The organism is Nocardioides stalactiti, from assembly GCF_014180715.1.
GTDB lineage: Bacteria > Actinomycetota > Actinomycetes > Propionibacteriales > Nocardioidaceae > Nocardioides > Nocardioides stalactiti.
This window is the reverse complement of the sequence record NZ_JACEFC010000027.1, coordinates 1-42,933: the sequence shown is the minus strand read 5'-3', so window position 1 is coordinate 42,933 and position 42,933 is coordinate 1. Positions and strand designations below refer to the sequence as shown.

The window sequence follows — 42,933 nt, the reverse complement described above, 5'->3', positions numbered from 1 at the left end:
GCCCGCGCCTCGCGGGCGGCGGCGTCGAGGACATTTCTGCGCGGGTCGGGGACGGCGAGCCACGGCTCGACGACGACCAGACGGGCCAGACGGGCATCGGTGAGGACCGCGTCGACGGCCGCCCGGTCTCCGCCGACGACCACCGGACCGCGGAGACCCTCGAGGATCCGGGCAGCGTGGTCCGCGGCCGCCTCGTACGCCTCGCGTGCCTGGTTGTCCCGGCGACGGGCGAACCTCTGCTGGGACTGCCCGCCGGCCTTGGTCCGACCCTGGACGTGACGCTGGCCGACCTTGGAGGCGACCACCTCGTCCCCGGCGAGCCGAGCGACCGCGAACCCACCCTTCCGCACCAGGAGAACGCCCCAGTCGGCCGGCAGCACGAGCGCGGCCAGGAGGTCCGGGACGGTGGGCGGGCCGTCGTACGGCGCACTGAACGGCAGTCGGGCCCGGAACCAGCTCCCGTCCGCGGCCTCGCCCCGGAGCGCTCCGTCGGCCACCGCGAGCGACGTCTCGCCGTGCCGAGCGGCGAAGTTCTCGACCCACCGCGGCAGGCGCGCGCTGTCGACGGCGATCCGGTTCACGAGACCGACCCTACGTGTCTAGAACGTGTTCTAGCCTGGGACGGTGACCGAGATGCACCCCTGCCGGCTGGTCGACGTCGACTTCGTCGACACCGCCCGCTTCCGCTACGCCAACACCGTCGAGCTCGCCATCACCCCCGAGCAGCTCTTCGAGGTCCTCGCGGACGCCACGTCGTGGCCGCGCTGGGCGAAGGTGATCACCCACGTCACCTGGACGACCCCGGAGCCCCGCGGGGTCGGGACCCGCCGGGTCGTCGACATGCGCGGCGGCCTGGTCGGCGACGAGGAGTTCCTGCTCTGGGAGCCGCCGACGCGGATGGCGTTCCGCTTCAACGAGTCCTCGGAGAAGACCGTCCAGGCCTTCGCAGAGCGCTACGACGTCGTGCGCACCGCCACCGGCTGCAGCCTCACCTGGACCCTCGCGCTCGAGGTCGCCGGGCCCTCCCGCTTCTTCGTCCCGCTCGGCAAGCCGGTCATGAACCTGACGTTCCGCTGGTTCCTCAAGAACCTGCGCCGCTACACCGACGAGAAGTACGGCGTCACCGTCTGACCGACGAATCGCCCCGGTCGCCGGCGCGAGTTGCCAGGGTTGCCGGCGCGAGTTGCCCCTGTTGCGGGCGCGAGTTGCCCCTGTTGCGGGCGCGAGTCGCCCCTGCTGAGGCCTCGAACCGTCAGACGTTGAAGCCGAGGGCGCGGAGCTGCTCGCGGCCGTCGTCGGTGATCTTGTCCGGGCCCCACGGGGGCATCCAGACCCAGTTGATGGCGACGTCGTTGACGAGGCCCTCGAGCGCGGACTCCGTCTGGTCGGTGATCACGTCGGTCAGCGGGCACGCGGCCGAGGTGAGCGTCATGTCGAGGACCACGTTGGACGAGTCGTCGAGGTGGACGCCGTAGACGAGGCCGAGGTCGACGACGTTGATGCCGAGCTCGGGGTCGACGACGTCCTTCATCGCCTCGGTGACGTCGTCGACGGTCGTGGTCGTGCCGACGGCGCCGGTCGAACCAGCAGCCTCAGGGACCTCCGGCAGATCGCCGTGGTCGATGGTGCTCTCGGTCATCGGTCTCCTCCAGCTTGAACGGTGGCGTCTTTCCACGCCATCCACGACAACAGGGCGCACTTCACGCGCGCCGGGAACTTCGCGACACCGGCGAACGCGATCGCGTCCTCCAGGGTCTCCTCGTCGGGCTCCACGCTGCCCTTGCCCTGCATGAGGGTCAGGAACTCCTCGTGGATCGCCATCGCCTCATCGACGTTCTTGCCGACCACGAGGTCGTAGAGCACCGAGGCCGAGGCCTGCGAGATGGAGCAGCCGAGCGCGTCGTACGACACGTCGTCCACGACCCCGTCGCTGAGGTGCACCCGCAGGGTGACCTCGTCGCCGCAGGTGGGGTTGACGTGGTGGACCTCGGCCTCGAACTCCTCACGCAGGCCCTTGCCGTGGGGGTTCTTGTAGTGGTCGAGGATGATCTCCTGATACAGGGCATCCAGGTCTTGGCTCATCAGATCAGCCCAACTTGAAGTACGAGCGGGTGTATTCCAGGGCCTCGACGAGAGCGTCGATCTCCCCCGGCGTCGTGTAGAGGTACGACGACATCCGGGTCGAGCTCTGCACCCCGAAGCGGGCGTGCGCCGGCTTCGCACAGTGGTGACCCGCGCGTACGGCGACGCCGCGGGAGTCGAGCACCTGCGCGATGTCGTGCGGGTGGACGCCGTCGAGCTCGAAGGAGATCGCTCCCCCGCGTTCGGTGGCGTCGAGCGGACCGAGCACCGTCAGGCCCGGGACCGTCTGCAACCCCTCGAGCGCGTAGGCCGTGATCGCCTGCTCGTGCGCGTGCACGACGTCGAGCCCGAGGTGGCCGAGGTACTCGACCGCGGCACCGAGCCCGACGGCCTCGACGATCGGCGGGGTGCCGGCCTCGAACCGGTGCGGCGCCTTGGCGTAGGTCGAGCGCGCCATGGTGACCGTCTCGATCATCTCGCCACCCCCGTGGAACGGCGGCAGCTCGTTGAGCAGCTCCTCGCGGCCCCAGAGCACGCCGATGCCGGTCGGGCCGCAGACCTTGTGGCCCGTGAACACCAGGTAGTCGCACTCGACGGCCTGGACGTCCACGACCAGCTGGGGCGCGGCCTGCGACGCGTCGACCACCGAGACCGCGCCGGCCGCCCGCGCGCGGGCACACAGATCGGCGACCGGGTTGATCGTGCCGAGCATGTTGGAGACCCAGGTGAACGCGACCACCTTGGTGTTCTCGTCGACCAGCCGGTCGGCGTTGCTCAGGTCCAGCTGACCGTCATCGGTCAGGCCGAACCAGCGCAGCTCCGCGCCCGAGCGCTCGCACGCGAGCTGCCACGACACGATGTTGGAGTGGTGCTCCATCTCCGTGATCACGACGTTGTCGCCCGGGCCCAGCTCGATCGTCCGAGCCAGCAGGTTGAGCGCCTCGGTGGCGTTCTTCGTGAAGACGACCTCGTTGCGCGACCGCGCGTTGAGGAACGCCGCCACCTTGTCGCGGGCCTCCTCGAACGCCGCCGTCGACTCCGCGCCGAGCTGGTGCATGGCGCGGGCGATGTTGGCGTTGTGCCGCTCGAGGTGGTCGACCATCGCGTCGATCACCACCTGAGGCTTCTGCGAGGTGTTGGCGCTGTCGAGGTAGACCAGCGGTACGCCGCCCGCGAGCGTGCGCTCGAGGATCGGGAAGTCCTTGCGGACCACCTCGAGCTCGGGCAGCAGGCCAGGGAGGGCGGGCACGCTCATCGTCAGACCGCCGCCGTGAGGTACTTCTCGTAGCCGTTGGCCTCCAGCTCGTCGGCGAGCTCCGGGCCGCCCTCGTCGGCCACCTTGCCGTCGACGAACACGTGGACGTAGTCGGGCTTGATGTAGCGCAGGATCCGCGTGTAGTGCGTGATGAGCAGGACGCCCTTGTTGTCACGCTCGCGGAACCGGTTGACGCCCTCGGAGACGACCTTGAGCGCGTCGATGTCGAGGCCGGAGTCGGTCTCGTCGAGGATCGCGACCTTGGGGTCGAGGAGGTCGAGCTGGGCGATCTCGTGGCGCTTCTTCTCCCCACCGGAGAAGCCCTCGTTGACCGAACGCGACGAGAACGTGGAGTCCAGGTTCATCAGGTCCAGGGCGCTGTTGACGTCCTTGACCCAGGTGCGCAGCTTCGGCGCCTCACCGCTGATCGCGGTCTTGGCGGTGCGCAGGAAGTTCGACACCGACACGCCGGGGACCTCGACGGGGTACTGCATCGCGAGGAACAGGCCGGCGCGGGCGCGCTCGTCGACCGACATCTCCAGCACGTCCTCGCCGTCGAGGGTCACCGTGCCGCCGGTGATCTCGTAGCGCGGGTGACCGGCGATCGAGTACGCGAGGGTCGACTTGCCCGAGCCGTTGGGACCCATGATCGCGTGGGTCTCGCCGTCCTTGATGGTCAGCGTGACGCCCTTGAGGATCTCCTTGGGGCCGTCCTCGGTGTTGACCTGGACCTTGAGGTCCTTGATCTCCAGGGTGCTCATGTGGGGGTGACTCCGTTCGCGGTGGTGGTGACGTCGACGTAGAGGTCATCGCCTCGGACCTCGACGGGGAAGGTGGCGACCGCTTCGGTCGCCGGGAAGTGGGTGGGCTTGCCGGTGCGCAGCTCGAAGCAGGAGCCGTGCAGCCAGCACTCGACAGCGCCGTTGGCGACCTCGCCCTCGGAGAGCGAGACCGCGGCGTGGGAGCAGAGGTCCTGGAGCGCGAAGTACTCGTCGCCGTCCTTGGCGATGGCGACGTCGTACTCGCCGATCGTGACGGCGAGCGCCTCGTCGTCCGGTACGTCGGCCAGCGCGCAGGCCTTCTCGAACGTCACACGAGCTCCTTGAGGACGTTCTTGGCCAGCTCGGCCTCGACCGTGGCGGCGAGCTGCTCCTGGAGCTCGGGCACCCCGATCTTGCGGATCAGGTCGTCGAAGAAGCCGTGCACGACCAGGCGCTGCGCCTCCTTCTCGGAGATGCCGCGCGATCGCAGGTAGAAGAGGTGCTCGTCGTCGAAGCGCGCGGTGGCCGAGGCGTGCCCGGCACCGGCGATCTCGCCCGTCTCGATCTCGAGGTTGGGGACGGAGTCGGCGTGGCACCCGTCGGTGAGGACCAGGTTGCGGTTCTCCTCGTAGGTCTCGATGCCCTCGGCGACCTTGCGGATGAGCACGTTGCCGATCCAGACCGTGTGCGCCTTCTCGCCCTGGAGCGCGCCCTTGTAGACCACGTGGCTCTTGGTCTTGGGGGCGGTGTGGTCGACGAAGAGACGGTGCTCGATGTGCTGACCGGCGTCGGCGAAGTAGAGGCCGAGCATCTCGACCGAGCCGCCGGGGCCGGAGTACTCCGCGGTGGTGTCGTGGCGGACCACGTCACCGCCGATGGTGATGTCGACGTGCTTGAACTCCGCGTCGCGACCGACCCGGATGTGCCGGTGGCCGACGTGGACGGCGTCGTCGGCCCAGTCGTCGATGCTGATGACGGTGAGCTTGGCCCCGTCCTCGACGACGACCTCGACGTTGTCGGCCAGGATCATCGAGCCCTCGAACCGGATGACGACGACCGCCTGGGAGAACTTCTCCGCCCGGATCACCGCGTGCGTCGCAGTGGCCTCGTCGGTGCCCGTGCCCTTGAGGGTGACGAACACCGGGCGGTCCAGCTCGGTCTCGGCGGGGATGGTCACCGCGAGCGTCGACTTCGCCTCGGCGAAGGCACGCGCGGAGATCCGGTCCCACGGGACCAGTCCGCTGACGCCCTTGAGCGCGTCGCCCTCGACCTGCTCGATCCGGACGCCCTCGGGCGCGTCGAACGCAGGGGCGTACGACGTCCCGGCGAGCGAGGCCTCCTGGTGGAGACCCTTGAGGCGCTTCAGCGGGGTGAACCGCCAGATCTCCTCACGACCGGTCGGGACCTCGTGGTCGGCGACGTCGAAGGACCCCTCGGGGTGGAGGTGGGACTCGACCTTGTCCATCTCGAGGGCAGCCCCGAGACGCTCTGCAACTGCCGACATCAGCCGACGGCTCCTTCCATCTGCAGCTCGATGAGCCGGTTGAGCTCGAGGGCGTACTCCATCGGGAGCTCCTTGGCGATCGGCTCGACGAAGCCGCGGACGATCATCGCCATCGCCTCGTCCTGCTCCATGCCGCGTGACATGAGGTAGAAGAGCTGGTCGTCGGAGACCTTCGAGACGCTCGCCTCGTGGCCCATGGACACGTCGTCCTCGCGGATGTCGACGTAGGGGTAGGTGTCGGAGCGGCTGATCTGGTCGACCAGGAGCGCGTCGCACAGCACGTTGGACTTCGAGCCGTGCGCGCCCTCGTTGATCTGGATCAGGCCGCGGTACGACGTACGCCCGCCGCCGCGCGCGACCGACTTGCTGAGGATCGAGCTGGACGTGTTGGGCGCCGCGTGCACCATCTTGGCGCCGGCGTCCTGGTGCTGGCCCTCGCCCGCGAACGCGATGGAGAGCGTCTCGCCCTTGGCGTGCTCGCCCATCAGGTAGACGGCGGGGTACTTCATCGTCACCTTGGAGCCGATGTTGCCGTCGACCCACTCCATCGTCGCGCCGGCCTCGCAGACCGCGCGCTTGGTGACGAGGTTGTAGACGTTGTTCGACCAGTTCTGGATGGTCGTGTAGCGGCAGCGGCCGCCCTTCTTGACGATGATCTCGACGACCGCGGAGTGCAGCGAGTCCGACGAGTAGATCGGCGCGGTGCAGCCCTCGACGTAGTGCACGTAGGCGTCCTCGTCGACGATGATCAGGGTCCGCTCGAACTGGCCCATGTTCTCGGTGTTGATCCGGAAGTAGGCCTGGAGCGGGATGTCGACGTGGACACCCTTGGGCACGTAGATGAACGAGCCACCGGACCACACGGCGGTGTTGAGCGCAGCGAACTTGTTGTCGCCGACCGGGATCACGGTGCCGAAGTACTCCTGGAACAGCTCCGGCTGCTCCTTGAGCGCGGTGTCGGTGTCGAGGAACAGGACGCCCTGGGCCTCGAGGTCCTCACGGATCGAGTGGTAGACGACCTCGGACTCGTACTGGGCCGCGACACCGGAGACCAGGCGCTGCTTCTCCGCCTCGGGGATGCCGAGCTTGTCGTAGGTGTTCTTGATGTCCTCGGGGAGGTCGTCCCAGGTGGCGGCCTGCTTCTCCGAGGAGCGCACGAAGTACTTGATGTTGTCGAAGTCGATCGCGCTCAGGTCCGAGCCCCACGTGGGCATGGGCTTGCGACCGAAGAGCTTGAGGCCCTTCAGGCGCAGGTCGAGCATCCACTGCGGTTCGGACTTCAGCGAGGAGATGTTGCGGACCACGTCCTCGCTCAGGCCGCGCTTCGCGTCGGCGCCGACGTCGTTCTTGTCGGACCAGCCGAACTCGTAGCGACCGATGCCCTTCAGCTCGGGGTTGAGGTCTTCGATGGAGGTCATGAGGTGACCTGCTCCTTCTCTCTGTCGATCGCGGGTGTGGCCGGGATGCACGTCGTGCAGACGCCGTCGCCGTGGGCGATGGTCGCCAGTCGTTGGACATGGGTGCCGAGCACGCGGCTGATCGCCTCGGTCTCGGCCTCGCACAGCTGCGGGAACTCGTGGGCGACGTGGGACACGGGGCAGTGCTGCTGGCACAGCTGCTCCCCGCCGAGCACGTTGAGGGGGCGAGGAAGCTGGCGGACGGAGGCGGCGTAGCCCTCGTCCGAGAAGACCATCGCGAGCACCTCGGCCGGCGAGGCGTCGGGGTGCTGCGCGGCGACCTGCGGGAACTTCTCCTCGATGAACGACGCGCGCCGCTCGGCGAACGCCTTCACCGCCTCGGGGCCGACCGTCTCGGCCAGGAAGCGCAGCGCCTCGTTGGCCAGGTCGTCGTACTGCTGGTCGAAGCCGTCGCGCCCGTGCTCGGTCAGCGCGAACACCTTCGCCGGACGCCCGCGGCCCCGCGAGCCGACCGGACGAGGGTCGCGCGCCTCGACGGCCCGCTCCTCGAGCAGGTGGTCGAGATGGCGTCGTACGGCGGCCGGCGTCAGGTCCAGACGCTCAGCCAGCGCCGCTGCCGTGGAGGGCCCGTTGACCAGGATCGACCGCGCCACGCGCTGGCGCGTCGGCTGGTCGGAGTCGTGGCCCATGTTTTCCACAACACAAGTGTGACGTTAATGCTTCCGCGCATTCAAGCAAGGCCACCCTAAGTGGTCCCGGTCACGCCTCCGCGATCCTGGTCAGGGGCGGGTGTGGCGGAGCCAGGCGAGCCCGGCGAACGGCAGCACGAGCGGGACGAACCCGTAGCCCTGGCCGAAGTGCGACCACACCGTGCGGTCCGGGAACAGGTCCGTGGCGACATAGCTGAGCGCGCCCACCGACAAGACCCCGACCAGCTCGATCCCGACCGCGATGCCCGCGACCCGCCAGCCAGTGACGCCGCCGAGGAGCAGGGAGGTGGTGGCGACCAGGTAGACCACCGCGGCCAGGAGGGAGAGCGAGTACGCCAACGGAGCCCGGTCGAAGTCGGTACCGATCTGGAGGACGGAGCGCCCGGTGGCCGCGACCGCGAAGACGCCGTACGCGAACACGAGCGCACGGCCCCAGCCCGACGCCAGCTCGGCGGACGGGCGCGACACGGACGACCGGGCCTCAGACAAGGGTGCTCCAGATGTCGATGACGCGGGCCTCGAGCGCCGCGACGGTGGCGACCGCCAGGAGCATGCTGAAGGTGCCGGCCCGCGACCGCTCGATGAGCCCGAAATAGGCACCGAGCACCGGTCCGATCGCCATCGCGCCGAGATAGCTGATCACCTTCGCCTGGTCGGAGCCGTCGATGTCGGCACCCGCCAGGTCGACCCCCGCCCAGACCGCGTGGACGAGGACCGCGACCTCGACGACCGCGAGGGCGACGAAGTGGGAGTCCAGGGTGTTGCGGTCGCGGACCAGGTCGACGACGAAGAGCAGGGCCGCGGCAGCACACGCCAGCAGCACGGCGCCTTCCACCCACGCGTTCACGCCGCACAGCGTAGAAGGGCTCACCAGCCTCGACTCCCGGCGGGTGTCCTTCGCGGCCGACGCCGCCGGCTGAAGCCCGGACCGGCGGTCGGCACCGGCGACAGCCTCCCTAAACTGTGGCGGTGCCCGAGCCTTCCCCCGCCGTGCGCATCGACGGCCTGGTGATGCGCTACGGCGACAAGACCGCCGTCGACGGCCTCTCCCTCGAGGTCGCGGCCCACACGATCACGGCCGTCCTCGGACCCAACGGCGCGGGCAAGACCACCACGCTCGAGACCTGCGAGGGCTACCGCCGTCCGCAGGCCGGCTCGGTGCGCGTGCTCGGGCTCGACCCGGTGGCGGACCGCCGGGCTCTGATGCCCCGGATCGGCGTGATGCTCCAGGCCGGCGGCGCGTGGAGCGGCGTCCGGGCCGACGAGATGCTCACCCACGTCGCCCGGCTGCACGCCCACCCGCTCGACACCGGCCTGCTCATGGATCGGCTCGCCCTCCACGAGTGCGGGCGGACGCCGTACCGGCGACTCTCGGGCGGCCAGCAGCAGCGGCTCGGGCTGGCGATGGCTCTCGTCGGCCGCCCCGAGCTGGTCTTCGTCGACGAGCCGACTGCGGGCCTGGACCCGCAGGTCCGCCGGACCGTCTGGGAGCTGCTCGAGGAGCTGCGCACCGACGGCGTGACCGTCGTGCTGACGACGCACTACCTGGAGGAGGCCGAGCGCCTCGCCGACCACGTGCACATCCTCGACAAGGGCACGCTCGTCGCCAGCGGCTCCCCGCTCGAGCTGACCCGGGGCGGCACCGTCGCCACGATCCGGCTGGTCGTGACCCAGCCGTTCCCGCCCGGGGCGCCGCAGTCGCTCGCCGACGCCCTCGGCCCGACGACCGAGCTGATCGTGCTCGACGAGCACAGCCTCCAGGTGTCCGGACCGGCCGACGGCTCGACGCTCGCGGTGGTCTCGCGCTGGTGCGAGCACCACGGCGTGCTCCCGGAGTCGCTCACCCTGGGCCAGCGCAACCTCGAGGACGTCTTCCTCGAGCTCACCGCACGCGAGACGGAGGTGTCGGGCTCATGAGCGCCGGGACGTTCACGCCGGCACCGGGGGCCGCGCCGGTCGCTCGCCAGGTGCTCGCCCAGACGGCGATGGAGGCCAGGCTCCTCCTCCGCAACGGCGAGCAGCTGCTCCTCGCGGTCGTGATCCCCCTCATCGTGCTCGTCGGCGCCGTCCGCGGCTCGGCCGCGCTCGACCTCGGCTCGAAGCACACCTCGGTCGACGTCCTCACCCCCGGTGTGCTCGCGCTCGCCGTCATGTCGACGGCGTTCACCTCGCTGGCCATCGCGACCGGGTTCGAGCGGCGGTACGGCGTCCTCAAGCGGCTCGGCACCGCTCCCCTGGCCCGCGGCGCCCTCCTCGGCGGCAAGATCGGCGCCCTGCTGCTGGTCGAGGTCCTCCAGTTCCTCGTCATCGGCGCGGCCGGGCTGGCGCTCGGCTGGTCCCCCGACGTCCAGCCGGTCGCCCTGCTCCTCGCCGTGCTGCTCGGCACCGCGGCCTTCGCCGGGCTCGGCATGCTGCTCGCGGGCACCCTGCGCGCGGAGGCCACCCTGGCTGCGGCGAACCTGGTCTACCTGCTGCTGCTCGCGGGCGGTGCGGTCGTCCTGCCGGCGGCGGCGTACGGCGGCCTCGGCGACGTCATGACCTGGCTCCCCTCGGGTGCCCTCGGCGAGGCGATGCGCGACGCGTTCGACGGCTCCGTCGCCTGGCGGGAGCTCGCCACGCTGGCGGCCTGGGCCGTCGGCGGCGGCGCGGCCGCGGGGCGGTGGTTCCGGTGGGAGTGACGCAGACGCAGCGGCCGACGCGCACCCTCGTCCGGCTGGCCTGGGCCAACCTGGTCGCCAACATCGCGATCGTCATCACCGGCGGGGCGGTGCGGCTGACCGGCTCCGGGCTCGGCTGCCCGACCTGGCCGCGCTGCACCGACGATTCCTACGTCCCGCACGACGAGCTGGGCATCAACGGCGCGATCGAGTTCGGCAACCGGACCCTGACCTTCGTCCTGGTCGCGATCGCGATCGGTTGCTGGGTGGCCGCACTGCGGCCGGTCCTCAGCGACCGTGACGGCGCTGACCGACGTCCGTTCGTCCTCGCCACGGTGATCGCGCTCGGCATCCCGGCCCAGGCGATCATCGGCGGCATCACGGTACTCACCGACCTCAACCCGTGGATCGTCGCGTTCCACCTGCTGGTGTCGATGGCGATCATCGGCGCCTGCGTCCTCCTCGTCGACCTGCTCGCCGGCCGACCCCGCGCCTGGGCGACCCCGCGGCTCAAGCAGGCCGCGGCCGCCACCTTCGCCGCCGGCTGGGTCGTGCTCTACCTCGGCACGGTCGTGACCGGCTCGGGCCCCCACAGCGGCGACCTCGACTCGCGTCGGACCGGCCTGGACCCGGCCACGATGTCCCACGTCCACGCCTGGGCGGTCTACGCGCTGGTCGGCCTCACCGTGCTCACGCTCGTGCTCGCCCGGCGCGCGGGCAACGTGCCGTTGCGCACCGCCGCGACCGCACTGCTCGGCGTCGAGGTCCTGCAGGGCGCGATCGGCTACACCCAGTACTTCCTCGACCTGCCGATCGCGCTCGTGCTCCTGCACATGCTCGGCGCGGCACTCACGTCGGCCGCGCTCGCCTGGCTGGTCATCTCGACCCGCGCCTCCCGCGGCGCCTGACGCACCGGCTGGATCAGCGGGTCTGCGGGTCAGCGCAGGAGCGGGTCGATCGCGACCGCGACGAACAGCAGCGACAGATAGAGGTTGCTGCTGTGGAAGAGGTGCATGGGGCGGATGATCGAGAGGTCCTCGGTGCCCTTGGCCCGTCGCTCGAGCTGGTGGGCCTGGAGCAGGAACACCGCGCCGAGGACCGCAGCCGCGATCGGGTAGACGAGGCCCGTGTCCGCGACCGGCCACAGGACCAGGCTGGTCGCGACCATCACCCAGCTGTAGACGACGATCTGCACGGCGACGTTGTGGGCCGAGCGGACGACGGGCAGCATCGGGACGTCGACCTGCTTGTAGTCCTCGCGGTAGCGCAGGGCCAGCGCCCAGGTGTGCGGCGGCGTCCAGAAGAACACCACGAGGAACAGCACGATCGGCTCCCAGGCGAGCTGCTCGGTCACCGCGGTCCAGCCGATGAGGGCCGGGAAGCAGCCGGCGATGCCGCCCCAGACGATGTTCTGGGTGGTCCTCCGCTTGAGGATCATCGTGTAGCCGAAGACGTAGAACGCGTTGGCGGCCACGGACAGCACGGCCGAGAGCGGGTTGACCCACTGCCACAGGATCACCGTCGAGAGGATCCCGAGGACGAATCCGAAGACGAGCGCGGCCCGCGGCGTCACGATGTGACGCGGCAGCGCGCGGCGCCGGGTACGACGCATCTGCTCGTCGATGTCGCGGTCGTAGACGCAGTTGAAGACCGACGCGGAGCCGGCCGACAGCGCTCCACCGGCGACGGTCGCGACGACCAGGCCGAGGTCGGGGACCCCGGCGGCGGCGAAGAACATGACCGGCACGGTCGTCAGCAGCAGCAGCTCGATGACCCGGGGCTTGGTGAGGCCGACGTAGGCCATCACGACGTCCTTGAAGGTGGCCTTCTCCTGGATGTCGCCCTGCTCGACGACACCGTTCACGCCGACGACCAGCCGAGTGGCTGGGCGGTCAGGGTCGACGGTCGTCACAGAGGTACCTCACGGCAGGGGTCGGGCCGAGCCGAGTGTATCGGTGATCGGGCCCACGTCCGCCATCCGGCCCGGGGAACCGGCTGCGGACCGGCCGAACCCGCTGAGTAGGCTCGGACGCATGATCCCGGAGCTGGACTGGACCGACCTCGACCGCAAGGCCGTCGACACCGCGAGGGTGCTCGCGATGGACGCCGTGCAGAAGGTCGGCAACGGCCATCCGGGCACCGCGATGAGTCTGGCACCCGCGGCGTACCTCCTCTTCCAGAAGGTCATGCGGCACGACCCGGCCGACCCGGACTGGATGTCTCGCGACCGCTTCGTGCTGAGCGCCGGCCACAGCTCGATCACGCTCTACACCCAGCTCTTCCTCGGCGGGTTCGGCCTCGAGCTGGCTGACCTCGAGTCCCTGCGCACCTGGGGCTCCAAGACCCCCGGCCACCCGGAGTTCGGCCACACCGCAGGCGTCGAGGTCACCACCGGACCGCTCGGCCAGGGTGTCGCCAACGCGGTCGGCATGGCGATGGCCGCTCGTCGCGAGCGCGGGATGTTCGACCCCGAGTCCCCTGCGGGCGAGTCGCTGTTCGACCACCACGTCTACGTCCTCGCCTCGGACGGCGACCTCCAGGAGGGCGTGAGCGGCGAGGCCTCCTCGATCGCCGGCACCCAGGAGCTCGGCAACCTCACGGTCATCTACGACGCCAACCGGATCTCGATCGAGGGCGACACCCACATCGCGTTCAACGAGGACGTCGCGAAGCGCTACGAGGCCTACGGCTGGCACGTCCAGACCGTCGACTGGACCAAGGACGGCGACCACACCAACGGCGCCGACTACCACGAGGACGTCCCCGCGCTGCACGCCGCGATCGCCGCCGCCGACGCCGTCGTCGACCAGCCCTCTCTCATCGTCCTCAAGACGATCATCGCCTGGCCCTCCCCCAACGCCCAGAACACCGAGGCCTCCCACGGCTCGGCCCTCGGCGCCGAGGAGGTCGCCGCCACCAAGAAGGTCCTCGGCTTCGACCCCGAGCAGCACTTCGAGGTGCCCGACGACGTCATCACCCACACCCGCTCGCTGCTCGAGCGCGGCAAGGCGTGGGGCGCCGAGTGGGACCGCCAGTACGACGTGTGGGCCGCCGCCCACCCCGAGCGGGCCGCGGTCCTCCACCGGATGAAGTCGCGGTCCCTCCCCGAGGGCGTCGAGGCGGCGCTGCCGTCGTTCCCGGCCGACGCCAAGGGCGTCGCGACCCGTTCGGCTTCCGGCAAGGTCATCAACGCGGTGGCCCCGCTGATGCCCGAGCTCTGGGGCGGTTCGGCCGACCTCGCCGGCTCCAACAACACCACGATCAACGGCGTCCCGTCGTTCCTCCCGGCGGACCGCTCGGTCGAGGAGTGGCAGGCCGACCCGCTGCACGGCCGGGTCCTCCACTTCGGCATCCGCGAGCACGCCATGGGCGCGATCATGAACGGCATCGCCGTCCACGGCGGCACCCGCGTCTTCGGTGGCACCTTCCTGACGTTCTCCGACTACATGCGGGGCGCGGTCCGGGTCGCGGCGCTCATGCAGGCGCCGGTCGTCTACGTCTGGACCCACGACTCGATCGGCCTCGGCGAGGACGGCCCGACGCACCAGCCGGTCGAGCACCTCTGGGCGCTGCGCGGGATCCCGGGCCTCGACATCGTCCGGCCGGCCGACGCCAACGAGACCGTCGCCGCCTGGCTCCAGATCCTCCACAACACCGACCGACCGGCCGGGCTCATCCTGTCGCGCCAGAACCTGCCGGTCTTCCCGCGCGGCGAAGACGGCTTCGCGACCACCGAGCACGTCGCGAAGGGCGGCTACGTCCTCGTCGAGGCCGACGGCGGTCAGCCCGACGTCATCCTCATCGGCACCGGCTCGGAGGTGCAGCTCGCGGTGCAGGCGCGCGAGCAGCTCGCCGCCGAGGGCATCAACGCGCGGGTCGTGTCGATGCCGTCGATCGAGTGGTTCGAGCAGCAGACCCAGGCCTACCGCGACCAGGTGCTGCCGCCGACGGTCCGGGCGCGGGTCAGCGTGGAGGCCGGTATCAGGCAGGGCTGGCGCGAGTACGTCGGCGACGCCGGCCGGATGGTCAGCCTGGAGCACTTCGGGGCTTCGGCCGACTACCAGCGGATCTTCGCAGAAGTGGGTATCACTGCAGAAGCAGTCGCCCAGGCCGCCAAGGACAGCATCGAGGCAGCCGCCAAGTAACCCACCCGGCGGCCGCCCCTAGCCACAGACTCACGAAGGAGAACCCATGAGTGATCGTTTGAAGGCACTGGCGGACGCCGGTGTGTCCATCTGGCTCGACGACCTGTCGCGCGAACGGATCGAGACCGGCAACCTCGCGGCGCTGGTCGCCGAGAAGTCGGTCGTCGGGGTGACCACGAACCCCACGATCTTCGCCGCCGCCATCTCCGACGGCGAGCGGTACGACGAGCAGGTGCGCGGCCTGGTCGCCCAGGGCGCCGACGTCGACCGCGTGATCTTCGACCTCACGACCGACGACGTCCGCAACGCCTGCGACATCCTGGCGCCCGTCGCCGCCGCGACGTCCGACGACGGCCGGGTCTCCATCGAGGTCGAGCCGACCCTGGCCAACGACACCGACGCGACGGTCGCCTCGGCCAAGGCGCTGTGGGCTGCGGTCGACCGGCCCAACGCGCTCATCAAGATCCCGGCGACCCTCGAGGGGCTACCGGCGATCACCGCGGTCATCGCCGAGGGCATCAGCGTCAACGTCACGCTGATCTTCTCCACCGACCGCTACCGCGCGGTGATGGACGCCTATCTCACCGGCCTCGAGCAGGCCAGGGACAACGGCGTCGACCTGGCGACGATCCGCTCGGTGGCGTCCTTCTTCGTGTCGCGCGTCGACACCGAGATCGACGCCCGCCTCGACAAGATCGGCACTGACGAGGCCCTGGCGCTGCGTGGCAAGGCTGCGGTGGCCAACGCACGGATCGCCTTCGCGGCGTACCAGGAGGTCTTCTCCGGCCCGCGGTGGCAGGCGCTGGCAGATGCCGGAGCCCACGTGCAGCGGCCGCTGTGGGCGTCCACGGGCGTGAAGAACCCCGCCTACCCCGACACGCTGTACGTCACGGACCTCGTCGTCGCGGACACGGTCAACACGATGCCGGAGAAGACGCTCGACGCGTTCGCCGATCACGGCGAGGTCTCCGGTGACCAGGTCAGCGGGATGGCCGACTCGGCGCAGGCCCTGTTCGGTCAGCTCGCCCGGGTCGGCATCGACCTCGACGACGTCTTCGTGACGCTCGAGACCGAGGGCGTCGACAAGTTCAAGACCTCCTGGCTGGAGCTGCTGGAGACGGTCAAGGGCCAGATGGGCTGATCCGGTGACCAGCCCGACGACCGGACCCGTTGACCCCACGACGACCGCGGCGTGGGCGCGCCTGACCGAGCTCGCGGCCGCCGGGACGGTGGACCTGCGCCAGGCGTTCTCCGACGACCCCGGCCGGGTCGACCGGTTGACCTTCACCGCAGCCGACCTCTACGTCGACCTGTCCAAGAACCTCGTCGACGAGGCGGTCGTCGAGGCCCTCCTGCAGCTCGGCGCCGCGGTGGGCCTCGAGCAGCGTCGCGACGCGATGCTGGCCGGGGAGCACATCAACGTCACCGAGGACCGGGCCGTCCTCCACACGGCGCTGCGGCTCCCGGCCGGCACCCGCCTGGAGGTCGACGGCCAAGACACGGTCGCCGACGTCCACGAGGTGCTGGACCGGGTCTACGCGTTCGCCGATCAGGTCCGGTCGGGTGCCTGGGTCGGTGCGACCGGCGAGCGGATCCGCACTGTCGTCAACATCGGCATCGGCGGCTCGGACCTCGGGCCGGTGATGGCCTACGAGGCGCTCAAGCCGTACCGGCACGAGCACATCGAGTGCCGGTTCATCAGCAACATCGACCCGACCGACACCGCCGAGACGCTCGCCGACCTGGACCCGGCGACGACCCTGTTCATCGTGGCGAGCAAGACGTTCGGGACGCTCGAGACCCTCACCAACGCCCGGCTCTGCCGTGACTGGCTGCTCGCCGGCCTCGACGACGCCCGCGGGGCCGTCGCGCGGCACTTCGTCGCCGTCTCGACCGCGCTCGACAAGGTCGCGGCGTTCGGGATCGACCCCGCCAACGCCTTCGGCTTCTGGGACTGGGTGGGCGGGCGCTACTCCGTCGACTCCGCGATCGGCACGTCCGTGGTCATCGCCGTCGGCCCCGAGCGCTTCGCCGAGTTCCTGGCGGGCTTCCACGCCATCGACGAGCACTTCCGGACGACGCCGCTCGAGGCGAACGTGCCGGCCCTCATGGGGCTGCTCAACGTCTGGTACGTCAACTTCCTCGGCGCCCACACCCATGCGGTGCTCCCCTACGCCCAGTCGCTGCACCGGTTCGCGGCGTACCTCCAGCAGCTCACGATGGAGTCCAACGGCAAGGGGGTGCGCTGGGACGGAAGCCCCGTCACCAGTGCCACCGGCGAGATCTTCTGGGGCGAGCCCGGCACCAACGGCCAGCACGCGTTCTACCAGCTCATCCACCAGGGCACCCGGCTGATCCCGGCCGACTTCATCGCCGTTGCCAACCCCGCGCACCCGCTCACCGACGCCCACGACGGGCAGAGCGTCGACGTGCACGAGCTCTTCCTCGCCAACTTCTTCGCCCAGACCAAGGCGTTGGCGTTCGGCAAGACGGCCGACGAGGTGCGGGCCGAGGGCACTCCGGAGGCGATCGTCCCCGCGCGCGTGTTCTCCGGCAACCGCCCGACGACGTCGATCATGGCGCCTGCGCTGACCCCGGCAGTGCTGGGTCAGCTGGTCGCGCTCTACGAGCACATCACGTTCACCCAGGGCGTCGTGTGGGGCATCGACAGCTTCGACCAGTGGGGCGTCGAGCTCGGCAAGCAGCTCGCCCTCCAGGTCACGCCAGCCGTCGGCGGCGACGCCGACGCCCTGGCCCAGCAGGACGCGTCGACGCGAGCACTCATCGCGTACTACCGGGAGCACCGGCTGTGAGCGAGCCGACGGTCGAGGTCCACGCCGACCCGGGGACGCTGGCGACGGCCGTCGCCGGCGAGCTCCTCCACCGGATCGCCGACAGCCAGGCGGCCGGCCACGTCCCCGCGATCTGCCTGACCGGCGGCACCATCGCCGACGCGGTCCACCGCGAGGTCGCCCGGCTCGCTCCGGACTCCGGAGTCGACTGGGGTGCGGTGGACTTCTGGTTCGGCGACGAGCGTTACGTCGACCGCGACTCCCCCGACCGCAACGCGGGCCAGGCCCGCGCCGCGTTCCTCGACGTGCTCGGCGTGCCGGACCACCGGGTCCACGAGGTCCCGCCGCCGTCGTCGGCCTGCTCGGTCGACGAAGCCGCCCGGGCCTACGGCGCCGAGCTCCGCGGCTCCCCCGCCCACGAGTTCCTGGTGACGATGCTCGGCGTCGGTCCCGACGGCCACGTCGCGTCGCTGTTCCCCGGCTTCCCCCAGCTCGACGCCCACGACATCGCCGTCGGCGTCACCGGCTCGCCGAAGCCGCCGTCGCACCGGGTGTCGCTGACGCTCGAGGCGCTGGCCCACTCAGCGGCGGTGTGGTTCCTCGCCAGCGGCGAGGCCAAGGCCGACGCCGTACGCCGTGCCCTCGCCGAGGACGGCACCGTCACCGACACCCCCGCCCGCGGCGTCCGTGGCACCCAGGAGACCACCTGGTTCCTCGACCACGACGCCGCCGCCCTCCTCTAGCCCACGAACCCGCACACTTCGGCCCACGAACCCGCACACTTCGGCCCACGAACCCGCACACTTCGGCCCACGAACCTGCACACAATGGCCGACGAACCTGGCGGTTTCAGACAAACCCCGCGGGCTCGGCGACCAAACCCCGCGGGCTCGGCGACCAAACCCCGCGGGTTCGTCAGAAGATGATCTCGCCGGACTTCCGACGGGAGCGGAGGAGCTGGATCGCCTCGTCGAGGATGACCTCGGCCTCCTTGTCGGAGCGGCGCTCCTTCACGTAGGCGAGGTGGGTCTTGTAGGGCTCGATCTTCGGCGCCGGCGGGGCGTTCTCGGAGTCGAGGCCGGCCGGAAGCCCGCACTTGGGGCAGTCCCAGGAGTCGGGCACGACGGCCTCGACGGAGAAGGCGATCACGGACCGGTGGCCGTGGGCGCAGAAGTAGGTGACCGCCTGTCGGGGCGCTGCCTCGCCGCGCTCGGCCTCGCCCATGGGGCCCGCACCGACACGGCTTCCGCGAATCGCGTTGCCTCCACCAGCCAACGTGTTCTCCTCAGCTCGATCCGGCGGTCCCGGACGTTTTCTTGATCTCGGGGTCGAGAGTTGATGCGGTGTTCGACGTGCTGTCGATCGGACTACTGGTAGGCCAGCAGCAGACCGAGCGCGATGACCGTGGCGAACCAGATGACGCCGATGCCGATCGTGAACCGGTCGAGGTTGCGCTCGGCCACCGAGGAGCCGCCCAACGAGCTGGAGACACCGCCGCCGAACATGTCGGACAGTCCGCCGCCGCGACCCTTGTGCAGCAGCACGAGCAGGATCATCAGCAAGCTCGTGATCACGAGCAGGACGGTGAACGTGGTTTCCAGCACGCCAGGGATCCTACGTCAGGCACGGTGGCGTCCCGCAGGTGGGACACCACCATGGGACTGCGTGTTCGTCACACCACCGGAATGTCGGTGAAACGGCCGGTGCCGGAGGCGCCTTCACCCGCGCGTGACCCTCACCTCGGTCGCTGCCGGGGCCCCGAGGTTGACGGTCCTGCGCAGCTGGTTCATGCTCGGGCAAATCTGCTGTGCCTCGGGCGTCGAATGTAGGTTGCACCGCTCTTTCTCTCGCGACCCGAAGGTTCTGACATGGGGATCCGCCTGCTCCGACTCCTGATGGCGATCGCGGTCGCTGTCCCCGCCGTGCTCGCCATCAGTGCGGTGCCGTCGTACGCCGCGTTCCACCTCATGAACATCCGCCAGGTCTGGATCGGGACGGTCGACACCCCCGGCGACGCGCAGTTCGTCGAGCTGCAGATGCGGGCGGCCAACCAGAACGTCGTTGCCAACCACGAGCTCTTCGTCTTCGACGCGGCCGGAACGTTGACCGACACCTTCGTCTTTCCCAGCAACGTCTCGAACGGGTCCGACCAGGGCTACATCCTGATCGCAACCGCCCAAGCGGAGTCACTCTTCGACATCACAGCCGACCTGGTCATCACCCCGTCGCTGGTGCCGACCGGTGGAAAGGTCTGCTTCGAGACGGCTGTCGACTGTTTCGCCTGGGGTGACTACACGGGCAGCCCTACCGGGGTGGGCAACCCCTTCCGGCCGGCAAGCGGCCTCCCTGTCGGCGGTGGCGCCGCGCTCCGGGACATCAGCGCCGGGAATCCGTCCTTGTTGGAGCCCGGGGACGACACCAACGACAGTGCCGCCGACTTCGACCTCGCCGCCAGTCCCGTGCCTCACAACAACGCGGGCGACGTCGGCTCCCTGCCGAGCGCGACGGCACCGGCCGCGCCGACGGTGACCTCCTCGACCCCGTCGTCCGGAGCTATCTCGGTGGCGTTCACCCCGGGATCCTCCGGAGGCAGCGCGATCACCGGGTTCACCGCGCAGTGCCTCAGCACCGACGGCGGCGTGGCACGGACCAAGTCGGGCACGTCCAGCCCCTTGAACGTGACCCTGCTGTCCGGCGGGAAGAACTACCACTGCCGGGTGCGCGCGACCAACGCCGTGGGAACGAGTCCTTACAGCGCCTTCGGCGCCACGGTCCCGGTCGGCGCGACAGCGCCGGCCGCGCCGACGGTGACCTCCTCGACCCCGTCGTCCGGAGCCATCTCGGTGGCGTTCACCCCGGGATCCTCCGGAGGCAGCGCGATCACCGGGTTCACCGCGCAGTGCCTGAGCACCGACGGCGGCGTGGCGAGGTCAAAGACGGGGCCCACCAGTCCCTTGATCGTGACGTCGTTGTCCGGCGGGAAGAACTACCACTGCCGGGTGCGCGCGACCAACGCCGTGGGGGTGAGCCCCTTCAGCGCCTTCGGCGCCACGGTCATGGTCGGCGCGACGGCACCGGCTGCCCCGACGGTGACCTCCTCGACCCCGTCGTCCGGAGCGATCTCGGTGGCATTCACCCCGGGATCGACCGGAGGCAGCGCGATCACCGGGTTCACCGCGCAGTGCCTCAGCACCGACGGCGGCGTGGCACGGACCACGTCGGGCACGTCCAGCCCCTTGAACGTGACCCTGCTGTCCGGCGGAAAGAACTACCACTGCCGGGTGCGCGCTACCAACGCCGTGGGAACGGGCCCCTTCAGCGCCTTCGGCGCCACGGTCCCGGTGCCCTGAAGCCGCTACCTCCCGAGCTCGTAGTGGTGCCCCGCAGACGGGGCACCACCAACGGACCGGGTGTTCGTCAGAGCACCGGCATGTCGTAGAACCGGCAGATCCCGCCGAACTCGTCGGCCTGGAGGCTGGCACCGCCCACGAGGCAGCCGTCGATGTCGGGCTGCGCCATGATGCCGGCCACGTTGGCCGCCTTGACCGAGCCGCCGTACTGGATCCGGACCGCCTCGGCCACGTCGGCGCCGTACGACTCCTTGATCTGCCCGCGGATGGCGGCACAGACCTCCTGGGCGTCGTCGGGGGTCGCGACCTCGCCGGTCCCGATGGCCCAGACGGGCTCGTAGGCGATGACGATCTTGGCGACCTGCTTGGCCGTCAGACCCGCGAGCGAGCCGACGACCTGCGCGGTGTTGTAGGGCACGTGCGTGCCCTCCTGTCGGATCGCGAGGCCCTCGCCGACGCACACGATGGGCGTGATGCCGGCCTTGATCGCTGTCTTGGCCTTGGCGGCGACCAGCTCGTCGGTCTCCGCGTGGAACTGCCGGCGCTCGGAGTGACCGACGGTCACGTAGGAGCAGCCGAGCTTGGCGAGCATGCCGCCGGAGATCTCACCGGTGTAGGCACCCGACTCGTGCACGGAGATGTCCTGCGCACCGTGCTTGATCGAGAGCCGGTCACCGTCGACGAGCGTCTGCACCGAACGGATGTCGGTGAACGGCGGCAGTACGACGACCTCGACCTTGCCGTAGTCGTGGCGCTTGTCGGACAGGGTCCACGCCAGCTTCTGGACCAGCACCACCGCTTCTTGGTGGTTGAGGTTCATCTTCCAGTTGCCGGCCATGATCGGCGTACGGGTCGTTGATGGAGCAGCCATGTGTCGTCAGCCCTTTTCCAGAACGGTGATGCCGGGGAGCTCTTTGCCCTCGAGGTACTCGAGGCTGGCGCCACCGCCGGTGGAGATGTGGCCGAACGCGGCCTCGTCGAAGCCGAGGGTGCGGACCGCGGCGGCGGAGTCGCCCCCGCCGACGACGGTCAGCCCGCCGTTGGCCGAGACCTGCGTCAGGGCTGCGGCGACGGCGCGGGTGCCGGCCGCGAACGCATCGACCTCGAACACGCCCATCGGCCCGTTCCAGAAGACGGTCCGCGCATCGGCGAGCGCCTTGGCGTAGATCGCCGCGCTGTCCGGGCCGATGTCGAGGCCGAGCGTGTCCGAGGGGATCTCCGAGGACGGTACGACGAACGGGGCCGGGGTGCGCTCACCCGCCGGGAACTCGGTGTCGACGACGATGTCGGTCGGGAGGATCAGCTCCACGCCGGACTCGTGGGCGCGCCGCAGGTAGTCCCGGCAGACCTCGAGCTGGTCCTCCTCGAGGAGGCTCTTGCCGACCTCGTGGCCCTCGGCCGCGAGGAAGGTGAACATCATGCCGCCACCGATGAGCAGCTTGTCGGCCTTGCCGAGCAGGTTGTCGATGACGCCGAGCTTGTCGGACACCTTCGACCCGCCGAGCACGACGACGTAGGGCCGCTCGGGCTGCACGGTGAGGCGACGCAGGACGTCGACCTCCGCGGCGACCAGACCGCCCATCGCGTGCGGCAGCCGCTCGGCGACGTCGTAGACCGACGCCTGCTTGCGGTGCACGACGCCGAAACCGTCCGAGACGAACGCGTCAGCCAGCGCAGCGAGCTGGTCGGCGAACGCACCGCGCTCGCCCTCGTCCTTGCTCGTCTCCCCCGCGTTGAAGCGCACGTTCTCGAGGACGGCGACCTGTCCGTCCTCGAGCGCGGCGACGGTCTCCTGGGCCGAGGAGCCGACGGTGTCGGTCGCGAACGCGACCTCCTGGCCGAGCAGCTCACCCAGCCGAGCGGCGACCGGGGCCAGGGAGTACGCGGGGTCCGGCTCGCCCTTCGGGCGACCCAGGTGGGCGGTGACGACCACCCGCGCCCCGGCCTCCGCCAGCGCTTGGATGGTCGGCACGCTCGCCCGGATCCGACCGTCGTCGGTGATGGTGGCCCCGTTCAGGGGCACGTTGAGGTCCGACCGGACGAGGACGCGCTTGCCGCCCACCTCGCCCAGTCCTGCGAATTCACCCATCGATCAGAGGGTCGCGCCGACGTGGACGATGAGGTCCGCGAGGCGGTTGGAGTAGCCCCACTCGTTGTCGTACCAACCAGCGACCTTGACCTGGTTGCCGATGACCTTGGTCAGCGGGGCGTCGAAGATGCACGACGCCGGGTCGGTGACGATGTCCGAGGACACGATCGGGTCGGTCGAGTAGCGCAGGATCCGGCCATCGGCGGCGGCCTTCACGATCTCGTTGACCTCCTCGACGCTGGTCTCGCGCGCCGCCTCGAAGGAGAGGTCGGTGAGCGAACCGGTCGGGGTCGGGACGCGCAGGGCGTAGCCGTCGAGCTTGCCCTTGAGCTCGGGCAGCACCAGGCCGATCGCCTTCGCCGCGCCGGTGGAGGTCGGGACGATGTTGAGCGCGGCGGCACGCGCGCGACGCGGGTCCTTGTGGATGTTGTCGTGCAGGTTCTGGTCCGCGGTGTAGGCGTGGATGGTGGTCATCAGGCCCTTGTTGATGCCGAGACCGTCGTTGAGCGCCTTGGCCATCGGCCCGAGGCAGTTGGTGGTGCACGACGCGTTGGAGATCACGGTGTGCTGCGCGGCGTCGTACAGCTCGTGGTTGACGCCCATCACGATCGTGATGTCCTCGTTGGACGCGGGCGCGGAGATGATGACCTTCTTCGCGCCACCACCGTCGACGTGCGCGCGCGCCTTGGTGGCGTCGGTGAAGAACCCGGTCGACTCGACGACGACGTCGACGCCCAGGTCCGCCCACTTCAGCGCGGCGGGGTCGCGCTCGGCGAACGCCTTGATCTCGGTGCCACCGACGACGATCGCCTCGTCGGTCGAGCTCACGTCCGCGTCGAGCCGACCCAGGATCGAGTCGTACTTGAGAAGGTGGGCCAGGGTCGCGTTGTCGGTCAGGTCGTTGACGCCGACGATCTCGATGTCGAGGCCGCTCGCGCGGACTGCGCGGAAGAAGTTGCGGCCGATCCGGCCGAAGCCGTTGATGCCTACGCGTACGGTCACAGCGAAGTGCTCCTAGTCTCGGTGGAGGGCGTTCGGTCACCCGCCAGACGTCAGGTTCCGGGCGTTCAGTCACCCGCGGATCGACCCTACCCGGCCGAGGTGTGGTCTGGATCACCCGCCCAGGGTGCGACCGTCAGCTGTCGCCCGCGAGCATCTCCGGCGTCAGCGACGCCTCGGTGTCCGGGATGCCGAGCTCCTCGGCCTTCTTGTCCGCCATCGCCAGGAGACGCCGTATCCGGCCGGCGATCGCGTCCTTCGTCAACACCGGCTCGTGGAGCTGACCGAGCTCCTCGAGGGAGGCCTGCTTGTGCTCGAGCCGGAGCTCACCGGCCATCTTCAGGTGGTCGGGGACGTCGTCACCGAGGATCTCCATGGCACGGTCGACGCGAGCACCGGCGGTGACGGCGGCGCGGGCGGAACGGCGCAGGTTGGCGTCGTCGAAGTTGGCGAGGCGGTTGGCGGTCGCCCGGACCTCGCGCCGCATCCGGCGCTCCTCCCAGGCCATCAGCGTCTCGTGGGCGCCGAGCCGGGTGAGGAGCTGACCGATCGCGTCGCCGTCGCGGATGACCACGCGGTCGACGCCCCGCACCTCGCGGGCCTTGGCCTGGATCCCGAGTCGGCGGGCGACGCCGACGAGCGCGAGGGCGGCCTCGGAGCCGGGGCAGGTGACCTCGAGCGAGGACGAGCGGCCGGGCTCGGTGAGCGACCCGTGGGCGAGGAACGCGCCCCGCCAGGCGGCGACCGCGTCGCAGCCGCCACCCGAGACGACGGCCGGCGGCAGTCCACGGATCGGCCGGCCGCGCTGGTCGAGGAGACCCGTCTGGCGCGCGAGCGCTTCCCCGTCCTTGACCACGCGGACGATGTAGCGGCTGCCCTTGCGGATGCCGTTGCCCTGGACCATCACCACGTCGGAGGCCTGCCCGTACATCTCACCGATGTCGCGACGCAGCCGGCGCGCGGCGGCGCCGGTGTCGAGCTCGGCCTCGACGACGATCCGGCCGCCCACGATGTGGAGACCGCCGGCGAAGCGCAGGGTGGAGGCGACCTCCGCCTTGCGACAACACGCCTTGGTGACCGGGGTGCTGGCCAGTTCCGCCTTGACCTGAGCCGTCATCGCCATGGGTCGATCCTGCCACCTCCGTCAACAACCCTCGGACGGGACCGGGAGACGCGGACGACGGCCGATCCTCAGGTGGTCTGCATGATCCGGGTGTAGGCAGCGGCGAGCAGGGTCGGGTCGTGGCGGGGGGTCCCGTCGCTCATCGCGACGTCGTCGATGACGAGGCGCGCGCCGAGAGCCGTGACCACCGACCGGAGGTCGTCGAGCTCCTCCCCCACGCTCTCCCGGTCGGCCAGCACCGTGTGGACCTTGAGGTCGGGCGCATGCTCGGCCAGCACCGACAGGTGGTCGGCGGGACCGAAGCCGTGGGTCTCGCCCTGCTGCTCGGCGAGGTTCAGTACGACGATGAGCCGTGCCTCGGTCGCGGCGAGCGCATCGCGCAGCTGCGGGACGAGCAGGTGCGGGATGACCGAGCTGAACCACGAACCCGGCCCGAGCACCGCCCAGTCGGCCTCCTCGATCGCGGCCAGCGCCGCGGGGGTGACGTCGGGGTCGGGCGGGTCGAGGGCGACCGAGTCGATGACCCCGTCGGTGGTCGCGACCTCGACCTGACCGCGGACCGTCGTGAGCGCATCGGGGTCGGCGCCGAGGCCGCGGACCTCGGCGGTGATGTCCATCGGGGTCATCGCCATCGGCAGCACCCGGCCCTTGGCTCCGAGCAGCCGTCCGACCCAGTCGAGCGCGTCGACGTGGTCGCCCAGGAGCTCCCAGAGACCGACGATCAGCAGGTTGCCGACCACGTGCCCGCGCATCTCCCCGTGGCCCTCGAACCGGTGCTGGAGCACCCGCGCCCAGGTGTCGCCCCACTCGTCGTCGCCGCAGAGCGCGGCGAGCGCCATCCGCAGGTCACCCGGCGGAAGCACCCCGAACTCACCGCGCAGCCGCCCCGAGGAACCGCCGTTGTCGGCCACCGTCACGACCGCGGTGAGCTCGTCGACGGTCAGGTCGTCGACGAGCATCCGCAACGCGGTCAACGAGGCGTGCAGCCCGTGGCCGCCTCCGAGTGCCACCACCGCCTGGGCGCGCTCGAGGGAGGAGGCCTGCGGCCGATGGCTGGGTGTCATCACTCCCGCCCGAGGTCGCGGTGGATGGCGCGGGCGACGTAGCCGATCTCCTGCATGCGGCGGGCGATCTCCTCGCTCATCGCCACGCTGCGGTGCTTGCCGCCGGTGCAGCCGATCGCGACCCGCATGAAGCGCTTGCCCTCGCGCAGGTAGCCCTCGGCCACACCCGTGAGCAGCCCGACGTACTGGTCGAGGAACTCCTGCGCGCCGGGCCGGCCGAGGACGTAGTCGGCGACGTCCTGGTCCCGTCCGGAGTGGGCGCGCAGCTCGGGCACCCAGTGCGGGTTGGGCAGGAACCGCATGTCGGCGACGTAGTCGGCGTCGACCGGGATGCCGTACTTGAAGCCGAAGCTGATCGTCGTGACCCGCAGCTGGGTGGTCTCGGGCGTGCCGAACGACTCGGCGATCCGGTCGGTGAGCTGGTGGACGTTGAGATTGGTCGTGTCGATGACCAGGTCGGCGTCGCTGCGCAGGTCGGCGAGCACGATCCGTTCGCGCTCCAGACCGTCGAGGAGCCGTCCGCCCTCCTGGAGCGGGTGGGGGCGGCGCGCCGCCTCCTGCCGGCGGACCAGGACGTCGATCGTCGCGTCGAGGAAGACCAACGTGGTGTTGCGGCCTCGCACACCGTGGGCGAGCGCGCTGCGCAGGCCCTGGAAGAAGGAGCCGGAGCGGACGTCGACCACGACCGCGATCCGCTGGCTACGGCCCTGGCCGGCGTCGACGATGCGCACCGCCTCGGCCAGCATGCTCGGCGGGAGGTTGTCGATGACGAAGAACCCGAGGTCCTCCAGCTCCTTCGCCGCGGTGCTGCGGCCGGCGCCGGTCATCCCGGTGATGACGACCAGCTCGCCGACGCCTGCCTGGCCGTCGTCCTCCACCTCGCTCAAGACCCCGCTCATGACGACGTAGTCTTCCCGGTCCTCGTGCGCGCTGTCGCGTCCCCCGCCGTGACGGCATCCTTGATCGCGGTCGCGGTCCGGGGCCCGATGCCGGGGACGGCGGCGATCTCCTCGACCTCGGCCTCCCGGAGCTTCTTGAGCGACCCGAAGTGGCGCAGCAGGGTCTTGCGGCGCACCTCCCCGAGCCCGGGTACGTCGTCGAGCAGGCTCTCGACCATCGACTTCGACCGGCGGCCACGGTGGTGGGCGATGGCGAACCGGTGGGCCTCGTCCCGGACCCGCTGCAGCAGGTAGAGGCCCTCGGAGCTGCGTCGCAGGATCACGGGATCCGGCTCGCCGGGCAGCCAGACCTCCTCGAGCCGCTTGGCGAGACCGCAGATCGGGATGTCGTCGATGCCGAGCTCGTCGAGCGCGCGCTGGGCGGCGGCGACCTGCGGTGCGCCGCCGTCGACCACCACCAGCCCGGGCGCGTAGGCGAACTTCCGCGGGCGTCCGGTGTCGGGGTCGACGAGCATGGGGCCGTCGTCCCCCATCCGTTCCTCGCTGCGCGCCTGCTCGTCGAGCAGCCGGCGGAAGCGGCGGGTGATCACCTCGTGCATCGCCGCGACGTCGTCCGACCCCTCCTGGTCGCGGATGACGAACCGGCGGTACTCCCCCTTGCGCGCCAACCCGTCCTCGAACACCACCATGGAGGCGACGATCTCGGTCCCCTGGATGTGGGAGACGTCGTAGCACTCGATGCGCAGCGGCGCCTCGTCGAGCCCCAGCGCGTCGGCGATCTCGGCGAGGGCCTGGTTGCGGGTCGTGAGGTCGCTGGCGCGCTTGGTCTTGTGCAGGGCCAGGGCCTCGACCGCGTTGCGGGCGACGTTCTCCTGGAGCAGCTTCTTGTCGCCCCGCTGGGGGACCCGGATCGCGACCTTGGACCCCTTGAGGTCGCTGAGGAGCTGCTCGAACGTCGCCACGTCGGGCGGCAGCTCCGGGACGAGGATCTCGCGCGGCACCGAGTCGGGCTCGCCCGCGTAGAGCTGGAGCAGGAAGTCGTCGACCAGCTCGGGGGTGCCGCCGTCGTCGGTACGGTCGGCCACCCACCCGCGCTGCCCGCGGATCCGGCCGCCGCGCACGTAGAAGACCTGGACCGCGACCTCGAGCGGGTCCTCCGCGAGCGCGATCACGTCGGCGTCAGCGCCGTCGCCCAGCACCACCGCCTGCTTCTCCAGCGCCTTCTGCATCGCGCCGAGGTCATCACGGAGCCGCGCTGCCCGCTCGAAGTCGAGGTCGTCGCTGGCGGCGTACATCTCCTTCTCGATGCGTTTGGTGAAGGCGGCCGTCCGGCCGGCCATGAACTCGCAGAAGTCGTCGACGATCGCGCGGTGCTCCTCGGCGCTCACGTTGCCGACGCACGGCGCGGCGCACTTGTCGATGTAGCCGAGCAGGCACGGCCGGCCGATCTGCTGGGAGCGCTTGAAGACGCCGTTGCTGCACGAGCGCATCGGGAAGACCCTCAGCAGGATGTCGACGGTCTCGCGGATCGCCCAGGCGTGGCTGTAGGGACCGAAGTAACGGGTGCCGCGGCGCTTGGCACCGCGCCCGACCATCACCCGGGGGAACTCCTCCCCGACCGTCACCGCGAGCCACGGGTAGGACTTGTCGTCGCGGTACTTCACGTTGAACCGCGGGTCGTACTCCTTGATCCAGGAGTACTCGAGCTGGAGGGCCTCGACCTCCGTCTTGACGACGGTCCACTCCACCGACGCGGCGGTCGCGACCATGGTCGCGGTGCGCTGGTGGAGGTTGCCGACGTCCTGGAAGTACGACGAGAGCCGGGCGCGCAGGTTCTTGGCCTTGCCGACGTAGATCACGCGGCGCTGCTGGTCGCGGAAGCGGTAGACCCCGGGCTCGGTGGGGATCTCCCCCGGCTTCGGGCGATAGCTCTGCGACACGCCCCAACCCTACGGACCGGCGCCGACGGCCCGGCCCCCTCCAGGGTGATCGGCACATCCGGGCACGAAATGGTCGTGTCGTGGCGGACGCGGGGAGAGACTGGCGCCATGACGGTGGGCGGAGGGTGTCGTGACGACTACGGCTATCACCTGACCACGGGCGACGCCGCTGCCGGGGCCTACGTCTCCGGAGTGCGCGACCTGCTGCGGCTGCGCCGCGACGCCCACGTCCGGATCGCGGCGGCGCTGGCGCACGACCCGACCTTCGCCCTTGCGCACGCCGACCTGGCCCTGCTCGGTCACGAGATGTGCGTCGACGTCGACATCGTCTCCCGGCTCGAGGACGCCCGCCGCCTCGTCGGTCGCGCGACCGAGCGGGAGCGCAGCCACGTCCACGCCGTCGACCGGCACCTCCAGGGCGACCACCTGCCGCTCCTCCAGCACCTCCGGACCTACCCGCGCGACGCCGTCCTGCTGTCGGTCGCCATGCCGACGATCGCGTTCGCCGGGGTCACCGAGGTGCCTGCGGAGGCCTGGGCGATCGTGGAGGCCGCCGCGCCGGCGTACGGCGACGACCCGTGGTTCCTCGGCCTGCTGGCCTTCGTCCGCCAGGAGCAACGCCGCTACGACGACGCGATGACGCTGTCCTGCTCGGCCTTGGCTGCGGACCCCACGGCCGGCCACGCGGCCCACGCCCGAGCGCACGCACACTACGAGACCGGCGACCACGATGCCGGCCTGGCCTGGATGGACGCGTGGGTCGCCGGTGACGGAGCGGGGACCGAGAGCCTCACGCACTTCTCCTGGCACGCCGCGCTCCACGAGCTCTCGCTCGGCGACCTGGACGCCGTCCGCCGGCGCTACGAGACCCAGCTCCAGCCACGGCAGGCGGTCGGCTGCCGCGCCCTGGTCGACACCGGTTCGCTGCTCTACCGCTGGGCGCTGACGCCCGACGCGGCGACCGTCCCCGACCTGGAGGAGGTCGCCCGCGCCGCCGGCCGCGGTGTGCTCGAGGCACCGGCGACGGCGTTCCTCGGGATGCACGCCGCCGTCACCCTGCTCGCGCTCGGAGACCTCGACGCGCTCCGGCGGCTGGCCGACCGGTGCGCCGGCCACCCGCACGCCACCCAGCGCGAGGTGGTCGCCCCGCTGGCGCGGGCGCTCGGTCTGCTCGGCTCCGGGCGCGCCTCGGAGGCGGCCGACCGGCTCGCCGAGCTCGCTCCTCTGTGCTGGCGCTTCGGCGGCTCCGACGCGCAGCGCGAGATCGTGGAGGAGACCCGGATCGCGGCGCTGCTCCGCGCCGAGCGGTACGACGACGCGCGCACACTCCTCGACGCGCGCCTGGACCGCCGCCCCTCGCCGCGCGACGAGCGGTGGCGCGCCTCGGCCCTCACACAGTGAGGATCTTGCCGTCCCTGACCTCGATCGCGATCGACGCGAGCGGGTCGGGGGCAGGCGACTGGACGACCTCGCCGGTCGCGGCGTCGTAGGCGCTGCCGTGGTTGTCGCAGTGGATGACGCCGTCCTCGACCGAGGTGACCGTGAGCTGCTGGTGGGTGCAGACGGCGGTGAACGCCTTGAACTCGCCTGCGGTCGGCTGGGTCACCACGACCTTCTCCTCGGTGAGGATGATGCCGCCGCCGACCGGGACCTCGTCGGTCGTGGTCAGCTCGGTGCCGGCCTCCAGGTCCGGCGTCGCGCCGTCACCGTCGTCGCCGCCGCAGCCGGCGAGGGCAGCGGCCACCCCGAGGGCGCCCAGACCGTGGAAGAGGATCCTCCGGGTCGGCCGGGCGTTGCGGAGAGTCGTCATTCGACCGTGATCTGGTCGCCGGAGACGGTGACCGTGAACTCCCCGAGCGGGGTCGGGGCCGGGCCGCCGACGACGGAGCCGTCCTCGATCGAGTAGCGGCTGCCGTGGCAGTCGCACTCGATCTCCGTGCTCACCCGCGCCACCAGGCACCCGGCATGGGTGCACACCGCGGTGAACGCCTTGAACTCGCCCTCGGTCGGCTGCGTGACCACGACCGACTCCTCGACGACCACGATGCCACCGCCGACGGGGACGTCGGAGGTCGAGATGCCGCCGCCGGCCGGCGGGTCGGAGGTCGGTGCACCGGTGTCGGACGGGGCGTCCGTCGACGGTTGCGGGGCAGAGGAGGTCGCCGGGTCCGAGGCGTCGGCCTTCGGGTCGGAGCCGTCGTCGCCGCACGCCGCCAAGAGGGGAACACCCACCCCGACGGTGGCCGCCCCCGTGATCGCCTGTCGCCTGCTGATCGTTGACATGTGAATCACCCTACGGTCCGGCCCGTGCCCGGAACAGGTGCGAATCGCAGGTCACAGCAGTTCCTCAGCGTTTGGCTGCCGCCCGCTTGCGCTTCGGCTGTGCCGCCGCCCGGCCCTCGAGCAGCGGCTTGAGGAACTGGCCGGTGAAGCTCGCCTGCGTCGCCGCGATCTCCTCCGGCGTGCCCTGGCCGACCACCGTGCCGCCGCGCGAACCGCCCTCGGGGCCCATGTCGACGATCCAGTCAGCGGTCTTGATGACGTCGAGGTTGTGCTCGATCACGAGCACCGAGTTGCCCTTGTCGACCAACGAGGAGAGCACCCCGAGCAGCTTGCGGATGTCCTCGAAGTGCAGGCCCGTGGTCGGCTCGTCGAGGACGTAGACGGTCCGGCCGGTCGACCGCTTCTGGAGCTCGGTGGACAGCTTGACCCGCTGCGCCTCGCCTCCGGACAGGGTCGTGGCCGGCTGGCCGAGCCGGACGTAGCCGAGGCCGACCTCCACCAGCGTCTTCATGTGTCGCGCGATCGCCGGGACGGCCCCGAAGAACTCGAGCGCGTCCTCGATCGGCATGTCGAGGACCTCGGCGATGGTCTTGCCCTTGTAGTGCACCTCGAGCGTCTCGCGGTTGTAGCGGGCACCGTGGCAGACCTCGCACGGCACGTAGACGTCGGGCAGGAAGTTCATCTCGATCTTGATCGTGCCGTCGCCGGCGCACGCCTCACAGCGGCCGCCCTTGACGTTGAACGAGAACCGGCCCTGCTGGTAGCCGCGGATCTTGGCCTCGGGGGTCGAGGCGAAGAGCTTGCGGACGTGGTCGAAGACCCCCGTGTAGGTCGCCGGGTTGGAGCGCGGCGTGCGCCCGATCGGCCCCTGGTCGACGTGGATGACCTTGTCGACGTGCTCGATGCCGGTGATCTTCTGGTGGCGCCCCGGGATCGAGCGAGCACGGTGGAGCTCCTTGGCCAGCGACGTGTAGAGGATGTCGTTGACGAGGGTCGACTTGCCGGAGCCGGAGACGCCGGTCACCGCGACGAAGAGCCCGAGCGGGAAGCTGACGTCGATGTTCTGGAGGTTGTGCTCGCGCGCGCCGTGGACCTTGAGCTCGCGGCCCACCGTCCGCGGGCGTCGTACGGCGGGCACGGGGATCTCGCGGCGACCGGAGAGATACTCCCCCGTCATCGAGTCGGGGTGCTCGAGCAGCTCCTTGACCGTCCCGGAGTGGACGACCTGGCCGCCGTGCTCGCCGGCCCCGGGGCCGATGTCGACGACCCAGTCGGCGACCCGGATGGTGTCCTCGTCGTGCTCGACGACGATGAGCGTGTTGCCGAGGTCCTTGAGCCGCACCAGGGTCTCGATGAGCCGCTGGTTGTCGCGCTGGTGAAGGCCGATGGACGGCTCGTCGAGGACGTAGAGGACGCCGACGAGCCCGGCCCCGATCTGGGTCGCGAGCCGGATCCGCTGCGCCTCGCCGCCCGACAGCGACCCGGACGGCCGGTCGAGGGTGAGGTAGTCCAGCCCGACGTCGAGCAGGAACTGGAGCCGCTCCTGGATCTCCTTGAGCACCCGCTCCCCGATCTGACGCTCCCGGGCGGACAGGTCGAGGGTGCGCAGGTAGTCGGCGGTCTCGTTGATCGGCAGGGCGCACAGCGAGGCGATGTCGATGCCGCCCGCGTCCTTGGCGCCGAGGGTGACCGACATGGAGACCGGCTTGAGCCGCGAGCCCTCGCAGACCGGGCACGGGACCTCGCGCATGAAGCCCTCGAACCGCTCGCGGCTCACGTCGCTCTCGGCCTCGCGGTGTCGCCGCTCGACGTAGGAGCGGACCCCCTCGAAGTCGGCGTAGTAGGCGCGCTCGCGGCCGTAGCGGTTCTTGGTGACGACGTGGACCTTGGTGGGGTGGCCGTCGAGGACCGACTTGCGGGCCTTGGCCGACAGCTGCTCCCAGGGGGTGTCCATGTCGAAGCCGAGCTCCTCGCCCAGCGCCTGGACGAGCTTGCCGAAGTAGTCGGCGACGTGGGCGTGGCTCCACGGCTGGAGCGCGCCCTCGGCGAGGGTCGCGGTCGGGTCGGGGACGACGAGCTCCGGGTCGACCTCCATCCGGGTGCCGAGGCCGGTGCACGACGGGCAGGCGCCGAACGGGGAGTTGAAGGAGAACGAACGGGGCTCGAGCTCGTCGGTGTCGATGGCGTGCTCGTTGGGGCAGGCCATCTTCTCGCTGAACCGCATCTCGCGGCCCGGGTCCTTCTCGGGCAGGTCGACGAAGTCGAGGACCACCAGGCCGCTGGCGAGGTTGAGCGCGGTCTCGACCGAGTCGGTGAGCCGCCGCTTCGCGCTGTCCTTGACCGCGAGCCGGTCGACCACCACTTCGATCGAGTGCTTGTACTTCTTGTCGAGCGTGGGCGGCTCGTCGAGGTTGTAGGTCTGGCCGTCCACCCGGGCCCGGCTGAAGCCCTGGGTCTGGAGCTGGCGGAACAGGTCGACGAACTCGCCCTTGCGGCCGCGGACCACGGGAGCGAGCACCTGGAACCGGCGGCCCTCCTCCAGCGTCAGCACCCGGTCGACGATCTGCTGCGGGGTCTGCCGCTCGATCGGCGCGCCACAGGTCGGACAGTGCGGTCGGCCGGCCCGCGCGTAGAGGAGCCGCAGGTAGTCGTAGACCTCGGTGATGGTGCCGACGGTCGATCGGGGGTTCTTGGACGTCGACTTCTGGTCGATCGAGACGGCCGGCGACAGGCCCTCGATGAAGTCGACGTCGGGCTTGTCCATCTGGCCGAGGAACTGCCGGGCGTACGCCGACAGCGACTCCACGTAGCGGCGCTGGCCCTCCGCGAAGATCGTGTCGAAGGCGAGGCTCGACTTGCCGGAGCCCGACAGGCCGGTGAACACGATGAGGGAGTCGCGGGGCAGGTCGAGCGAGACGTCCTTGAGGTTGTGCTCGCGGGCACCGCGAATGATCAGCTGGTCAGCCACGTGCCCCAGCCTACGGAGCGCCGCCGACACCGCCGATTTCCGCGGCGCCCCAGGGGTGGATGATGGGGCGCGTGAACCCGGTCGAGGCCGTTCTCGAGGCCACCACCCGCTACCTCTCCGCGCTGGAGGGACTGACCGACGAGCAGCTCCGTGACCCGAGCCTGCTGCCCGGCTGGAGCCGCGGACACGTCGCCGCGCACCTGGCGCTCAACGCCCACGGTTTCGCCCGCGCTCTCCGCGGTGCACGCACCGGGGACCCGGTCCCGATCTACGACTCCCAGGAGGCGCGCGACGCCGAGGTCGAGGAGCGGTCCTCGGGCTCGGTCGAGGAGCTCGCGGCGTTCAACCAGATGGCCTCGCTGCGCCTGGCCGGCGAGCTGCGCCTGATGAAGGCGCTGGTCACCATCGAGAGGACGCCCGGCGGCCACGTCTTCGACGCGGCCAAGGTGGTCGAGATCCGCTGGAAGGAGGTCGAGATCCACCACGCCGACCTCGGGATCGGCTACGGGCCGGCCGACTGGCCGCTGCCGTTCGCAGCCTTGCTCCTGGAGTCGGCCGCTGCCGACCGGGGCCGCGAGCTCGGGATCACCCTGCACGCACGGGACATCGACAAGACCGTGCTGGTCGGCCAGGGTGGGCACGGTGTCGCCGGGCCCGCCGGCGACCTCGCGTGGTGGCTCGTGGGCCGCGGCGCGAGCGACAGCCTGACCTCGACCCGGCCGTTGCCGGAGCTGGGAGCGTGGAAGTGACCTACACCGGAGCCGTCTCCCCCGGCGGCGCGGCCGACGTCCGCGAGCTGGGACACCTGACGATCACCAAGGTGGCCGTCGACGAGCAGATGTCGAACAACTGCTACCTGCTGCGGTGCACCGACACCGGCGACCAGGTGCTCGTCGACGCCGCGGCCGCACCGGAGACCCTGCTCCCGCTGGTCGGCGAGGGAGGGTTGAGCACGGTGGTGACGACCCACCAGCACTGGGACCACCACCGCGCCCTCGCCGCCGTCGTGGCCGCGACCGGCGCCGAGGTCGTCGCCGGTGAGCCCGACGCCGACGCGATCACCGAGCAGACCGGTGTCGAGGTCACCCGCCGGGTGACGGACGACGACAAGGTCGCGGTCGGGTCGTGCACCCTGGAGGTCATCCGGATCACCGGCCACACGCCGGGCTCGATCTGCCTGCTCTACCGCGACCCCGACGGCCACCCCCACCTCTTCACCGGGGACTCCCTCTTCCCCGGTGGCGTCGGCAACACCTTCGGGGACGAGGCTGCCTTCGCCACCCTCATCGACGACGTCGAGGCCAAGCTCTTCGGCGCGCTGCCCGACGACACCTGGTTCTACCCCGGCCACGGCGACGACTCGACCCTCGGCGCCGAGCGCCCCGCCCTCGCCGAGTGGCGCGAGCGCGGCTGGTGACCGGATCCGAGAATTTCCACGAAACGGTGTAACGACCGGGCCGGCCGCCGACAGGTAAGGGTGACATGGTTCACCGCCTCGCCCGTCGCGGACGCGGCATTCCTGGGGAGCACTACATGAATCGCACCATCGCGCGCGGACTCGGCCTCGTGGCCGGTGTCGCGCTGACCGTCCCGGCCACGTCCTTCGTCGCCCACGCCGACGAGACCGAGCCGTCGCCCCAGCCGTGCGCCACCCAGCAGGTCCAGCTGGACCGGGCCGAGGCCGCGCTCGCTCGTGTGCAGGCGGTCTTCGCCCGTCAGAAGAAGCGCGTCGCCGCGGCCGAGGAGTCCCTCGAGGACGCCGACACCCGCGCCGAGCGGCGGGAGGCTCGGGCCGAGCTGGCCAAGGCGAAGGCGAAGAAGGCGGACACCAAGGAGCGGCAGCGCGCTCAGCAGATGCGCGTCGCCAAGGCCACCGAGCGCCTCGAGGCCTGCCAGGCCGCTCAGCCGGAGAGCCCGGAGACCCCGGCTCCTTGATCCCGAGCGTCGCTCACGCGCGGTCGGAATGACGAACGGCCCCACCGGAGACCGGTGGGGCCGTTCGCATGTCCAGGCTCAGAGGCCGCGGACGTTCTCCGCCTGCAGGCCCTTCGGGCCCTGCGCGACATCGAACTCGACGCGCTGGTTCTCGGCCAGGTTCTTGTAACCCGTGCCGGCGATAGCGGTGTGGTGGACGAAGACGTCACCCTCGCCGCTGTCCTGTGCGATGAAACCGAAACCCTTGGTCTCGTTGAACCACTTCACGACGCCAGTCGTCATGGCGATCTCCTTGTTTTCTACTGCTGTCAAGACGCGCAAACGGTTGTCTGCTGCGCGGATGAACCCACCTGCACCGCACCTCGACGGCAGCCCGGAGAGGGCCACAATGGAACCACGTGAGTGAACCGAAGCCCGGCAGTCGGACGTTCGGAGCAACGGATGCGTGACCCGTTCTTTCAACTGTGACCAATCTACCCCCTCCGGGTCCCGAATCGTTCTTCCTCGCCGCCTCACTTCTCGCGACTGTTCTGGTGACACTTCTAGTGACGACGAGCACGACGCGGGTCTAGCCTCGCGGACATGACGTTCAGCGCCCGCGAGCGCGAGGCCATGCGCCTCATCTGTGACACCTTCGCTCCCGGTGACGGTGCGGGTGTCCCGGCGGCCAGCCAGTGCGGTGCTGTCGACCTCACGCTCGAGGTGGCGGCGGCCAATCCGCGTGCTCCCGAGCTGCGACAGCTCAAGGGCCTGCTGCGGATCTGGGACACCCGCGGGTTCGCGCTGGCGCTCACCGGCCGGCCCCAGCGCTTCTCGCAGCGCGGCCAGGCCGGAAGGGAGCGCTTCCTGCTCTCGCTCTCGGACTCCAACCTCGCCCAGAAGCGCGCACTCTTCGCCGCGCTCAAGAGCGCGGCGCTGCTGCCCTACTACCTGCGCGGCGGCGGGCCGCTGTGGGAGCCGATGGGCTACTCCGGGCCGCTCGGGGTCCGGGCGGACGCCCCGCCGCGCACGCTCACGACCCACCGTGCGACGGGTGCGACCACGCTCGACTGCGACGTGGTCGTCGTCGGCTCGGGTGCGGGTGGCGGGACGGCGGCGGCCGTTCTGGCGGGGGCCGGCCTCGACGTCGTCGTCCTCGAGGCGGGCGACCACCACGACGAGAACGACTTCGACGGCAGCGAGGAGTCCGGCTTCCTCAACCTCTACGCCCTCGCCCCGCAGGCGACCGCCGAGGGCCAGATCAACCTGCTCGCCGGCCGTGGTCTCGGGGGCGGCACGGTCGTCAACTACACGACGTCCTTCCGGACGCCCGACCACGTGCGTCAGGAGTGGGCCGACCTCGGCGCCAAGCAGTTCGTCACCGAGGAGTACGACGCCGCGCTCGACGCCGTCTGCGCCCGGCTCGGCGTCAACACCGACCACGACCGGGCGGCGCCGCGCGACGCCATCCTGGAACGCGGCGCGCTCGCGCTCGGCTGGGAGTCCGCCGCCATGCCGCGCAACGTCATCGGCTGCGACCAGGGCATCGAGTGCGGACGTTGCGGCATGGGCTGCCGGCTCGGCGCCAAGCAGTCGGTGACCAAGACCTGGCTCGAGGACGCGGCCGCGGCCGGTGCCCGGCTCTACACCGGCGTCACGGCCCGCACGGTGACCCAGGCGAACGGCCGCGCGACCGGTGTCGAGGGCGTCACCGCCGAGGGGCACCCGGTGACGGTGCGCGCCCGAGCGGTCGTCGCGGCGGCGGGCGCGATCCAGACACCGGCCCTGCTCCACCGCAGCGGGCTCACCAACCCCAACGTCGGCGCACACCTGCGCCTGCACCCGGCGACGGCCGTCTGGGGGCTGATGAGCGAGCGCGTGGACCCGTGGGTCGGCGCGATGCAGAGCCGCTACGTCAACAAGCTCACCAACCTCGACGGCAAGGGCTACGGCGTCCTCTACGAGACCGCTCCGATCACGCCCGGGCTCGGCACGGGCTTCATCGGCTGGCGGGGCAGCACGGCCTTCCGCCGTCGGATGATCGAGCTGCGGGACTCCCTCGGCATCGCGGTGATCCTCCGTGACCGCGACTCCGTCGGCACCGTCCGCACGAAGCGGGACGGCGAGCCGGTCGTCCGCTACAAGCTCTCCGACGGCGACTCCGAGCACCTCGTCCAGGGGTTGGTCGGCGCAGCACGGATCGCGGAGGCCGCCGGTGCCAGCCGGATCACGACCACCCACCACCAGACGGTGAGCTACGAACCCGGTGCGCGGGGCGACCTGACGTCGTTCGAGGCCGACGTCCGGGCGGCGGGCACCGCACCTGGCCGGATGACCCTCGCTGCGCTCCACATCATGGGTTCGGCCCGGATGGGCGACTCGTCAGCGACCTCCGCGATCGACCCCGACGGCCAGACGTGGGACCTGCGGGACCTCTACGTCGCCGACGGGTCGTGCTTCCCGACGGCCTCAGGGGTCAACCCGATGATCTCGATCGAGTCGATCGCCTACATGACCGCCACCCGCCTGGCCACCCGCCTCGCCTGACCACCCCACCAGGAGCAGCCATGACCCTCGACGGACAGGTCGTCCTCATCACCGGCGGCGCCCGCGGCATCGGCGCGGAGACCGCCAAGGCGCTCGCGAAGAAGGGGGCGAAGCTGATCCTCACCGATCTGGACCGCGACGCGCTGGACGCGACTGCCGCGGAGATCGGGAAGGACCGGTGCCTCGCCGTGGTCGCCGACGTCTGCGACCTCGCGTCCATGGAGGCTGCCGTCGCCGCCGGCGTCGAGACCTTCGGGCGGCTCGACGCGGCTGTCGCCAACGCCGGCATCGCGTCGTACGGCTCGGTCATGGGCACCGACCCGGCGGCGTTCAAGCGGGTCCTCGACATCAACGTGCTGGGGGTCTTCCACACGGCCAGGGCGTGCGTGCCGGCGCTCGTCGAGAGCAAGGGCTACTTCCTGGTGGTCTCCTCGCTCGCCGCGTTCGCCGCGGCGCCGGGGATGTCGGCCTACAACGCCAGCAAGGCCGGTGCGGAGCACTTCGCCAACGTCCTCCGCCTCGAGGTCCACCACCAGGGCGTCGCGGTCGGCTGTGCCCACATGTCGTGGATCGACACCCCGTTGGTCCAGGACGCGAAGAAGGACCTGTCGACCTTCGCCGAGCTGCTCACCAAGCTGCCCTACCCGCTCAGCAAGACCACCTCCGTCGACGCCTGCGTGAAGGCGTTCGTGAAGGGCATCGACAAGCGGTCGCGCCACGTCTACTGCCCTGGCTGGGTGCGCGGCGTCGGCCTCAACCGCAACGTCGTCAACTCGGCCGCCGGCTCCCGCGCGCTCCTGCCCCACGTCGCGGACCTGCTGCCGCGCATGGATGCCGAGGTCGCTGCCCTCGGCCGCTTCACCAGCGCCCGCAACGTCAGCAACTCCGCCGACCCGGCGGCGTTCGGGGACTGACCCCCGGCAGTGCGGGTCAGCTGTAGGTGACCCGCACGGTGTCGGTCAGCGGCACCGACTGGCAGCCGAGGCGGATGCCGTCGTCGAGGTCCTCGCTGTCGAGCACGTCGTTGTGCAGCATCCGGACGTCGCCCTCGAGCAACCGGATCGCGCACGCCGAGCACTCGCCCTCGCGGCACGAGTACGGCGCCTTGACGCCCTTGCTCTCGAGGAAGTCGAGCAGCTTCACCTTCGGGTCCCAGTCGTCGAAGGTGTGGTCCTCACCGTCGAGCTCGACCTCGAGCTTGACCGGCCCGGCGAGGGTCGGCTCACCGGCCGCGTCCTCGGGCTCGTTGCCGTCGTCGTTGTCGGCGATCTCGCTCGCCGCGAGCCTGAGCTCCTCGATGTCGCCGAACGGGTTGCCGCCCAGGGAGACGAACTTCTCCTGGTGCCGCCGCTCGCGCGGGAACTCGAGCTCGCGCAGGACGGTGGTGACCATCTTCATGTACGGCGCCGGCCCGCAGCAGAACGCGTTGTAGTCGAGGTAGGGCATGACGAACGCCTTGACCTGCTCCGGCGACGGGATGCCCTGGACCGACTCGAGCCAGTGGACGACCTGGAGCCGCTCGGGGTTCTCGGCGGCGAGCCGGGTGAACTCGTCGGCGAAGATGACCGACTTCTCGTCGCGGTTGGCGTAGAAGACGACGATCTTGCCGGTGCCCTGGTCGAGCGCGGTCCGCGTGATCGACATGATCGGCGTGACCCCGCTGCCCCCCGCGAACAGCAGCAGGTCGGCGTCGAGCGAGGCCGGCGAGAAGATGCCCGACGGCGGCAGCACGCGGAGCGTGTCGCCGACCTTGAGGTTGTCGCAGATCCAGTTCGACGCGTAGCCGTCGACCGTCCGCTTGACCGTGACGGTGAGCGGGCCGCCGTCGTGCGGGCTGCTCGAGAGCGAGTAGCAGCGCGCGGCGATCCCGGTCTGGTCGCTCGGCACGGCCACGGTGAGGAACTGGCCCGGCTTGTAGACGAACTTCTCCGGAGCCTCCGCGGGGATCTCGAAGCTGATGGAGCGGGCGTCGGCGGTCTCGTCGACGACGTCGACCACGTTCAGCAGGAAGGACTCGATGTCCACAGAAACTCTTTCTCAGTAGCCGTCATCGGCCCCGACCGGGATCTCACCCGATCGGACCGCGGCGTCGATGCTAGCCGTCATCCGGGGGCACGCCTGGTGGCTGTCCCGCCCGTCGGGTCGTGTCCTACGACACAGCTCCGGACAGGCTGCCCGGGCCCCGGTGCTCCACTGGATCGACGTGTGGTGGTCGCTGTTCTTCTTCGCCGTGACCTTCGCGAGGCAGTCGAGGCACTGCACCTCGACCATGCGGGCGCTCGTGTAGAGGCGCTGTTCCTCGAGGGTGTCGGGGTCGGTCGGGACGAAGGAGGCCATCAGTGGCTCACGGGCTCCTGCGTCGACTCGTCCGCTGCGCGCCTCGCCAGGTTGTCGGCGACCTCCGCGTGCCAGTACTCGTTGGCCTTGGTGGTGTCGACCTCGAACTCGAAGCGGTCGGTCATCTCCGGCTTGAGGTCGGCGACGTCGGTGTAGAACTGCTCGTACCACCGGCGCAGCTGGTAGACGGGGCCGTCCTCCTCGCAGAGCAGCGGGTTCTGGACGGCGACCTTGTTCTCCCAGATGTGCACGTCCTGGAGGAAGCCGTCGCCGAACGACTCGGTGTAGCGCTCCGCGATGTAGTTCACGGTCTTCTCGTCCAGGCCCTCGGGCTTCTGCACGGCGATGCCGTACTGCAGCAGGAACGAGTCGGGGCCGGTCGGGATGTGGCAGTTGATGAGGATGACCTCGGTGACGAATCCCTTGTAGTCGACCGTCAGCCAGTTGATCATGTACGACGGCCCGTAGTACGTGGCCTCGGACTTGAGGGTCGAGTTGGCGTCGCTGTAACCGCCCTCGGTCTTGTCGGGGCGGCCGGTCGACTCCATGAACTGGGTCGCGGTGTGGCCCTCGAAGATGTTGCGGAAGCTCGTCGGGAAGGCGAAGTGCACGTAGTAGAAGTGCGCCATGTCCGCGACGTTGTCGATGAGCTCACGACAGTGCGAGCCGTTGATCTCCTTGGTGTGCCAGGACCAGTCGGTGTACTTGTCCGTCATGACCTCCGGCAGCTCGGGCGGCAGGATCGAGCGGTCGGCGGCCGAGCCCTCGGGGTCGTTCCAGATGAGCAGCTGACCGTTGACGATGGCCGTCTCGTAGCGCTGGGTGCGCGCCCGCAAGGGGACCCGACGCGCGTAGGGGATCTCCTTGCACTTGCCGTCGCCGCCCCAGCGCCAGTCGTGGAAGGGGCACGCGATGTTGTCGCCCTTGACCTCGCCCTGGGTCAGGTCGCCGCCCATGTGACGACAGAACCCGTCGAGCACGTTGAGCTCGCCCTTGCTGTCCTTCCAGATCACGAGCTTGGTCCCGAAACCCTCGATCGAGTGCGGCTTGCCGTCGTCGTACGCCGTGGCGAGGCCCAGGCAGTGCCAGCCCCTGGCAAAGCGGATCGGCGTCGTCCCCTGATCGAGCATGCGCGTGTCACTCATGTAGAACACGTTACAGTTTTGCGGGTAGTCTGACAACGAACACCCGCTCGTCCGGGCTTGATCTATGCCACACAGGAGGCCTCGTGCACGTCGATCTGGAGCCGCAGCAGGTAGCACTGCGCGAGGAGCTGCGCGAGTACTTCGCGAACCTGGTGACCCCGGAGGTCCGCGCCGGTCTGTCGGCCGCGACCAACGAGTTCGACGAGGGCGAGGAGGGCCAGGCCCGCAACGCCGGTGAGTTCGGCGACGCCAACGTCTACAAGAGCGTGATCAAGCAGATCGGCGCCGACGGGTGGCTGGGCATCGGCTGGCCCAAGGAGTACGGCGGCCAGGACCGCTCGATGATCGAGCAGCTCATCTTCACCGACACCGCTGCCATCGCCGGCGTGCCGATCCCCTACCTGACGCTCAACACCGTCGGTCCGACGATCATGCGCTACGGCACGCAGGAGCAGAAGGACTACTTCCTGCCCAAGATCCTCGCCGGCGAGCTGCACTTCTCGATCGGCTACTCCGAGCCGGGGTCGGGCACCGACCTCGCCTCGCTCCAGACCAAGGCCGTCCTCGACGAGGCTGCCGGCGAATGGGTCATCAACGGCCAGAAGATGTGGACCTCCCTCATCCAGTACGCCGACTGGATCTGGCTGGCGTGCCGCACCGAGCCCGACCAGGCCCGGCACAAGGGTCTGTCGATGATCCTGGTCCCGGCGAACGCCGAGGGCGTCACCTACACGCCCGTGCACACGGTCGCCGGCGTCGGCACCAGCGCGACGTACTACCAGGACGTCCGCGTCCCGGCGTCCAACCTGATCAGCGAGCGCGGCGGCGGCTGGGCGCTGATGACCAACCAGCTCAACCACGAGCGGGTGTCCCTGACCTCGGCGGCGCCGCTGGTCCACTCCCTCCAGCTCGTGCGCGAGTGGGCGAGCACCACGACCAACCCCGACGGCC

Annotated in this window: 44 protein-coding genes; 16 read left to right on the top strand and 28 right to left on the bottom strand. The window is 70.4% G+C overall.

Annotation, left to right across the window (positions count from 1 at the left end; translation table 11 throughout):
- Positions 1-581, bottom strand: a 581-nt coding sequence (locus tag H0487_RS07900; protein WP_183093688.1) for an acVLRF1 family peptidyl-tRNA hydrolase, incomplete at its 3' end; no start/stop codon positions are given.
- Between the two features lie 52 nt (positions 582-633).
- Here H0487_RS07900 and H0487_RS07895 point away from each other — a divergent pair.
- Positions 634-1,131, top strand: coding sequence for an SRPBCC family protein (locus H0487_RS07895; RefSeq protein ID WP_183093692.1), 498 nt, complete (start codon positions 634-636; stop codon positions 1,129-1,131).
- 121 nt (positions 1,132-1,252) lie between these two features.
- Here H0487_RS07895 and H0487_RS07890 read toward each other — a convergent pair whose 3' ends face one another.
- The 10 genes from H0487_RS07890 to H0487_RS07845 form a co-directional block, all read right to left on the bottom strand.
- Positions 1,253-1,639, bottom strand: coding sequence for a metal-sulfur cluster assembly factor (locus H0487_RS07890; RefSeq protein ID WP_183093687.1), 387 nt, complete (start codon positions 1,637-1,639; stop codon positions 1,253-1,255).
- A complete protein-coding gene (sufU, locus tag H0487_RS07885) occupies positions 1,636-2,082 on the bottom strand; it encodes a Fe-S cluster assembly sulfur transfer protein SufU (RefSeq protein WP_183093686.1) in 447 nt (148 codons plus the stop codon). The genes H0487_RS07890 and sufU overlap by 4 nt, the downstream gene beginning before the upstream one ends.
- 4 nt (positions 2,083-2,086) lie before the next feature.
- The gene (locus H0487_RS07880) at positions 2,087-3,337 is read right to left on the bottom strand and encodes a cysteine desulfurase (protein ID WP_183093685.1); all 1,251 of its coding nucleotides are present in this window, start codon (positions 3,335-3,337) and stop codon (positions 2,087-2,089) included.
- 2 nt (positions 3,338-3,339) lie between these two features.
- Positions 3,340-4,098 carry a Fe-S cluster assembly ATPase SufC gene (gene sufC, locus H0487_RS07875; protein WP_183093684.1) on the bottom strand — a complete coding sequence of 253 codons (759 nt, stop codon included), beginning with the start codon at positions 4,096-4,098 and terminating at the stop codon, positions 3,340-3,342.
- A complete protein-coding gene (locus H0487_RS07870) occupies positions 4,095-4,430 on the bottom strand; it encodes a non-heme iron oxygenase ferredoxin subunit (RefSeq protein ID WP_183093683.1) in 336 nt (111 codons plus the stop codon). The genes sufC and H0487_RS07870 overlap by 4 nt, the downstream gene beginning before the upstream one ends.
- Entirely contained in the window at positions 4,427-5,602 is a 1,176-nt protein-coding gene (gene sufD / locus H0487_RS07865) for a Fe-S cluster assembly protein SufD (RefSeq protein WP_183093682.1), read from the bottom strand. Before sufD ends, H0487_RS07870 begins: the two co-directional genes overlap by 4 nt.
- On the bottom strand, positions 5,602-7,020 hold the full coding sequence (sufB, locus tag H0487_RS07860) for a Fe-S cluster assembly protein SufB (RefSeq protein ID WP_183093681.1): 1,419 nt from the start codon (positions 7,018-7,020) through the stop codon (positions 5,602-5,604). Before sufB ends, sufD begins: the two co-directional genes overlap by 1 nt.
- Positions 7,017-7,709: a helix-turn-helix transcriptional regulator gene (locus H0487_RS07855; protein ID WP_183093680.1), complete on the bottom strand. Its 693-nt coding sequence runs from the start codon at positions 7,707-7,709 to the stop codon at positions 7,017-7,019. The genes sufB and H0487_RS07855 overlap by 4 nt, the downstream gene beginning before the upstream one ends.
- Before the next feature lie 90 nt (positions 7,710-7,799).
- A complete protein-coding gene (locus H0487_RS07850) occupies positions 7,800-8,198 on the bottom strand; it encodes a hypothetical protein (protein ID WP_183093679.1) in 399 nt (132 codons plus the stop codon).
- Positions 8,199-8,211: 13 nt separating this feature from the next.
- Entirely contained in the window at positions 8,212-8,577 is a 366-nt protein-coding gene (locus H0487_RS07845; protein WP_183093678.1) for a hypothetical protein, read from the bottom strand.
- 122 nt (positions 8,578-8,699) lie between these two features.
- Between H0487_RS07845 and H0487_RS07840 the strand changes: the two genes are divergently transcribed.
- The 3 genes from H0487_RS07840 to H0487_RS07830 are packed head-to-tail and all read left to right on the top strand — an operon-like array spanning position 8,700 to position 11,295.
- The gene (locus H0487_RS07840) at positions 8,700-9,647 is read left to right on the top strand and encodes an ABC transporter ATP-binding protein (RefSeq protein WP_312855857.1); all 948 of its coding nucleotides are present in this window, start codon (positions 8,700-8,702) and stop codon (positions 9,645-9,647) included.
- The gene (locus H0487_RS07835; protein ID WP_183093677.1) at positions 9,644-10,408 is read left to right on the top strand and encodes an ABC transporter permease; all 765 of its coding nucleotides are present in this window, start codon (positions 9,644-9,646) and stop codon (positions 10,406-10,408) included. The genes H0487_RS07840 and H0487_RS07835 overlap by 4 nt, the downstream gene beginning before the upstream one ends.
- Positions 10,399-11,295, top strand: coding sequence for a COX15/CtaA family protein (locus H0487_RS07830; RefSeq protein WP_183093676.1), 897 nt, complete (start codon positions 10,399-10,401; stop codon positions 11,293-11,295). Before H0487_RS07835 ends, H0487_RS07830 begins: the two co-directional genes overlap by 10 nt.
- Before the next feature lie 29 nt (positions 11,296-11,324).
- On the opposite strand, the gene H0487_RS07825 is transcribed toward H0487_RS07830, so the two are convergent.
- Positions 11,325-12,299, bottom strand: a complete 975-nt coding sequence (locus H0487_RS07825; protein WP_376766670.1) for a heme o synthase — start codon at positions 12,297-12,299, stop codon at positions 11,325-11,327.
- Between the two features lie 121 nt (positions 12,300-12,420).
- Here H0487_RS07825 and tkt point away from each other — a divergent pair, with 121 nt between their 5' ends.
- From tkt to pgl, 4 genes are read left to right on the top strand one after another with little or no spacing between them, the layout of a single operon-like run.
- The gene (gene tkt, locus H0487_RS07820; RefSeq protein WP_183093675.1) at positions 12,421-14,532 is read left to right on the top strand and encodes a transketolase; all 2,112 of its coding nucleotides are present in this window, start codon (positions 12,421-12,423) and stop codon (positions 14,530-14,532) included.
- Between the two features lie 46 nt (positions 14,533-14,578).
- Positions 14,579-15,673, top strand: a complete 1,095-nt coding sequence (gene tal, locus H0487_RS07815) for a transaldolase (RefSeq protein WP_183093674.1) — start codon at positions 14,579-14,581, stop codon at positions 15,671-15,673.
- A 4-nt stretch (positions 15,674-15,677) separates the two neighbouring features.
- Entirely contained in the window at positions 15,678-17,345 is a 1,668-nt protein-coding gene (gene pgi / locus H0487_RS07810) for a glucose-6-phosphate isomerase (RefSeq protein WP_183093673.1), read from the top strand.
- The gene (pgl, locus tag H0487_RS07805) at positions 17,342-18,067 is read left to right on the top strand and encodes a 6-phosphogluconolactonase (protein WP_183093672.1); all 726 of its coding nucleotides are present in this window, start codon (positions 17,342-17,344) and stop codon (positions 18,065-18,067) included. Before pgi ends, pgl begins: the two co-directional genes overlap by 4 nt.
- Before the next feature lie 172 nt (positions 18,068-18,239).
- On the opposite strand, the gene H0487_RS07800 is transcribed toward pgl, so the two are convergent.
- Both H0487_RS07800 and secG read right to left on the bottom strand, forming a co-directional pair.
- The gene (locus H0487_RS07800; RefSeq protein WP_118926768.1) at positions 18,240-18,599 is read right to left on the bottom strand and encodes an RNA polymerase-binding protein RbpA; all 360 of its coding nucleotides are present in this window, start codon (positions 18,597-18,599) and stop codon (positions 18,240-18,242) included.
- Positions 18,600-18,691: 92 nt separating this feature from the next.
- Positions 18,692-18,925 carry a preprotein translocase subunit SecG gene (secG, locus tag H0487_RS07795; protein WP_183093689.1) on the bottom strand — a complete coding sequence of 78 codons (234 nt, stop codon included), beginning with the start codon at positions 18,923-18,925 and terminating at the stop codon, positions 18,692-18,694.
- A 267-nt stretch (positions 18,926-19,192) separates the two neighbouring features.
- Here secG and H0487_RS07790 point away from each other — a divergent pair, with 267 nt between their 5' ends.
- Positions 19,193-20,674 carry a fibronectin type III domain-containing protein gene (locus tag H0487_RS07790; protein ID WP_183093671.1) on the top strand — a complete coding sequence of 494 codons (1,482 nt, stop codon included), beginning with the start codon at positions 19,193-19,195 and terminating at the stop codon, positions 20,672-20,674.
- A 67-nt stretch (positions 20,675-20,741) separates the two neighbouring features.
- Here the strand turns inward: H0487_RS07790 and tpiA are convergent, their stop codons facing one another.
- The 7 genes from tpiA to uvrC form a co-directional block, all read right to left on the bottom strand.
- On the bottom strand, positions 20,742-21,545 hold the full coding sequence (gene tpiA, locus H0487_RS07785) for a triose-phosphate isomerase (RefSeq protein ID WP_183093670.1): 804 nt from the start codon (positions 21,543-21,545) through the stop codon (positions 20,742-20,744).
- Between the two features lie 6 nt (positions 21,546-21,551).
- Complete coding sequence (locus tag H0487_RS07780) at positions 21,552-22,763, bottom strand: phosphoglycerate kinase (RefSeq protein ID WP_183093669.1); 1,212 nt, start codon at positions 22,761-22,763, stop codon at positions 21,552-21,554.
- Positions 22,764-22,766: 3 nt separating this feature from the next.
- Complete coding sequence (gene gap, locus H0487_RS07775; RefSeq protein ID WP_183093668.1) at positions 22,767-23,765, bottom strand: type I glyceraldehyde-3-phosphate dehydrogenase; 999 nt, start codon at positions 23,763-23,765, stop codon at positions 22,767-22,769.
- A gap of 133 nt (positions 23,766-23,898) precedes the next feature.
- On the bottom strand, positions 23,899-24,885 hold the full coding sequence (whiA, locus tag H0487_RS07770; protein ID WP_183093667.1) for a DNA-binding protein WhiA: 987 nt from the start codon (positions 24,883-24,885) through the stop codon (positions 23,899-23,901).
- Positions 24,886-24,953: 68 nt separating this feature from the next.
- A complete protein-coding gene (locus H0487_RS07765) occupies positions 24,954-25,949 on the bottom strand; it encodes a gluconeogenesis factor YvcK family protein (protein ID WP_183093666.1) in 996 nt (331 codons plus the stop codon).
- On the bottom strand, positions 25,949-26,848 hold the full coding sequence (gene rapZ, locus H0487_RS07760) for an RNase adapter RapZ (protein WP_183093665.1): 900 nt from the start codon (positions 26,846-26,848) through the stop codon (positions 25,949-25,951). Before rapZ ends, H0487_RS07765 begins: the two co-directional genes overlap by 1 nt.
- The gene (gene uvrC, locus H0487_RS07755) at positions 26,845-28,788 is read right to left on the bottom strand and encodes an excinuclease ABC subunit UvrC (RefSeq protein ID WP_183093664.1); all 1,944 of its coding nucleotides are present in this window, start codon (positions 28,786-28,788) and stop codon (positions 26,845-26,847) included. Before uvrC ends, rapZ begins: the two co-directional genes overlap by 4 nt.
- Before the next feature lie 108 nt (positions 28,789-28,896).
- On the opposite strand from uvrC, the gene H0487_RS07750 reads away from it, so the two are divergent.
- Positions 28,897-30,189 carry a tetratricopeptide repeat protein gene (locus H0487_RS07750; RefSeq protein ID WP_183093663.1) on the top strand — a complete coding sequence of 431 codons (1,293 nt, stop codon included), beginning with the start codon at positions 28,897-28,899 and terminating at the stop codon, positions 30,187-30,189.
- On the opposite strand, the gene H0487_RS07745 is transcribed toward H0487_RS07750, so the two are convergent.
- The 3 genes from H0487_RS07745 to uvrA form a co-directional block, all read right to left on the bottom strand.
- Positions 30,179-30,598: a Rieske (2Fe-2S) protein gene (locus tag H0487_RS07745; RefSeq protein ID WP_183093662.1), complete on the bottom strand. Its 420-nt coding sequence runs from the start codon at positions 30,596-30,598 to the stop codon at positions 30,179-30,181. The two genes, H0487_RS07750 and H0487_RS07745, sit on opposite strands and share 11 nt — an antisense overlap.
- On the bottom strand, positions 30,595-31,071 hold the full coding sequence (locus tag H0487_RS07740; RefSeq protein WP_183093661.1) for a Rieske (2Fe-2S) protein: 477 nt from the start codon (positions 31,069-31,071) through the stop codon (positions 30,595-30,597). Before H0487_RS07740 ends, H0487_RS07745 begins: the two co-directional genes overlap by 4 nt.
- A 64-nt stretch (positions 31,072-31,135) precedes the next feature.
- On the bottom strand, positions 31,136-34,039 hold the full coding sequence (uvrA, locus tag H0487_RS07735; RefSeq protein WP_183093660.1) for an excinuclease ABC subunit UvrA: 2,904 nt from the start codon (positions 34,037-34,039) through the stop codon (positions 31,136-31,138).
- 71 nt (positions 34,040-34,110) lie between these two features.
- Here uvrA and H0487_RS07730 point away from each other — a divergent pair, with 71 nt between their 5' ends.
- The 3 genes from H0487_RS07730 (at position 34,111) to H0487_RS07720 (ending at position 35,974) form a co-directional block, all read left to right on the top strand.
- Positions 34,111-34,788 carry a maleylpyruvate isomerase family mycothiol-dependent enzyme gene (locus H0487_RS07730; RefSeq protein ID WP_183093659.1) on the top strand — a complete coding sequence of 226 codons (678 nt, stop codon included), beginning with the start codon at positions 34,111-34,113 and terminating at the stop codon, positions 34,786-34,788.
- Positions 34,785-35,456 (top strand): MBL fold metallo-hydrolase, encoded by a 672-nt coding sequence (locus tag H0487_RS07725; RefSeq protein ID WP_183093658.1) that lies wholly within the window; start codon positions 34,785-34,787, stop codon positions 35,454-35,456. The genes H0487_RS07730 and H0487_RS07725 overlap by 4 nt, the downstream gene beginning before the upstream one ends.
- A 116-nt stretch (positions 35,457-35,572) precedes the next feature.
- Positions 35,573-35,974 (top strand): hypothetical protein, encoded by a 402-nt coding sequence (locus H0487_RS07720; RefSeq protein ID WP_183093657.1) that lies wholly within the window; start codon positions 35,573-35,575, stop codon positions 35,972-35,974.
- A gap of 78 nt (positions 35,975-36,052) precedes the next feature.
- On the opposite strand, the gene H0487_RS07715 is transcribed toward H0487_RS07720, so the two are convergent.
- Positions 36,053-36,256: a cold-shock protein gene (locus tag H0487_RS07715; RefSeq protein ID WP_183093656.1), complete on the bottom strand. Its 204-nt coding sequence runs from the start codon at positions 36,254-36,256 to the stop codon at positions 36,053-36,055.
- Positions 36,257-36,556: 300 nt separating this feature from the next.
- On the opposite strand from H0487_RS07715, the gene H0487_RS07710 reads away from it, so the two are divergent.
- Positions 36,557-38,500: a GMC family oxidoreductase gene (locus H0487_RS07710; RefSeq protein WP_183093655.1), complete on the top strand. Its 1,944-nt coding sequence runs from the start codon at positions 36,557-36,559 to the stop codon at positions 38,498-38,500.
- 20 nt (positions 38,501-38,520) lie between these two features.
- Positions 38,521-39,414 (top strand): SDR family oxidoreductase, encoded by an 894-nt coding sequence (locus H0487_RS07705; protein WP_183093654.1) that lies wholly within the window; start codon positions 38,521-38,523, stop codon positions 39,412-39,414.
- 16 nt (positions 39,415-39,430) lie between these two features.
- Here H0487_RS07705 and H0487_RS07700 read toward each other — a convergent pair whose 3' ends face one another.
- Genes H0487_RS07700 through H0487_RS07690 form a run of 3 tightly spaced genes read right to left on the bottom strand, consistent with a single transcriptional unit; the run spans position 39,431 to position 41,982 of the window.
- The gene (locus H0487_RS07700; protein WP_183093653.1) at positions 39,431-40,525 is read right to left on the bottom strand and encodes a ferredoxin--NADP reductase; all 1,095 of its coding nucleotides are present in this window, start codon (positions 40,523-40,525) and stop codon (positions 39,431-39,433) included.
- A gap of 12 nt (positions 40,526-40,537) precedes the next feature.
- Positions 40,538-40,837 (bottom strand): hypothetical protein, encoded by a 300-nt coding sequence (locus tag H0487_RS07695; RefSeq protein WP_183093652.1) that lies wholly within the window; start codon positions 40,835-40,837, stop codon positions 40,538-40,540.
- A complete protein-coding gene (locus H0487_RS07690) occupies positions 40,837-41,982 on the bottom strand; it encodes a 3-ketosteroid-9-alpha-monooxygenase, oxygenase component (RefSeq protein WP_183093651.1) in 1,146 nt (381 codons plus the stop codon). The genes H0487_RS07695 and H0487_RS07690 overlap by 1 nt, the downstream gene beginning before the upstream one ends.
- An 83-nt stretch (positions 41,983-42,065) precedes the next feature.
- Here H0487_RS07690 and H0487_RS07685 point away from each other — a divergent pair.
- Positions 42,066-42,933, top strand: an 868-nt coding sequence (locus tag H0487_RS07685) for an acyl-CoA dehydrogenase family protein (RefSeq protein WP_183093650.1), incomplete at its 3' end; no start/stop codon positions are given.

Excerpts from the sequence above, each read along its gene's own strand:
- H0487_RS07690 (WP_183093651.1), bottom strand. The coding sequence starts at position 41,982 with ATGAGTGACACGCGCATGCTCGATCAGGGGACGACGCCGATCCGCTTT.
- H0487_RS07765 (WP_183093666.1), bottom strand. The coding sequence starts at position 25,949 with ATGACACCCAGCCATCGGCCGCAGGCCTCCTCCCTCGAGCGCGCCCAG.
- H0487_RS07720 (WP_183093657.1), top strand. The coding sequence starts at position 35,573 with ATGAATCGCACCATCGCGCGCGGACTCGGCCTCGTGGCCGGTGTCGCG.
- sufB (WP_183093681.1), bottom strand. The coding sequence starts at position 7,020 with ATGACCTCCATCGAAGACCTCAACCCCGAGCTGAAGGGCATCGGTCGC.
- tpiA (WP_183093670.1), bottom strand. The coding sequence starts at position 21,545 with ATGGCTGCTCCATCAACGACCCGTACGCCGATCATGGCCGGCAACTGG.
- H0487_RS07750 (WP_183093663.1), top strand. The coding sequence starts at position 28,897 with ATGACGGTGGGCGGAGGGTGTCGTGACGACTACGGCTATCACCTGACC.
- H0487_RS07710 (WP_183093655.1), top strand. The coding sequence starts at position 36,557 with ATGACGTTCAGCGCCCGCGAGCGCGAGGCCATGCGCCTCATCTGTGAC.
- sufU (WP_183093686.1), bottom strand. The coding sequence starts at position 2,082 with ATGAGCCAAGACCTGGATGCCCTGTATCAGGAGATCATCCTCGACCAC.
- rapZ (WP_183093665.1), bottom strand. The coding sequence starts at position 26,848 with ATGAGCGGGGTCTTGAGCGAGGTGGAGGACGACGGCCAGGCAGGCGTC.
- sufC (WP_183093684.1), bottom strand. The coding sequence starts at position 4,098 with ATGAGCACCCTGGAGATCAAGGACCTCAAGGTCCAGGTCAACACCGAG.
- sufD (WP_183093682.1), bottom strand. The coding sequence starts at position 5,602 with ATGTCGGCAGTTGCAGAGCGTCTCGGGGCTGCCCTCGAGATGGACAAG.
- H0487_RS07705 (WP_183093654.1), top strand. The coding sequence starts at position 38,521 with ATGACCCTCGACGGACAGGTCGTCCTCATCACCGGCGGCGCCCGCGGC.
- H0487_RS07740 (WP_183093661.1), bottom strand. The coding sequence starts at position 31,071 with ATGTCAACGATCAGCAGGCGACAGGCGATCACGGGGGCGGCCACCGTC.
- H0487_RS07715 (WP_183093656.1), bottom strand. The coding sequence starts at position 36,256 with ATGACGACTGGCGTCGTGAAGTGGTTCAACGAGACCAAGGGTTTCGGT.
- H0487_RS07835 (WP_183093677.1), top strand. The coding sequence starts at position 9,644 with ATGAGCGCCGGGACGTTCACGCCGGCACCGGGGGCCGCGCCGGTCGCT.
- whiA (WP_183093667.1), bottom strand. The coding sequence starts at position 24,885 with ATGGCGATGACGGCTCAGGTCAAGGCGGAACTGGCCAGCACCCCGGTC.
- H0487_RS07790 (WP_183093671.1), top strand. The coding sequence starts at position 19,193 with ATGGGGATCCGCCTGCTCCGACTCCTGATGGCGATCGCGGTCGCTGTC.
- tkt (WP_183093675.1), top strand. The coding sequence starts at position 12,421 with ATGATCCCGGAGCTGGACTGGACCGACCTCGACCGCAAGGCCGTCGAC.
- H0487_RS07895 (WP_183093692.1), top strand. The coding sequence starts at position 634 with ATGCACCCCTGCCGGCTGGTCGACGTCGACTTCGTCGACACCGCCCGC.
- H0487_RS07890 (WP_183093687.1), bottom strand. The coding sequence starts at position 1,639 with ATGACCGAGAGCACCATCGACCACGGCGATCTGCCGGAGGTCCCTGAG.
- tal (WP_183093674.1), top strand. The coding sequence starts at position 14,579 with ATGAGTGATCGTTTGAAGGCACTGGCGGACGCCGGTGTGTCCATCTGG.
- H0487_RS07745 (WP_183093662.1), bottom strand. The coding sequence starts at position 30,598 with ATGACGACTCTCCGCAACGCCCGGCCGACCCGGAGGATCCTCTTCCAC.
- H0487_RS07880 (WP_183093685.1), bottom strand. The coding sequence starts at position 3,337 with ATGAGCGTGCCCGCCCTCCCTGGCCTGCTGCCCGAGCTCGAGGTGGTC.
- H0487_RS07855 (WP_183093680.1), bottom strand. The coding sequence starts at position 7,709 with ATGGGCCACGACTCCGACCAGCCGACGCGCCAGCGCGTGGCGCGGTCG.
- H0487_RS07695 (WP_183093652.1), bottom strand. The coding sequence starts at position 40,837 with ATGGCCTCCTTCGTCCCGACCGACCCCGACACCCTCGAGGAACAGCGC.
- H0487_RS07780 (WP_183093669.1), bottom strand. The coding sequence starts at position 22,763 with ATGGGTGAATTCGCAGGACTGGGCGAGGTGGGCGGCAAGCGCGTCCTC.